58 protein-coding genes (1 of these 58 running past the window's edge) are annotated in these 57,671 nt (G+C 36.7%); 24 read left to right on the top strand and 34 right to left on the bottom strand.

The genetic code is table 11. The annotated features are described in order from the left end of the window. The 7 genes from hypD to hypB form a co-directional block, all read left to right on the top strand. On the top strand, positions 1-100 hold the end of the coding sequence (hypD, locus tag ACIR131C_RS0107690; protein ID WP_028089728.1) for a hydrogenase formation protein HypD. 1,052 nt of this gene lie to the left of the window's left edge; only the last 100 of its 1,152 coding nucleotides appear in the window; its start codon lies off the left edge, out of view; the stop codon is at positions 98-100. Between the two features lie 24 nt (positions 101-124). Beyond that, positions 125-340, top strand: coding sequence for a tautomerase family protein (locus tag ACIR131C_RS0107685; protein ID WP_028089727.1), 216 nt, complete (start codon positions 125-127; stop codon positions 338-340). A 78-nt stretch (positions 341-418) separates the two neighbouring features. Then, positions 419-1,513 (top strand): hydrogenase expression/formation protein HypE, encoded by a 1,095-nt coding sequence (gene hypE / locus ACIR131C_RS0107680; protein ID WP_028089726.1) that lies wholly within the window; start codon positions 419-421, stop codon positions 1,511-1,513. Between the two features lie 177 nt (positions 1,514-1,690). Continuing rightward, positions 1,691-1,954 (top strand): type II toxin-antitoxin system Phd/YefM family antitoxin, encoded by a 264-nt coding sequence (locus ACIR131C_RS0107675; protein ID WP_028089725.1) that lies wholly within the window; start codon positions 1,691-1,693, stop codon positions 1,952-1,954. Next, complete coding sequence (locus ACIR131C_RS0107670; protein ID WP_231395417.1) at positions 1,926-2,273, top strand: type II toxin-antitoxin system RelE family toxin; 348 nt, start codon at positions 1,926-1,928, stop codon at positions 2,271-2,273. Before ACIR131C_RS0107675 ends, ACIR131C_RS0107670 begins: the two co-directional genes overlap by 29 nt. A 113-nt stretch (positions 2,274-2,386) precedes the next feature. After that, positions 2,387-2,728 (top strand): hydrogenase maturation nickel metallochaperone HypA, encoded by a 342-nt coding sequence (gene hypA, locus ACIR131C_RS0107665; RefSeq protein ID WP_028089723.1) that lies wholly within the window; start codon positions 2,387-2,389, stop codon positions 2,726-2,728. Further along, positions 2,719-3,522, top strand: a complete 804-nt coding sequence (hypB, locus tag ACIR131C_RS0107660; protein ID WP_028089722.1) for a hydrogenase nickel incorporation protein HypB — start codon at positions 2,719-2,721, stop codon at positions 3,520-3,522. Before hypA ends, hypB begins: the two co-directional genes overlap by 10 nt. 256 nt (positions 3,523-3,778) lie before the next feature. Here hypB and ACIR131C_RS22180 read toward each other — a convergent pair whose 3' ends face one another. The 3 genes from ACIR131C_RS22180 to ACIR131C_RS0107645 form a co-directional block, all read right to left on the bottom strand. Next, positions 3,779-4,015, bottom strand: a complete 237-nt coding sequence (locus ACIR131C_RS22180) for a type II toxin-antitoxin system VapC family toxin (RefSeq protein ID WP_051347512.1) — start codon at positions 4,013-4,015, stop codon at positions 3,779-3,781. Continuing rightward, a complete protein-coding gene (locus ACIR131C_RS0107650; RefSeq protein ID WP_028083571.1) occupies positions 4,012-4,248 on the bottom strand; it encodes a type II toxin-antitoxin system Phd/YefM family antitoxin in 237 nt (78 codons plus the stop codon). The genes ACIR131C_RS22180 and ACIR131C_RS0107650 overlap by 4 nt, the downstream gene beginning before the upstream one ends. Positions 4,249-4,607: 359 nt before the next feature. Beyond that, positions 4,608-5,150 carry a hypothetical protein gene (locus tag ACIR131C_RS0107645; protein WP_028089721.1) on the bottom strand — a complete coding sequence of 181 codons (543 nt, stop codon included), beginning with the start codon at positions 5,148-5,150 and terminating at the stop codon, positions 4,608-4,610. A 258-nt stretch (positions 5,151-5,408) separates the two neighbouring features. Here ACIR131C_RS0107645 and ACIR131C_RS0107640 point away from each other — a divergent pair, with 258 nt between their 5' ends. Further along, positions 5,409-5,867, top strand: coding sequence for a helix-turn-helix domain-containing protein (locus tag ACIR131C_RS0107640; RefSeq protein WP_028089720.1), 459 nt, complete (start codon positions 5,409-5,411; stop codon positions 5,865-5,867). A gap of 78 nt (positions 5,868-5,945) precedes the next feature. On the opposite strand, the gene ACIR131C_RS0107635 is transcribed toward ACIR131C_RS0107640, so the two are convergent. The 7 genes from ACIR131C_RS0107635 to ACIR131C_RS0107600 form a co-directional block, all read right to left on the bottom strand. Further along, a complete protein-coding gene (locus ACIR131C_RS0107635) occupies positions 5,946-6,554 on the bottom strand; it encodes a class I SAM-dependent methyltransferase (RefSeq protein WP_028089719.1) in 609 nt (202 codons plus the stop codon). 108 nt (positions 6,555-6,662) lie between these two features. Then, the gene (locus ACIR131C_RS0107625) at positions 6,663-7,034 is read right to left on the bottom strand and encodes a hypothetical protein (RefSeq protein WP_028083569.1); all 372 of its coding nucleotides are present in this window, start codon (positions 7,032-7,034) and stop codon (positions 6,663-6,665) included. After that, complete coding sequence (locus ACIR131C_RS0107620) at positions 7,027-8,025, bottom strand: LLM class flavin-dependent oxidoreductase (protein ID WP_028083568.1); 999 nt, start codon at positions 8,023-8,025, stop codon at positions 7,027-7,029. The genes ACIR131C_RS0107625 and ACIR131C_RS0107620 overlap by 8 nt, the downstream gene beginning before the upstream one ends. Positions 8,026-8,043: 18 nt before the next feature. Then, the gene (locus ACIR131C_RS0107615) at positions 8,044-8,379 is read right to left on the bottom strand and encodes a hypothetical protein (protein ID WP_028083567.1); all 336 of its coding nucleotides are present in this window, start codon (positions 8,377-8,379) and stop codon (positions 8,044-8,046) included. A 124-nt stretch (positions 8,380-8,503) separates the two neighbouring features. Then, a complete protein-coding gene (locus ACIR131C_RS0107610; protein ID WP_028089718.1) occupies positions 8,504-8,815 on the bottom strand; it encodes a hypothetical protein in 312 nt (103 codons plus the stop codon). 2 nt (positions 8,816-8,817) lie between these two features. After that, complete coding sequence (locus ACIR131C_RS0107605) at positions 8,818-9,081, bottom strand: hypothetical protein (RefSeq protein ID WP_028083565.1); 264 nt, start codon at positions 9,079-9,081, stop codon at positions 8,818-8,820. A gap of 37 nt (positions 9,082-9,118) precedes the next feature. Beyond that, positions 9,119-9,547: a hypothetical protein gene (locus ACIR131C_RS0107600; RefSeq protein WP_028089717.1), complete on the bottom strand. Its 429-nt coding sequence runs from the start codon at positions 9,545-9,547 to the stop codon at positions 9,119-9,121. A gap of 683 nt (positions 9,548-10,230) precedes the next feature. Here ACIR131C_RS0107600 and cysK point away from each other — a divergent pair. Next, a complete protein-coding gene (gene cysK, locus ACIR131C_RS0107595) occupies positions 10,231-11,172 on the top strand; it encodes a cysteine synthase A (RefSeq protein ID WP_028083563.1) in 942 nt (313 codons plus the stop codon). Between the two features lie 165 nt (positions 11,173-11,337). Here the strand turns inward: cysK and ACIR131C_RS0107590 are convergent, their stop codons facing one another. The 7 genes from ACIR131C_RS0107590 to fdxB all read right to left on the bottom strand — a co-directional run bounded on the left by ACIR131C_RS0107590 (position 11,338) and on the right by fdxB (position 17,278). Further along, positions 11,338-11,814, bottom strand: a complete 477-nt coding sequence (locus ACIR131C_RS0107590; RefSeq protein ID WP_028083562.1) for an ArsC/Spx/MgsR family protein — start codon at positions 11,812-11,814, stop codon at positions 11,338-11,340. A gap of 150 nt (positions 11,815-11,964) precedes the next feature. Continuing rightward, entirely contained in the window at positions 11,965-12,576 is a 612-nt protein-coding gene (locus ACIR131C_RS0107585; protein WP_028089716.1) for a cysteine dioxygenase family protein, read from the bottom strand. A 13-nt stretch (positions 12,577-12,589) separates the two neighbouring features. Next, positions 12,590-13,075 carry a hypothetical protein gene (locus ACIR131C_RS0107580; protein ID WP_028089715.1) on the bottom strand — a complete coding sequence of 162 codons (486 nt, stop codon included), beginning with the start codon at positions 13,073-13,075 and terminating at the stop codon, positions 12,590-12,592. A gap of 78 nt (positions 13,076-13,153) precedes the next feature. Further along, positions 13,154-13,744: a cytochrome c oxidase subunit 3 gene (locus ACIR131C_RS0107575; RefSeq protein WP_028089714.1), complete on the bottom strand. Its 591-nt coding sequence runs from the start codon at positions 13,742-13,744 to the stop codon at positions 13,154-13,156. A gap of 77 nt (positions 13,745-13,821) precedes the next feature. Beyond that, complete coding sequence (gene ctaD / locus ACIR131C_RS0107570; RefSeq protein WP_028089713.1) at positions 13,822-15,501, bottom strand: cytochrome c oxidase subunit I; 1,680 nt, start codon at positions 15,499-15,501, stop codon at positions 13,822-13,824. A gap of 136 nt (positions 15,502-15,637) precedes the next feature. Beyond that, positions 15,638-16,573, bottom strand: coding sequence for a cytochrome c oxidase subunit II (locus tag ACIR131C_RS0107565; protein ID WP_028089712.1), 936 nt, complete (start codon positions 16,571-16,573; stop codon positions 15,638-15,640). A 411-nt stretch (positions 16,574-16,984) separates the two neighbouring features. After that, positions 16,985-17,278 (bottom strand): ferredoxin III, nif-specific, encoded by a 294-nt coding sequence (gene fdxB, locus ACIR131C_RS0107560; RefSeq protein WP_028089711.1) that lies wholly within the window; start codon positions 17,276-17,278, stop codon positions 16,985-16,987. A 928-nt stretch (positions 17,279-18,206) separates the two neighbouring features. On the opposite strand from fdxB, the gene ACIR131C_RS0107555 reads away from it, so the two are divergent. After that, the gene (locus ACIR131C_RS0107555) at positions 18,207-19,796 is read left to right on the top strand and encodes a helix-turn-helix domain-containing protein (protein WP_028089710.1); all 1,590 of its coding nucleotides are present in this window, start codon (positions 18,207-18,209) and stop codon (positions 19,794-19,796) included. 62 nt (positions 19,797-19,858) lie between these two features. On the opposite strand, the gene ACIR131C_RS0107550 is transcribed toward ACIR131C_RS0107555, so the two are convergent. After that, positions 19,859-20,833 carry a sucrase ferredoxin gene (locus ACIR131C_RS0107550; protein ID WP_028089709.1) on the bottom strand — a complete coding sequence of 325 codons (975 nt, stop codon included), beginning with the start codon at positions 20,831-20,833 and terminating at the stop codon, positions 19,859-19,861. 640 nt (positions 20,834-21,473) lie between these two features. Between ACIR131C_RS0107550 and ACIR131C_RS0107545 the strand changes: the two genes are divergently transcribed. After that, positions 21,474-22,442, top strand: a complete 969-nt coding sequence (locus ACIR131C_RS0107545) for an ROK family protein (protein WP_028089708.1) — start codon at positions 21,474-21,476, stop codon at positions 22,440-22,442. 41 nt (positions 22,443-22,483) lie between these two features. Here the strand turns inward: ACIR131C_RS0107545 and ACIR131C_RS0107540 are convergent, their stop codons facing one another. The 3 genes from ACIR131C_RS0107540 to ACIR131C_RS0107530 form a co-directional block, all read right to left on the bottom strand. Next, positions 22,484-25,087: a type I secretion system permease/ATPase gene (locus tag ACIR131C_RS0107540; protein WP_028089707.1), complete on the bottom strand. Its 2,604-nt coding sequence runs from the start codon at positions 25,085-25,087 to the stop codon at positions 22,484-22,486. 32 nt (positions 25,088-25,119) lie between these two features. Then, the gene (locus ACIR131C_RS0107535) at positions 25,120-25,878 is read right to left on the bottom strand and encodes a peptidylprolyl isomerase (protein ID WP_028089706.1); all 759 of its coding nucleotides are present in this window, start codon (positions 25,876-25,878) and stop codon (positions 25,120-25,122) included. 253 nt (positions 25,879-26,131) lie between these two features. Continuing rightward, positions 26,132-26,890, bottom strand: a complete 759-nt coding sequence (locus ACIR131C_RS0107530) for a TIGR00297 family protein (RefSeq protein WP_028089705.1) — start codon at positions 26,888-26,890, stop codon at positions 26,132-26,134. Between the two features lie 121 nt (positions 26,891-27,011). Here ACIR131C_RS0107530 and ACIR131C_RS0107525 point away from each other — a divergent pair, with 121 nt between their 5' ends. Beyond that, positions 27,012-27,443, top strand: a complete 432-nt coding sequence (locus ACIR131C_RS0107525) for a VOC family protein (RefSeq protein ID WP_028089704.1) — start codon at positions 27,012-27,014, stop codon at positions 27,441-27,443. A gap of 88 nt (positions 27,444-27,531) precedes the next feature. Here ACIR131C_RS0107525 and ACIR131C_RS0107520 read toward each other — a convergent pair whose 3' ends face one another. Beyond that, positions 27,532-28,143 carry an esterase/lipase family protein gene (locus tag ACIR131C_RS0107520; protein ID WP_417033479.1) on the bottom strand — a complete coding sequence of 204 codons (612 nt, stop codon included), beginning with the start codon at positions 28,141-28,143 and terminating at the stop codon, positions 27,532-27,534. Between the two features lie 282 nt (positions 28,144-28,425). On the opposite strand from ACIR131C_RS0107520, the gene ACIR131C_RS0107515 reads away from it, so the two are divergent. After that, the gene (locus ACIR131C_RS0107515; protein WP_028089702.1) at positions 28,426-28,740 is read left to right on the top strand and encodes a hypothetical protein; all 315 of its coding nucleotides are present in this window, start codon (positions 28,426-28,428) and stop codon (positions 28,738-28,740) included. Between the two features lie 90 nt (positions 28,741-28,830). Here the strand turns inward: ACIR131C_RS0107515 and ACIR131C_RS0107510 are convergent, their stop codons facing one another. The 6 genes from ACIR131C_RS0107510 to ACIR131C_RS0107485 form a co-directional block, all read right to left on the bottom strand. Further along, positions 28,831-29,364 carry a pilus assembly FimT family protein gene (locus tag ACIR131C_RS0107510; RefSeq protein ID WP_334310847.1) on the bottom strand — a complete coding sequence of 178 codons (534 nt, stop codon included), beginning with the start codon at positions 29,362-29,364 and terminating at the stop codon, positions 28,831-28,833. Beyond that, a complete protein-coding gene (gene hpsC / locus ACIR131C_RS0107505) occupies positions 29,354-30,331 on the bottom strand; it encodes a hormogonium polysaccharide secretion pseudopilin HpsC (protein WP_334310846.1) in 978 nt (325 codons plus the stop codon). Before hpsC ends, ACIR131C_RS0107510 begins: the two co-directional genes overlap by 11 nt. A 162-nt stretch (positions 30,332-30,493) precedes the next feature. Further along, positions 30,494-31,120, bottom strand: a complete 627-nt coding sequence (locus tag ACIR131C_RS0107500) for a prepilin-type N-terminal cleavage/methylation domain-containing protein (protein ID WP_028089699.1) — start codon at positions 31,118-31,120, stop codon at positions 30,494-30,496. Between the two features lie 38 nt (positions 31,121-31,158). After that, positions 31,159-34,587, bottom strand: coding sequence for a hormogonium polysaccharide biosynthesis protein HpsA (hpsA, locus tag ACIR131C_RS0107495; protein ID WP_028089698.1), 3,429 nt, complete (start codon positions 34,585-34,587; stop codon positions 31,159-31,161). Positions 34,588-34,853: 266 nt separating this feature from the next. Beyond that, the gene (gene pcrA, locus ACIR131C_RS0107490) at positions 34,854-37,181 is read right to left on the bottom strand and encodes a DNA helicase PcrA (protein WP_028089697.1); all 2,328 of its coding nucleotides are present in this window, start codon (positions 37,179-37,181) and stop codon (positions 34,854-34,856) included. A gap of 63 nt (positions 37,182-37,244) precedes the next feature. Then, complete coding sequence (locus ACIR131C_RS0107485) at positions 37,245-38,441, bottom strand: RNA-guided endonuclease InsQ/TnpB family protein (protein WP_028089696.1); 1,197 nt, start codon at positions 38,439-38,441, stop codon at positions 37,245-37,247. 312 nt (positions 38,442-38,753) lie between these two features. Here ACIR131C_RS0107485 and ACIR131C_RS0107480 point away from each other — a divergent pair, with 312 nt between their 5' ends. Next, complete coding sequence (locus tag ACIR131C_RS0107480; RefSeq protein ID WP_028089695.1) at positions 38,754-39,191, top strand: CAAD domain-containing protein; 438 nt, start codon at positions 38,754-38,756, stop codon at positions 39,189-39,191. 731 nt (positions 39,192-39,922) lie between these two features. Here ACIR131C_RS0107480 and ACIR131C_RS0107475 read toward each other — a convergent pair. Both ACIR131C_RS0107475 and petH read right to left on the bottom strand, forming a co-directional pair. Beyond that, the gene (locus tag ACIR131C_RS0107475; protein WP_028089694.1) at positions 39,923-41,212 is read right to left on the bottom strand and encodes a homoserine dehydrogenase; all 1,290 of its coding nucleotides are present in this window, start codon (positions 41,210-41,212) and stop codon (positions 39,923-39,925) included. Positions 41,213-41,352: 140 nt separating this feature from the next. Continuing rightward, the gene (gene petH / locus ACIR131C_RS0107470; RefSeq protein WP_028089693.1) at positions 41,353-42,705 is read right to left on the bottom strand and encodes a ferredoxin--NADP reductase; all 1,353 of its coding nucleotides are present in this window, start codon (positions 42,703-42,705) and stop codon (positions 41,353-41,355) included. 802 nt (positions 42,706-43,507) lie between these two features. On the opposite strand from petH, the gene ACIR131C_RS0107465 reads away from it, so the two are divergent. Next, a complete protein-coding gene (locus ACIR131C_RS0107465; RefSeq protein ID WP_028089692.1) occupies positions 43,508-44,512 on the top strand; it encodes a phosphoribulokinase in 1,005 nt (334 codons plus the stop codon). Positions 44,513-44,655: 143 nt separating this feature from the next. On the opposite strand, the gene ACIR131C_RS0107460 is transcribed toward ACIR131C_RS0107465, so the two are convergent. After that, complete coding sequence (locus ACIR131C_RS0107460; protein WP_028083119.1) at positions 44,656-44,904, bottom strand: Ycf34 family protein; 249 nt, start codon at positions 44,902-44,904, stop codon at positions 44,656-44,658. 80 nt (positions 44,905-44,984) lie between these two features. Between ACIR131C_RS0107460 and ACIR131C_RS0107455 the strand changes: the two genes are divergently transcribed. The 3 genes from ACIR131C_RS0107455 to ACIR131C_RS0107445 are packed head-to-tail and all read left to right on the top strand — an operon-like array spanning position 44,985 to position 47,927. After that, positions 44,985-46,262 (top strand): tRNA nucleotidyltransferase/poly(A) polymerase-related protein, encoded by a 1,278-nt coding sequence (locus ACIR131C_RS0107455; RefSeq protein ID WP_035371630.1) that lies wholly within the window; start codon positions 44,985-44,987, stop codon positions 46,260-46,262. Between the two features lie 52 nt (positions 46,263-46,314). Then, positions 46,315-47,121 (top strand): Tab2/Atab2 family RNA-binding protein, encoded by an 807-nt coding sequence (locus tag ACIR131C_RS0107450; protein WP_028089690.1) that lies wholly within the window; start codon positions 46,315-46,317, stop codon positions 47,119-47,121. A 53-nt stretch (positions 47,122-47,174) separates the two neighbouring features. Continuing rightward, a complete protein-coding gene (locus ACIR131C_RS0107445) occupies positions 47,175-47,927 on the top strand; it encodes a metallophosphoesterase family protein (RefSeq protein ID WP_028089689.1) in 753 nt (250 codons plus the stop codon). Between the two features lie 9 nt (positions 47,928-47,936). Here ACIR131C_RS0107445 and ACIR131C_RS0107440 read toward each other — a convergent pair whose 3' ends face one another. Further along, the gene (locus ACIR131C_RS0107440; RefSeq protein WP_028089688.1) at positions 47,937-48,791 is read right to left on the bottom strand and encodes a M48 family metallopeptidase; all 855 of its coding nucleotides are present in this window, start codon (positions 48,789-48,791) and stop codon (positions 47,937-47,939) included. Between the two features lie 490 nt (positions 48,792-49,281). Between ACIR131C_RS0107440 and ACIR131C_RS0107435 the strand changes: the two genes are divergently transcribed. Both ACIR131C_RS0107435 and ACIR131C_RS0107430 read left to right on the top strand, forming a co-directional pair. Continuing rightward, a complete protein-coding gene (locus ACIR131C_RS0107435) occupies positions 49,282-49,815 on the top strand; it encodes a DUF4330 domain-containing protein (RefSeq protein WP_028089687.1) in 534 nt (177 codons plus the stop codon). Between the two features lie 168 nt (positions 49,816-49,983). After that, on the top strand, positions 49,984-50,760 hold the full coding sequence (locus ACIR131C_RS0107430; RefSeq protein WP_334310845.1) for an armadillo-type fold-containing protein: 777 nt from the start codon (positions 49,984-49,986) through the stop codon (positions 50,758-50,760). Between the two features lie 48 nt (positions 50,761-50,808). Here ACIR131C_RS0107430 and ACIR131C_RS0107425 read toward each other — a convergent pair whose 3' ends face one another. Next, positions 50,809-51,489 (bottom strand): glycoside hydrolase family 24 protein, encoded by a 681-nt coding sequence (locus ACIR131C_RS0107425; protein ID WP_051347511.1) that lies wholly within the window; start codon positions 51,487-51,489, stop codon positions 50,809-50,811. Positions 51,490-51,592: 103 nt separating this feature from the next. Between ACIR131C_RS0107425 and ACIR131C_RS0107420 the strand changes: the two genes are divergently transcribed. Continuing rightward, the gene (locus ACIR131C_RS0107420; RefSeq protein ID WP_028089684.1) at positions 51,593-52,243 is read left to right on the top strand and encodes a DUF1997 domain-containing protein; all 651 of its coding nucleotides are present in this window, start codon (positions 51,593-51,595) and stop codon (positions 52,241-52,243) included. A 148-nt stretch (positions 52,244-52,391) separates the two neighbouring features. Here ACIR131C_RS0107420 and ACIR131C_RS0107415 read toward each other — a convergent pair whose 3' ends face one another. Next, the gene (locus ACIR131C_RS0107415; RefSeq protein WP_028089683.1) at positions 52,392-52,862 is read right to left on the bottom strand and encodes a DUF4079 domain-containing protein; all 471 of its coding nucleotides are present in this window, start codon (positions 52,860-52,862) and stop codon (positions 52,392-52,394) included. A gap of 203 nt (positions 52,863-53,065) precedes the next feature. On the opposite strand from ACIR131C_RS0107415, the gene ACIR131C_RS0107410 reads away from it, so the two are divergent. From ACIR131C_RS0107410 to psb35, 3 genes are all read left to right on the top strand, one after another. Beyond that, positions 53,066-54,349 (top strand): ankyrin repeat domain-containing protein, encoded by a 1,284-nt coding sequence (locus ACIR131C_RS0107410; protein WP_028089682.1) that lies wholly within the window; start codon positions 53,066-53,068, stop codon positions 54,347-54,349. 664 nt (positions 54,350-55,013) lie between these two features. After that, on the top strand, positions 55,014-57,257 hold the full coding sequence (locus tag ACIR131C_RS0107405; protein WP_051347510.1) for a transglycosylase domain-containing protein: 2,244 nt from the start codon (positions 55,014-55,016) through the stop codon (positions 57,255-57,257). Positions 57,258-57,363: 106 nt separating this feature from the next. After that, positions 57,364-57,561, top strand: coding sequence for a photosystem II assembly protein Psb35 (gene psb35 / locus ACIR131C_RS0107400; RefSeq protein ID WP_028083130.1), 198 nt, complete (start codon positions 57,364-57,366; stop codon positions 57,559-57,561). Positions 57,562-57,671 lie beyond the last annotated feature (110 nt).

Here is a 57,671-nt window from a genome sequence, read left to right as displayed (position 1 = left end):
TTCTGAAGGTGCTTGTGCAGCATATTACAAATATGGGCGACTGTCAACCATGGCAAAAACAGATAAATCAGGTGTATCGTCCGAACCTATATCAGTCTAAATTGCACAATTTGAGGAAAATTATATGCCTTTTGTCACTGTTCAAATTGGTAAGGGTCACTCCATAGAAAAAAAGCGTAAACTAGCCCAAGCTGTCACTGAAGCTTTAGTTTCTGCACTAGGAACAAAACCAGAATGGATAACTATTCATATTGATGAATTTGAACGGGATAATTGGGCGGTTGGAGGGGTTTTACACTCTGATAAACACGCTGGTAGACATGAAGAAACTGGCAGATAATTAACTAATAATGACAGGCAAGATGCCTGTCCCACAACAAAAAATATAATTACAAATAATTACAAAGCAATTTTCAAAATGACAATTAACTCTCATCAAAATCCACTTTTCCAAAAAATTGAGCAAGTCCGTCGTCGTCAAGGAAAGATAAGAGATACTCACATTAACTTATCCCATGGTAGCGGTGGTAAAGCCATGAGAGATTTAATCGCCGATATCTTTGTGAAAAGTTTTGATAATCCGATTTTATCCCAATTAGAAGACCAAGCCACATTTGATTTACTGAGTCTTTCTCAACATGGAAAACGATTAGCATTTACCACAGATTCCTATGTAGTAGATCCTTTATTTTTTCCTGGTTCAGACATAGGAGAATTAGCAATTAATGGTACAATTAATGATTTAGCCGTGAGTGGTGCAAAACCTTTATATCTGACTTGTAGCATGATTTTAGAAGAAGGTTTACCCATAGAAACATTAAGAAAAGTTGTAGCTAGTATGCAGAAAGCAGCGGAAAAAGCTGGAGTGCAAATAGTCACAGGAGACACCAAAGTCGTTAATAGAGGTTGTGCCGATAAATTATTTATAAACACTGCCGGCATTGGCATAATTCCCCCAAACATTGACATTTCTCCTCGCAACATTCAACCGGGAGACGTAGTAATTATTAATGGAGAAATTGGAAATCATGGCACAGCAATATTAATTGCCAGAGGAGAATTAGCATTAGAAACAGATATAGAAAGTGATTGTCAACCACTGCATGAATTAGTCGCCGAAATTATTAAAATTTGTCCCCAAATTCACGCCATGCGAGACGCAACTAGAGGAGGTTTAGCCACAGTCTTAAATGAATTTGCCCTCACTTCCAACTTAGGAATACGCATTCATGAAAATGCAATTCCCATTAAAGAAGAAGTAAATGGAGTATGTGAAATCTTAGGTTTAGAACCCTTATATTTAGCCAACGAAGGAAAATTAGTCATAGTTGCACCTCCAGAAAAAGCCGATTTGATTTTAGCAACAATGAAAAACCACCCCACAGGAAAACAAGCATCTATTATAGGTGAAATAATTCCCCACCCACCAGGAATAGTCTTTTTAAAAACCGTCTTTGCTGCAGAAAGAATCATAGATATGTTAGTAGGTGATCAACTGCCCAGAATATGTTAAAATCCATAGTAGGTTGGGTTGACAAAGGAAACCCAACATTTTCGACATTTTTGCGGTTTTGTTGGGTTGCGCTGTCGCTTAACCCAACCTACAAATTCTATCATCAACACAGAAGTCGGGTATCTTGTGCATGAATTAGTGATATAATCATATACAATACTTATTTGTTACCAGAATATGTTAAAACACCTCACAATTACAGAAGCACAACAGCAAATTTTACATTTGCCAGATGATGTACAACAAGAGCCAATAATTATTACCAAACATGGTAAACCAGTTATGGCGGCTATTAGTTTTGAGCAATATGAATCTTTATTAGAAACTTTAGCAATTTTATTTGATCAAGAATTTAACCAACAATTACAACAAAGTATAGCTCAAGCACACAGGGGAGAAACTATTAGTTGGCATGATGCAAAACTCAAACTCGGACTTTGAAAAACCACAAACTGATAATATTGAATTTGAAATTCAGTTAACGCCTTTAGCATTGGAGATGTTAACAAATATTAAAGATAAACGTCACCAAAAAGCTCTAATTTCACGAATTGATAAACTAAAAATAGAACCTGAAAAGCAGGGAAAACCTTTAACTGGACAACTAATAAATTATCGTAGTCTTAGGGCTGTAGGGCAACGCTACCGTATAGTTTATCAAGTGGAAAATGATAAGGTAGTTGTTTTAGTAGTTGGCATAGGTTTAAGAAAGGAAGGTAATAAGGAAGATATTTATAATCTCTTACAAAAATTATTATAGCAGTTCCCATGCTCGTGAGATACAAAGTTTTTTAGTTTTAGGGAACAGGAAATAAATTGATGTGTACTTCATTATACTCCAAATTGTCTGTAACGGCTCAACTGTCACCTAATATGCACGAACTCGGAATCACCCAAAACATCATTGCCATAGTCACCGAAAATGCCCAAGGTAAAAAAGTCCAAAGAGTATTATTAGAAGTTGGTAAATTATCGGCTATTATGCCAGATGCAATTAAATTTTGTTTTGATATTTGCGCCCAAGGTACAATAGTTGAAGGGGCAAGATTAGAAATTTTGGAAATACCAGGAATGGCTAAATGTCGTCAATGTGGTACAAATTTTTATGTCGAAAAACCTTTTGGTATTTGTGAATGTGGTAGTATTAAATTAGATATAATAGCTGGTGAAGAACTAAAAATTAAAGAAATTGAAGTAGAGGAATTATGTGTGTAAATTGCGGATGTTCTGGTGATAATCAAACAACAATTACAAATATGGAAAATGAACACCATCATACTCATACTTTAGCAGATGGAACTGTAATTACTCATTCTCATCATCATGAGGAAACAACCCAAATTCATGCTCAAATCCATAATACAACCATATCTTTAGAACAAGAAATATTAGGTAAAAATAACCTATTAGCTGCCCAGAATCGCGGCTGGTTTAAAGGTCGAAATATTCTGGCTTTAAATTTAATGAGTTCTCCCGGTGCTGGCAAAACTACTTTATTAACTCGCACTATTAATGATTTAAAAAATACACTAACTATCAGCGTTATTGAAGGTGATCAAGAAACTACAAATGATGCTGAAAAAATTAAATCCACTGGTTGTCAAGTGGTACAAATTAACACGGGTACGGGTTGTCATTTAGATGCTTCTATGATAGAAAAAGGGCTGCAAGAATTGAATCCGCCCCTTAATTCTGTGGTGATGATTGAAAATGTCGGAAATTTGGTTTGTCCGGCTTTGTTTGACTTGGGAGAAGCGGCTAAGGTGGTAATTTTATCGGTAACGGAAGGGGAAGATAAACCCATTAAATACCCTTATATGTTTCGCAGTAGTGATATTATGATTTTAACGAAAATTGATTTATTACCTTATATCAATTTTGATGTTCAGCGTTGTATTGAATATGCTAAACAGGTAAATCCCAAAATCCAAGTGTTCCAAGTTTCTGCTACTACTGGGGAAGGTTTGGAAGATTGGTATGGGTGGTTAAGTCAAGAGGAAGTTATATGAAACTAGAAAAAACTATTTACAAAAATAATCATGATAATTTCATATAAAGTCCTCAAGGTAAGTGGTTTAACAGAAAAGCAACTTTTACTAGAAATTATAATATAGTTTACACTATTTATAGAGGTTATCGGTTGAGTAAGATACAAAAACCCCACCCCCCTCCCCGCAAGCGAGGAAGGGGCTTAGGATGTATCTCACTCAAGTGCATACCCCCTATATATCACCGGGGATCTGAATATAGTGGGAAGTGCGATCGCTAAGTTCGACCAAGTAATCTAAGATGATTTTCAAACAATTCTGTAATCCGTCTAGCGTCATTTTGGGAAATTTCACCCATTCTTACCCTACGAGATAAGGCAGAAAATAATTCCACCTCAACTAATTGACTAATGATCGGTTTATCTTCTTGTTTTTGTAATAGTTGTTCAACAACAGCACTTAATTTTTCAGGCACATAATAAGGAACAATGGCGCTAGTATCTAAATAAATCAATATCTTTCGTTCTCTCTTTCTTCTAATATCGTGGTACTCATTGAACTTCCTTTTAAAACTATGGATTTTCTAAAATCGTTTAAACTAGGAAATACTTTTTTTACCTGTTGGGGAGGAAGAAGACGGGCAATTTCTTTGCCTTCTTTCATCAGAATAAATTGCTCACCTTTAGCGACTTGTTCTAGAAGTTTATATAAATTTTGAGTAGCTTCTTCAATTGTAATCTGAGTCATAAGGTTCTCAACATTTTACAAATTTTCTTTAATTATATAACAGAAATAGATGTTTTGTAAATAGATTTGGGAGACTAGATCCCCAACTTCTTTGAGAAGTCGAGGATCTGAATATTAGGATCGCCCAAAATCATCCTCTTATGAAAGAGCGATAAGTAAGTTGGCGTTAAAGAATCAACATATGTAACGAAATGTAAATTCGACAAATACCTTATAGATAGGTTATTTCAGGGTTTTTACGAAAAAAATGTATATTGATTTTATCGTGCCGACTTACTTAGCATAAAATCACCCTATTATGAAAGAGCGATCGCCTACAATCATCCTATTATCAAAAGAGCGAAGAAAAAACACTAAAATTAGGGCGTACCTCGTCTTCCCTCTTTTATGCCACGTTTCATCCAATGATCTATAGCTCCTTTACAGTTAGACTTCCCATAAACACGAGCTACATCTGGATTATTTTCTAAGTAGTAGCTAGGATTAAAGTTTGCAGAACCTTGTCTACACTCGCGCATTCCATTTGTTAACCAGTGGTTAATTCCACGAATATAAGCAGATCTACCAACAGTACCAAAGTGTGCTGCTAAGTCAGGATATCTATTCAGATAATATTTTGCATTAAAAGCAGGATGACCTTCTCTAGATTCTTGCAGTCCACGGTTTTTCCAATGAGTGGTTGCTGCACTTAAATTATTTCGACCAAATTCTTCTCTTAGGTCTTGATATAGACTCATGTAATATTTTGCATCAAAAACGTAAGGGTCAAAAATAATAGACTCGCTTTGAGCAATTTGTTGAGTCTGTGCAGTAGCTGATGGTACTCCATCTAGTTTACTCAAAAAGCTAATAGCTATAACTGGGATGACTCCAACAGAGAAAAGAGTTTTTAACAATTTCATAGGGTTATTGTTCCAATAATACTTTCACCAATAGTATTTCTATTCACCAAAAAAATCAACGAGTATCCCCGCAGAAAAATGTGCGAACTCCCGCAAGTTAAATTGCGGACTTATATCTATACGAAACTACACCAAACAACTAACATTGAAAAGCGGAAAAAAGCGGATCGTAAAAAAAATTAAAAAACAGACGGAAAAAAGCTGAAAAATACGGATAAAGTCTGCTAAAATTATCTATGTCGCGTTACATTTATCAATATGCAGGTTCAGCAACTACTACAACTTGTGGATGACGCTCTTTATCTCAACACAGGACAGCATCTCAACGACTTACAACGTGGTGTTATTGAAGGAACACTAAAATATCAAAAGTATGCTGATATTGCCGAAACCTGTGGTTGTAGCCCCGGTCACGCGAAGGATGTAGGTTACGAACTCTTGCAAATGTTATCTGATATTTTTGATGAACCAGTTGATAAAGGTAATCTTAAATCTGTTCTTGAACGACAGGGAAATGTGAATATTTCTTTGGGGGATAATACTATTAATAGTAATCTAATTGGCTGTATAAATGTAAGTTCTAAAAATACTAAAACTAAATCAGATAAAAAGAGATTTGAGAAAATCAAAAAATTACGGCAATTAGGTTTAAATGATCAAGAAATTGTAGAAATATTAGAATTACCTTTAGAGGTAGTTCAAGAGGTGGAAGTCTAGACTGGGGATATTAAATCTACTAACTATCTAACATAAGAAAATGGTGCGTTACGCTGTCGCTAACGCACCCTACAAAGATTATTTCTGAAAAATAGTTAATAATACAAACCCTAATAAGGGATAGTGACCTACACAAGTTAAACCGGCATTATTCCCCATTTCTTCTCTTTGTTTTTGGCTATAAAATCTAACTGCTGTATGAGAATGGGGTGTAATTTGACATGATGATGAGTTGTTAAAAGTAATGTCCACTAAATAAAATTTACCACCGGGAGAAAGTACCCTTGCTACTTCTTTTAAAACCTGGTCTGGTTGGGGATAATGCAAAAAACTGATAGTATTAAAAACCGCATTAAATTGTCCTTCAGCAAAGGGGAGATTTTCGGCATTACCTTCAAGGTAAATTAAGCGGGGACGGTGGCGGTTATTTTGCCTCGCTACCCGCAACATTTGCGGAGATAAATCTAAACCTGTGCCTGTAATTTCTGGAAACTGATTTGCTAATCTATTTAATAATCTACCTGTTCCACAACCTAAATCAAGTACATTGGCATTTGCTGATAATTCAACTTGGGAAAGTAATCTTTTATGAATTGCTTGATAAATAAAAGAAGGAAATGTCCAATCATAACTATTTGCCCAACGATCAAATAGTTCTTTTTTGTTATTAATCATGTTGTTAATCATGGCTGCTATATTGTATTTATTTGATTATAACAAGATAGAAGATAAATCCCCGACTTTTCAAGAAGTCGAGGATCAGGTGATTTTAGGGATTAAAATATAATTTAGGACTTACAACCAATCTCGATAGGCTGAAATTTCATTCACTCCAATTTCAAAGGGTGATCCCTTGCCAAAAGGAGGATAAACGCGAATTTTGGCATCTTTAGTGAATCTTTCCAGCCTATTTCCTAATTGGGGAATATTACTAACTATATGCCAATAGGCAACTAGATCGGGACAGTCTACAATTAACATCAAAGTCGTCTTATTTGTGGTCATGTACCACTGACAATTAGATAGTAATACTTGGGTAATGCGATCGCACGCATAAAAGAAGCATTTACCAATAGACTGTTCCAACTCTAAATGTAGCATTCCATCCTCTTTTGTTACCTTGGTAGGAGGTAAATCATCGGGAGGAAGTAGGGAAAGTTTAGACATAATTCCGCACCTCTTGATTGTAGCGTTGCAAACTTTCTCGATTTTTCTGTAAGGAAAAAGATGAAGGTTTTAACGCTAGTGTGCTGAGATTTAATTCGTCCTGAAATTTCTTGATTTTGTCACGACAACCGTTGACATCACCGATAATTGAATTTTCCAGCAAATAGTCCTCATCAAAACAAATATTTGTCCGATCAAATGCTGGTTGTTGAGGACTTTTTTCCATTACTTGAGTTGAGTTAGCCGTCATTTCTTTGCTAAAATGACGAATAAAAGGTAATGCTTCATTTACTGCTTGATCATGAGTTTTACCCACAAAAAAGAACCGCGCTAACAGGAACTTTTCTGCACCACTTTGATTAAATTCCCGATATTTATTAACCGTCTTCTTTAGTCTTGCTAAAGAAAACGGCGGACCCCCCATTAAACCAAAGGAATTTTCAGCAGCAAATTTAACTGCATCATCATCACCACTAGCAACATATATAGGAATTGGTTTTTGCAGTGGTTGGGGTTGTATCGTCAGATTTTCGCATTGATAATATTCGCCATTAAATGATACGTTAGTTTCATATAATAGCTTTTGAATCAATGCCACTGATTCTAACATTCTGGTGCGAGATTCCTGCATTTTCACACCAAAATGTTTATTTTGCTGGGGAAAAGGTCCACCTTTAGCTACTCCAAAAGCCAACCTACCACTACAAAGATTATCCAAAGTAGCAATATCTTCAGCCACGCGAATTGGTTGGTGAAATGGCAATAATACAGCCGCAGTTCCTAGACGAATTTGCGAAGTCACACCTGCCAAATGTGCCAACAATAGCAGAATTGAAGGACTGAGATTGAACTCATTAAAATGATGTTCTGTTACCCAGGCTTCTTCAAAACCTAAACTTTCAGCCTCCTTCACCAATAAAACTTGTTCAAAGATAGTGCGTCTAGCATCATGGTGATGATTTTCGTAATTGCAGAAAAGTCCTGTTTTCATTGTTAACCAAATATTAGATTAGGCTGCCACTAATTGCAACTCCAACCATAATCGAGGTTCAGACTGTTTTAACTTCGACATAGGATCACGTAGCAATCGTTTAGCATTGAGACAAACTACTTGAATTAGCCCCATATTTTCAGCTAATTCTCTGAGGATTTGTTTTTGGGCTTGAATATAGGGCATTATGTCTTCTCGACAATAAATTCCTATATATTGAAACCGTTTTGCAGGTCGTCCCCAAAAGCAAGTGATAACTTTCACGTGGCAGCCTTCTAAAAGTTCTCCCACGGACGGATAATAGTCATCTACCACTCTGAGAAATTCTTGGGCTAGGATGTCTTCAGTAATCATTTGACTGATTCTTCTGTAGCGTCCATAACTCTATTTATTATAACATATAATTGTCATTTAAGCATAACAAAAATAAAGATCCAAGACTTTTTAAATAAGTCGAGGATCTCAAGATTTCCAATTTTTATCGAGAATTACGTTCGGCTACTAAAACATCGGCAATAATATCTGGTAGATTTGTTAAATCTGTATATCCTTCTGCACCAGCAATTGGGGAGATAAAAGTATAATTAGGGTCACAAACTCCTGTGTCATAAACCTGCATAAACCATCTATCAGGTAATCCCTCTACACCCAATTCTACAATATACCAACTCTCACCCATTAAGCGAGAATTAAATACTGTAAACCAATCTCTAAAATCATCAGCAATATTCCAATCTGCTAAGAGAAATTCTAATGATATTTTTCCAGCATCAGTTGCAGTCAATAACATGATTACTCCTGAGTGACAACTTGATCAGAAACTTCAGGATATAAACCTAATTCTTTGGCCAATTGTTTAGCAACAAAAAATAGAAATTGCGCCCCATCTTGATTACCTTGATGAGCAAACATTGTGGCTACTTGTAACATTGATTGCACTAAACCAGAGTCAATTAATTCTGGTTTTGCTTCTAAAACTTCTGGTTCTTGACCATTAGGACATTGCAGAAGTTCATCAATTAAATTAAAATACTGGGTTTGGCGTTCGTCTGTCATGATAATTTAGTTTATTGTGAATGATTAAGTTGAAAAATTACTGTTCGATGCTTTGTTCCCACATTCTTTCTAACATAGCAATGTGTTCTTTTAATACAGCAGCACGATAGACAAGATATCTGTCATAAGCGATAATGACTACACCAATAAAAATGGGTGTTACTAAAAATAACCATTGCAAAATTGTCGCTAATTTATATTTTTTTGCAGTAACTTTTAGTTGATGCAGAAAATTGTGATCAGATGGTTGGGATTTGACTAAAGATAACTGAGTATTGATAATTTTGGGTTGGGGAACTAATGCTGGAGATGCTATATTTATTTTCTGCAATTCACAGGATAAATTCTGTGTTTTAACGAACTCTTTATGTTGTCCCCAAACTATAGCAAATACTATGATCCCTGGAGAAATTAATGCTAAAGTTACTAAACTTACAGTCAGCAGATTTAAAAATTTCACTTTCATGTTTATTCTCCCTTACCAGGACTTAATTACCTAGAAAGAAAATTTTTATGATTATGTTGATTTTTTGCACCTTTTTTATTCAAAATATGCTGATGACAAATACAGGAGTTAAGAAGTCCCCCCTGATTCGTCAGACTTTCATCTGAGGAACTTCGGGGGGTAGAGGGGAATCTCTGCGTAAATCCTATATCGTTTATATCAGTTCCCTTTTTAGTGCCAATTTTCAGCGACTCAAGTTAATATTATTAAGATAATTACGATATTACTCAAATTCTGTGATCCTGATTTGGTAAGCATTTAAAAGAAATTAAAATATTTTTTGGGGTTGGGGTGCTAGTATTTATTGAGTGGGGGACTAGCATTTTTGAAAAAGGGGACGGGGTATTTTGTACTCAAACTCAAACCAAGACAGACTATGAGTTTTAGATATTTTGCTAAGAAAATTTCCAAGTACAAACTGTACTCAAATTACAGCATTCCATGACAAAGATAAGCCTAAGATATCTTAAATAACTCAGAAACAACATTAAGATATTCTAATAGTTTTTAATAATTACTAATATTTTTGGTGAAATAGATAGAAATTATGCTAGAATAAGCGTGGTTAATACCAATAGTCAATGAGATCAATACTTGATCAAAATAGATTAATATATAAACTTTAGGAGTTTAGGAGTTAAAAAATGCGAATTGCTAAAGATGTAACAGAACTAATTGGAAAAACTCCATTAATTCAGTTAAATAAAATTCCTCAAGCCGAAGGAGTGAAGGCCAGGATAGTTGTCAAATTAGAAAGTATGAATCCTGCGGCCTCTGTCAAAGATAGAATTGGCGTAAGTATGATTCTTTCCGCTGAAGCTGAAGGTTTAATTTCACCAGGAAAAACGGTTTTAGTTGAACCAACTTCTGGTAATACAGGTATTGCGTTAGCCATGGTAGCAGCCGCGCGGGGCTACAAATTGATTTTAACCATGCCTGAAACCATGAGTCAAGAAAGACGCGCCATGCTGCGGGCTTATGGTGCGAGTTTGGAGTTAACACCCGGTACTCAAGGAATGCGAGGAGCAATTAATAAAGCAGAGGAAATTGTGGCGAATACTCCCCATGCTTTTATGTTACAGCAATTTGCTAACCCTGCCAATCCGAAAATCCACAGAGAAACCACCGCTGAGGAAATTTGGGCGGATACGGACGGAGAAGTTGATATTTTAATTGCTGGGGTAGGAACAGGTGGTACAATTACTGGTATTGCAGAAGTGATTAAACAACGCAAACCCAGTTTTCAAGCTATTGCGGTAGAACCTAGCAACAGTCCCATTTTATCAGGCGGTAAACCGGGTCCTCATAAAATTCAAGGTATTGGTGCGGGCTTTGTTCCTGATGTTTTGCGTCAAGACTTAATTGATGAGATAGTCCAAGTTGATGATATAGATGCAATAGCGTATGGGCGTAGATTGGCCAGAGAAGAGGGTTTATTGTCGGGAATATCTTCTGGTGCGGCTTTATGTGCGGCTATTGTTGTCGGTAAACGCCCAGAGAATGCGGGTAAATTAATTGTGGTGATTCAACCTTCCTTTGGTGAACGCTATTTAAGTACCGCTTTATTTCAAGATTTGATGAGTTAATTAATTCAACCAAATTCTGAATATTTTGTAAGTTGGGTTAACTCTTTTGTTACCCAACAAAATCTTCTTAAATAACGCACCAATATTTATTAATATATAGACTTAAAAAATAAACTGTTCACGGGTGCGTTACGCTGACGCTAACACACCCTACTAAATTGTTAGTTATTGTTTGTGATTTTTACAACCACCTTGACCATGGTGGTGGTCGTGATTATCTTTATTAGCACAGCCTTGGAGGTCTTGCTGCATCAGTTTTTCGCTCATTTGTTGCAAAGATTCATCCACAGGTTTTAAGCCTATCCATGTGTCAATTTTCTCCACATCAAAACCGATTTCTCTTCTGTCTCCTACTTGTATCAAAGGACGACGAATTAATAAAGGATCTCTCAGCATCATGATTAAAGCATTTTCAGCGGTGATATTTTCAGGATTCACCTCTCCTGATTTTACCCTGGGTGCGGCTTTATTAAACCATTCTATTACCGGGCGATCGCCAAAAAATGACCGTAATTTTTCCACTGTCCAAGGTTCTGTTAATAAACTATATGCTACCACTTCATGACCTGCGGCTGTGAGTAATACTTTTTGTCTGGTATTGTTTTTACAGCCTGGTTTTTCATAGAAAATTACTCTGGCCATTGCTATTTCTCCTATTGATTTCTGGATGTAAATTAAACGCAGATAAACGCAGATAAACGCAGATTCAAGATAATTTTTTTTGATTGATAGCTAACACCTATATCCCGAAATTATAACATTTTTTGTTTTTGCCATTAGCTTGAAAATTCTTTAAAAATTTTTAGCAATGTGGTTAATTATATCAAATTCAAATCTCTGTTTTGGGTTGGTTTCTCCATAAATATTAAATGTTACTGTTGGTTCTTCACCCATTGCTTGAACATGATGTATTGTCTCAGATGTAAAGCTGATAATGTCACCGGGAAATAAGTTTATTTCTCCTGTTTTTTCAATTTGATCAGGGAAGTCAGGATTTTCAGTACGTCGCCAAAATGTGTTTTTTTCCTGACCTTTTAATATTGCGATTACTCCCCATGTGCCATGATTATGAATAGTGGAAGTTGTTCCTGGTGCAAATGTTACTGTTTGTACTGTTAAGGGAAATCCTAATTCATCATATAATAATAAAACAGAAATTCCCGTTTTGGCATCAGGTTTTAAAAACTGACTTTGTACCCAATAGGAATTAACAATTAATCGTCTTACTAGGTTTCTTACGGCTGGAAGTTGGGTTGATTCTTCTTCAACATGATTGAGTACATCTTCCACTTCAGTTAAAAAGCGATATAGACGATAATTATCCTGCAATAAATCCCATGATCTTGCTGATTTACAAATTTGATATTCTCCATTTGCTGCAACAAACCAATCTTTACCTTGCATAATTTATGAAAGTTTAATCATCTGTTTCCGGTGGACGAGTTAAAATATCGAGCAGAATACCAGCACCAAAATCATTTTTGTCATCAATACCTTTAATTCTCCTACTAATTTCCTTCGCTTCCTCTATTTTTCCTAGTTTAGCTAATACCAAACCAGAAGCAGCATAAGCATTCAAATACAATCTGATTTGGGGTTCTTCCTGACGTTGGATTAAGATAGGTTTAAGTTCTTCCCAATTATCAGATAGATTTTCTACTGCTTTGATTTTAGCGGTTATTTTCTCTGCTGTTGTCAGTGCTAAACTATAATTATTTTTGTAGTAAAAATATCTATAAGCTGCGACTAAAATATCTGTATTATCTGCTGTTTTAGCCAAAGCTTGCTGCATATATTTTGTAGATTCTTCTGTATTTTCCCAGGTGGCTGCGGCTAATATCAATAATTCTTTGATATCATCTGCAACATCAAACCATGAAAATCTATTTTTATCAGTTTCCATAATAGGTAATTAATCTCATTTGATTGGGGAATTAAGAATATGAGTAATTCGTAATTGGGAATTACTCACAATCCATTTTTACAAAATATTGAGAAGATAGACCAAAGTAAAGAGAATAATCCAAATAATATCAACGAAGTGCCAGTAAATTTCCGCCATTTCTATGCCAGTATGTTTAGTAGCAGAATAATGATCACGACGGAAAGAACGCCATAGGACACCTAAAATTAATAACAGTCCTACAAAGACGTGCAAGCCATGAAAACCTGTCATTAAATAAAAGCAATTTGAGAAAACATTGGTAGTGAATCCATAACCTAAATTCATGTATTCATAAACTTGACCTGCTAGGAATACAGCACCCATAATGGCCGTGATAAAATACCAAAACCGCATCCAACCTACACTATTTCTTTTAATTGCCATATCACCAAAATGAATGACAAAACTGCTAGAAACGAGGATGATAGTGTTAATGGCAGGGATAAATAATTCTACTTCTGTGCCTTCAGGTGGCCAAACTGCTGTCGTCCCTTTAAAAAACAAATAGGTGGCGAAAAATCCGCCAAACATCAAAGATTCAGAAGCGAGAAATGTGATTAAACCCCACACTCGTAAATCTGGATGTTCTCCGTCGCTGTGATGTTCACTGGGTGTAATTGCAGTCATATTATTTTCCTGGTAAATTTTTTCTCGTCTTACGCAAAGGTGCAAAGGCGCGAAAGACCTCTGCATACCTCTGGGTTTTAACTGATAGCTTCTGTTACCGATGATTCTTCCTGGTGATGTCCGTAGTCATAGGGTCCATGGGTAACAACTGGTAAAACTTCCCAGTTTTCAATCATGGGTGGGGAACTGGTTGTCCATTCTAAAGTTAAACTTTCCCAGGGATTATCACCAGCAATTTCGCCTTTTTGCCAACTGTAAATGGCGTTTAAAGCGAAGGGAATGACGGAAATACCTAAAAGGATTGCGCCAATGGTGCAAAGCTGGTTTAAGCTGGCAAATTGGGGGTCATACATGGCAACTCGGCGGGGCATTCCTTGTAAACCCAGTTTGTGCATGGGTAGAAATGTCAGGTTTGTACCGACGAATGTCAGTAGAAAATGAATTCGTCCCCAGGTTTCGTTCATCATTCTACCGGTGATTTTGGGGAACCAGTGATAGATACCTGCGTAAATCCCAAAGACTGAACCACCAAATAAAACGTAGTGAAAATGACCAACTACGTAATAAGTATCGTGAACGTGAACATCAAAGGGGGCTGTTCCCATGGTGACACCGCTTAAACCGCCCATGACGAACATGGAAAGTAAACCGATAGCAAATAACATGGCGCTGGTAAAGCGGATTTTTCCGCCCCAGAGGGTCGCTACCCAACCGAATATTTTTACACCAGTGGGGACTGCTACTATGAGTGTGGAAATGGTGAAGAACATCCGCATCCATCCAGGTGTACCACTGGTAAACATATGGTGTACCCAAACGAATAAACCAACGACGCAAATAGCAACGGTGGAAAAGGCAATGGCTTTATAACCAAAAATCGGTTTTCGGGCGTGGGTGGGAATAATTTCGGACATAATTCCGAAAATCGGCAGAATCATTAAATAAACCGCCGGGTGGGAATAAAACCAGAATAAATGTTGGTAAATAACCACATTACCACCTGCGTCTGGTTTGAAAAAAGATGTCCCGAAGTTAATATCAAATAACAGCAAGATTAAACCCGCTGCTAATACTGGAGTAGATAAAAGTGCGAGGATGGAAGTTGCTAGAATTGCCCAACAAAATAGGGGAACTTGATCCCATTTCATGCTGGGAACTTTCATCATCAAAATGGTGATGACAAAGTTAATAGAACCTAAAATTGAAGAAGTTCCGACTAAAACAATGGACAAAATCCATAAACTTTGGGCGTTGTTGGCGGTAACTAAACTTAATGGTGGGTAAGCAGTCCAACCAGATTGAGAACCACCAAAGAAAAAACTTAGTAATAGTAATAATCCAGCGACGGGATTTAACCAAAAAGCGATCGCATTTAATTTAGGAAAAGCCATATCTCTAGCACCCATCATTAAGGGAACTAGATAGTTACCAAATCCACCAATGGCGCTGGGTACAATCCATAGGAAAATCATGATTGTTCCATGATTTGTCATAAAGGCATTGTAGAGATTTGGATCAATAAAATCCGAGTCTGGTGTGGCTAATTCCGTACGAATTGCGATCGCCATTAACCCACCAATTAGATAGAATACAAAGGCTGTCACCAAGTATTGAATACCAATCACTTTGTGATCGGTATTAAATGTGAAATAATCTCTAACTTTCCACGCTGTGGGATGAGAACTATGAGTATTTAGCAGCGTTGGTGCTTGATTTTCATTGGGTGGAGGATTAACTGGAAAATCTACTTGTGTCATATTTTTGTTGGTTGTCTTTTGTCAGGTTTCAGTTATTAGCTAATAATTACTAACGACTGAACTTTAGATTTTAAACTTCGATTTTGATGATTCAATATCCAAAATTTTAGACAAGAATCAATCTCAAATCCAAAATCTAAAATTGATGGGCTAATGACTCAAGATTTGCGGGAGTTACATCTAAATTCTGAGTGTAGGGGGCTAGAAATTCTGATGGGGATAAATTCTCTAAATTCACAGCCACAGCCTGATTTATCTCTTGATGTTCAGCAATTTGATTTTCACTCATCCAAGCATCAAAATCTTCTCGTTCATGGACAATTACCTGTGTCCGCATTGAACCATGATAACCACCACATAATTCTGCACAAACTACTGGATAAGTACCAGTTTTTGTAGCTGTAAATCGCAGTTGAGTAGGAACACCAGGAATAGCATCTTGTTTGAGACGAAATTGGGGAACCCAAAAAGAGTGAATGACATCATCTGCGGATAAATTTAATTGGACATCAGTACCCACGGGAACGTGCAATTCTCCAGCAGAAACACCACTTACAGGATAATTAAATAACCACGCAAATTGGATTCCTTTGACATCTACAACTAAATCAGCAGGTTTATTTTTGGTTTGAGGATTTTCACCAATACCAATATTAGTTGTATGACTAACATTCATAGCAGTTGTTGACCCATGGTGAGGATGACTACCCACACCAAAACCACCCATTTGGTTATAAATATCAACACTGTAAATGCCTAAAAAGATCACAATTACTGTAGGAATTGCTGTCCAAAAAATCTCTAAACTCAAGTTACCTTCTACAGTTACACCATCGGAATTATCTCCTTTTCGTCGTCTGTAGATAACTAGAAACAGCAGAATTGTCCCTTCAACTACTAAAAAAAGGGCAACTGCAATTGTCAACATGATATTGAAAAAACCATCTACCAAAGGCGCTTGTTGCGATGCTGCTTCCGGTAATAAATGATGATTTTGACCAATCCAAATACTGATAGGGGCTATGATCATCCCAGCTAACAGTGTCCACAGCGAAACAGGAACTTTTTGCATAAATGCTACCTGCTTTGTAAACAGTAATAAAACAATAGTCAGTGAAGATAGACTTTGTTTCTATAGATCAATAATTCTCTTTTACAGAGAGAATCATCTTTTTATTTTTCACTATTACTGTTCTAACTTGTAACTAGCAAAAAATGGCTAAACTTCCATATTTTTTCATATTGATAACCACAAAATCCCCGACTTCTTGAAAAAATCGAGGATCTGAGAATTAATATTTTCATAAGCCAAATATAAGTAGAAAAAATACTAGCAAGTATGATTTGTTAGATAATAACAATTGAAGATCTACGTTTCTGTTTACCTTGAACTTTTCAAATAAATTCTGTAAATATCGAGATTACCCTCTAGTTACCTTGCTGAGAATGACAAAAATCAACTGTTTAAAAATTACCCAAAATGTTACTGGTCTAAAGTGGTATGACTGTAACAATTCTTGGGACAAATCCGAGAACAAGCTTCACAACCAATACAGTTTTCTGGCTTAATAACAACCATTACTTTGCGTTCAATTTCCTCATCATCTTCATCTTCTACAAATTCACCTTCTTCATTCAAAGCCATTAAGCCCAAAACTTTATGACCACAAACTTTCATACATCTGCCACAACCAATACATTTATCTTTGTCAATTTCTTGAGCAAATTTAGGAGTCCAAGCAGTACCTCCAAAAGTCAATCCTGTGAATGTAGCCATGAATCGAACCTCAGCAATTTTAGCTAGATGTTAGTTAATCCTTTAATCTTCATACTAGCCTAATATTTAATTTTTTCAATCACAAAAATTAACTTTTTTGTCAAATTTTGATGACTTGCTAAACAATATTATTTATTTTTAGTTACTTATTATTATTAAATAATAACACTTATTGATAAATTTTCACTGTCTTGTTAGATAAAAGGCTTATTAACCAAAGTTTTCCAAGATTGTGTTTAAATTTATTTTCTCAATAAACCTGAGTCAATTAGCCAAAAAATACCTTAATTAATAGCAATTATTATCAATTATTTCAACTAATTATTAACTTAATTGACTAGCCATTTGCGAATATTTTTTAGTTCGATCAAAATATCATCTTCATGGTATTTATAAATACAAAGTTAAACAAATAATTTACTTCATTTTTGAACCATTTTGTGCCTAACTCCTCAAGATGTTCATGAAAAACATTTAGACTAATTCATATAGCCCAGCATAAACATTATCACAATAAATATCTAGGTAAATATTAAGAAATTCCGCCAAGCTCATACTGAACAATCTTATTCAAATCTTTATGAAATTTATAGTTAATGAAGAAGTAATAAAGCCTAACCTTGTCAAATATCAATAGCTACAAAATCTGGCTTCATCAAGCCTATAAGTAATTAATCAGAGGATAGAAATATCTTCTCGTTATAGAGGTAATTGGGTAACAAATTATGAATCAAAAGGACACATTATAGCAGTTCTTATGTATTTAATCTCCTTCCTCCTTCGCGCCTTTGCTTCTTAGCGTCTACTCTTCGAGATCACTAAGAGTGATGGCGCGAAACCAAATCTAAATGTAGTTCATTTATCTAAAAATTTCTGTAAGGGGAGACTTGAGCCAAACATCTCAACGATTAAAGTAGGAAGACCTCCTATGCCGCATATAATTCCTAATAACAATTGCGTGGGATGTGACAACTGCCGACCCCTATGTCCTACGGGTGCAATCAAAATCGAAGATGATGAATATTGGGTTGATCCTGTCCTTTGTAATAATTGTGATGGTCACTATTCACAACCACAATGCGTAATTGCTTGCCCAACTAATGCCCCTATACCTATACGGGCAAAAAAGGGAAGATGCAAAATTGAACCACGAGATGCTACCAGTTCCGATTTATTTTCTAATGGTAAGAATAACCCCTTTGCTTCAGCAATAGTTATCTGGGAAGCTTGTAATCTATTAGCACAACGGACATCTTTACCATGGGAAAAAAATGAAAAAGGTAATTGGCATTACAGCCGCTCAGTTAATCAAGGAAAAGGGAAGATTTCTTTTCAAATTCAAAACCTATTTCCAGTTAATAACCGCACTAATAATAATTTACAAGCAATTGATTATTTAGATATTCGTGCTGCTTGTATTCATCTGATTTTTGCGGCTAAAATCACAGCCTTAGATCAACCTTGGCAAGAAGAATTTACCATTGATGAACGACAAATTGAACAGTATTTGGGCTTAGAAAAACGTAAGGATCTGAGCAAAAGTACCAAACTCGGTTTAATCAAGAATATCGTTTATCAAACTTGTTCTCTCATGGTTTCTATTGACTGGCCGCAACAAGGTAGAGTTCCCAGTTTTGCTATTAAAGATAGTTATCTCTGGAATTTGATAGATACTCAACACCATTTTCAAGAAGATGATCAAGGGTGTAAATATTTGATTGGTCTAACATTTACAATCAAAGCTGGAATTTGGACGCAACATTTTTGCAACAGACAAGGATGTAAAGAACGCACTGCATTTTATCAATATGGCAGCCTTCCTAAAACCTTATTAACCACGGTTATGAGTTTGTGGCAACAACATGAAGGCGCTGTTAGACTCATGCTTTGGTTATTATTTAAAACTAAAATGGGTAGGGAACAACGCATCACTATTCCTACCTTACTGCGCGTTGCTTATGGTGAAGAAAAACTGACTCAAGCTTCTAAACATAGGGAAGAGCGAAAACGCTTACTTAAAGCCTATGAAAATGATTTAGAAGTTCTCAATCATTATGGAATTAAACCATTATTTGATCCTGTCACCTATCCCCCAGAAATTCAACCTTTGTGGGCTAAATTAGTTGATATTCCTGAAGATCCTGATCAAGCTTTAGAATTTTGGATTAATGACGGTAGTGGTGAAAATCGTCTCACAGATAGCGGACCTCGTGGTAAATGGAATCTGCTTCTGAATGCGCGAATTTTAGCTTTTGAACTGCCTCCAGATTGGGAAAAGCATTCAGAATCAGATAAGAAACAACGTCGCACTACTAAAGCTAAAAACAATCATCAACAAACAGGTAATTTACTAGGGGAACAAGTGATAGAAGGACGCAAAAGAATGAACCTTTCCCAAAGGGAATTAGCTAAGTTAATGGAAAAAAGCCAAAGCTGGATTCGTGATGTGGAAAAAGGTCGTTTAAAAGCTAAATTAGATGATCAAATGCTGTTGAGACAATTGCTAGATATTCCTTAATTTAAAATAGATCCCCGATTTCTTCAAGAAGTCAGGGATCTGGATCTGGTGACAATAATCTCTTAACTATAAGTTGCCACTTTTTCAGCTACCAACCAAAGATTAGATACAGCATATTTCATACATACTACTTCTTGTGCAGCATGACAAGAAACTTTCAGAGTTTGTGTTTTTAAATTATCTTTTACAAGTTTGGCTTGGTAAGTGTAGAGTGTCCCAGAGGGTTTTTCAAAACTTAACTCACCCAAAATTGTCTGATTATCTAAACTCTTTTCTAGTATCTTACCTGTTACTTTATAATTAAACCAATCCCATCCTAAACGCAGGATAAGTTCTTTTTCTAAAATTTGCAAAGGATTAGGCAATATGCCCCAACCACGATAAATTTTATTGAAGCATTCTATATCCCCACTATGGTTAAGAATTGATTGAAAGCTATTTTGATCAAGAATCCCATAATATCTTCCTTCGGGAAAATCTATGGCTGTGGGAGCAAATCTATGACCACCAAAATGGCTCGATTTCCAAATTCTTACCTGATTTAATTGTAAATCAGAAATTGTATTTTGAGCATAAAAATAAAAAGGATTACCATATCTCGCACAACATTGATCATGGCTACCATGGGTACATATTAATATATCCCTGTTGAAATGAGATTCTATTTCATAATCAGGATTAAAACCTGCTAAATATTTACTAATAACTCCCGCTGCTTTTTCAATATTCGGTAGTTTAAATTCTTGCTTACTGTATCCTTTGATTAATCCCTTTTGCTGCTGATAAATTAATAAAGTTGTCTCTTTAACTCTATGGGATTGATCATTAGCAATTAGCAGAAAGCAAATTGGCATTTTAGCACCTTTGACTTCTTCTACTAAAATCCGTAAGTTGTCGGGAACCCATTTGGAATTGAAGGCTTCATAGGTCCAGGGTGTAGGACATTCTACTAAAATATAGGTCTGGTAGTTGGTAGCAGTACCAATGATATCTTCTTGTAGTTGTCGTGAATTATCAGCACAAAAAAATTTATTCATTTACACTTACTCAAGGATGGATTTTATGGACAATTGTTAGCAGAAATTCAGGTGGACACTTGATCATATTCTCATTTTTTCAAGTTTTTCCGGCTAAATAAATTCTGTGATCAAAAATGTAATCATCTTAAATATAGATTTTTTACATTTTAGTAGGGGAATCTATATAATATTTTTTATACTTTATATCTGTTTTGACTAGCATTTTTAATCTTTTGTGTTGACTCCTAAATGATGTTTTTCCTCAATTATCTAAATAAAAAATCCTATCTTTTGTCTGTATACCCAATAGCATACATTCACTAACTTTTAAGTTATATTTCAAATTATAGCTGAATTTATCTATATTGCAAAATATTCTCAATAATTTTTTAAAAAAACCAGGTCTGAGGACTAAAGTCCTGACTACAATCTCAAATATACATAAGTTAACAAAAATTTAGCATCACTATGATTACATTTATAAATGTAATAAATTAGGTTATATATATGTTACAAGGATAATTAATCCAAAAATACCAGAAATATTTTAGATCCGGGCTGTGAAGATGGTTTCCTAATGCACTACAAAAAAATTATAATTAAGTAATCATGGTGAATGGTTGATAGTTGTTTCCTAGACTCCCTATTGTTTAATTATATGACATTAATCTTATCTTTGGACTTTGGCGGTACAAAATTAGCAGCAGCGACAGTTAAGGCTGGTACTAGAGAGTGGTTGTATCATGAATCACGGTTTTCTCCTGCAAATGCTGATGCTTTAAGTGATTTAGAAATTATGCGATCGCTCATCAAATCTGTGTTAAAAGGAAATAAACCAGATGCTATTGGTATCAGCTTTGGTGGTCCAGTGGACGCAACCACAGGTTTAGTGAGACTATCTCATCATGTTCCGGGGTGGGAAAATGTTCCTCTCAAACAACTATTTGAGGAAGATTATAATGTACCTGTAAGTATAGATAATGATGCTAATGTTGCAGCTATTGGTGAATATCGCTTTGGGTCTGGACAAGGGTATGATAGCTTATTTTATATTACCATTAGTACGGGTGTTGGCGGAGGCTGGATAATTAATGGCAAACTCTGGCGAGGTGCATTAGGCATGGCAGGGGAAATTGGTCATATAGTAGTAGATCCTAGAGGTCCATTATGCTTATGTGGCAAACGAGGATGTGTAGAACGGTTGGCCTCTGGCCCTTACATGGCACAAAATGCGCGAGAAATGCTGGAAAAAGAACTACCCAGCGCTGAGGGTAAAGCCAGGGGAGAAATACTTAGGTATTTGACGGGTAATAATCTGGATTTACTCACGGGAAAAGTCGTCAGTGCTGCCGCATCCTACGGAGATGAAATCGCCCAAGAGGTATTATATAGGGGGGCGTGGGCTTTGGGAGTAGGTATTGGTAATGTAGCCAATCTTATGAATCCCCAACGCTTTGTTTTAGGTGGTGGTGTGACTAAAGCTGGTGATAATTTTTGGGCTGCGGTGCGAAAAGTAGCCAGAGAAACCGCATTACCAGAGGTGAATTTTGAAATTGTCCGGGCATTGTTGGGTGATGATGCACCTTTATGGGGTGCTGTCGCTTTGGGTCTAGACTTATTAAATTAAATTTTTTCACGCAGAGTCGCAGAGAGAAATTGGCTTCTGGTTTAAATATTGGTCTGTTGTTTTTGATATAGGGACCAGTACAAACCTTTTTGTTTTAATAACTCTAAATGTGTTCCCTGTTCGGCAATAATTCCTTTTTCCATGACTAATATTAAATCTGCACGTTTGAGGGGGGCAAAACGGTGGGCAATTAAAAAAACTGTGCGGTTGGAAGAGACGTTTTTCAGGTTTTTTAAAACTTGTTGTTCGGTTTCACTGTCTAAGGCACTGGTGGCTTCATCTAATATCAGAAGAGGTGCAGAAGTGAGAAATAATCTTGCTAATGCAATCCTTTGTCTTTGTCCTCCTGATAATGCTGTACCTCGTTCACCAACCTTGTTTTCGTAACCATAGGGTAATTGACTAATGAAGTCATGGGCTACTGCTAATCTCGCGGCTTCTATAACTTTTTCGGCACTAATATCTGCATTTCCTAAGGTGATGTTTTCTAAGATTGAACCGTTAAATAAAAAGTCTTCTTGGAGAACTACCCCAATTTGTTGTCTTAAAGATGCTAGGTCAGCACTTTTAATATCAAATCCATCAATTAATATGCGCCCTGATTCAATTTGATATAGTCTTTGCAAAAGTTTAGAAAGGGTACTTTTCCCTGAACCACTACGACCAACAATACCTATAAATTGCCCTGGTTTAACATGAAAAGAAATTCCTTTTAATACTGGTTCGGTGTTAGCAGAATAACGAAAAAATACCTGTTCAAAATTAATTTCTCCTTTCAGGGATGGTAATACTAAACCTGTTCCTGCTTCTGTTTCTGGGGCGGCATTCAGAATATCACCAATTCTATCTACTGATAATAGCACCTGTTGGAGATTTTGCCACAGTTGTACTAGCCTTAATAAGGGGCTGGTCACTCTTCCCGATAACATTTGAAAGGCGATTAATTGCCCAATGGTAAGTTGATGATCAATGACTAATTTCGCCCCAAACCATAGGATGATTAAGGTGGAGAACTTAGTCAGAAAGTCACCGATATTACTACTAATATTGGATGTGGTGGAAGCTTTAAAACTGGTGCGAATAAAGCGGGCAAATAAGCCTTCCCACCTTTCTCTAGCTATTGGTTCAGCCGCATGGGCTTTAACTGAATGAATGCCGGTAATTGTCTCTACTAAAAATGATTGACTGTCCGCACTGCGATTAAAGGTTTCATTTAACCAATTTCGCAAAATTGGTGTGGCAATAATCGTTAAAGTCGCAAATAAAGGTAATACCGCTAGGGCTACAAATGTGAGAGGAATGTTATAATAAAACATTAATCCCAGGTAAACTATGGCAAAGATACTGTCCAGAATTACTGTTAAAGCTGTACCTGTGAGAAATTGACGAATTTGTTCTAATTCCTGAACTCTAGCAACTGTATCTCCCACTCTCCGCGACTCAAAATAAGCCAATGGTAAACGCATTAAATGGCGAAAAAGTTGGGCTGATAAACTTAAATCTAACCGCCGTGCAGTATGGGTGAATATGAATAGCCGCAGAATACCTAGAATACATTCAAATGTCGCCACTAACAACAGAGCGATCGCCATCACATCTAAGGTGGCTAAACTCTCCTGTACCATGACTTTATCAATGATAACTTGGGTAATTAATGGTGAAGCTAAACCTAATAATTGTAAGGTAAATGAAGCTAATAAAACCTCACCTAATAATCCCCGATATTTCCAGACTGCGGGGGTAAACCAACCTAAATTAAATTTCTCTTGTTGGGAAATTAATTCAACTTGCCATAATGTACCATCCCAATAATTTTCTACTACAGATTGAGGTAATTGTTCACAAATATAATCAGGATTTTGGGGATTAGCAATAATTAAATAATTACCTTTCATTTGATATGCTACAACCCAATTTAATCGGCTATTTAATTGGTCATTTTTATCATTTGTACTTTCCTGATTCTCTTGATTCCACAACAATAAAGCCGGAAAAGATAATTGGCGTAATTCACTCCAATTAACCTGCAATTTCCGCAATACTAACCCTAATTTTTCTGCTGCTTCTACTAGATTTTGTGGCTTTTGTCCCCGCAATTGACGTTGTACCCATTCCAACTGCACAGGATTTTGTAAATGTTGCGCTACCATTGTTAAACAGGCAGCACCAGTATTCCCACTTCCCACAAAGGGATAATGGGAAATTATTGGTTGGGGAGGTGTGAAAGCAGGTGCAGAAATGCGAGGGTTAGTAACTGGTAAAAGGATTTTTTTCTCCTCTTGATTTGTTGAATTGTTCCAAAATTCATCAACTTGAGGATTTAAAAACTTTTTCCACACCTCTAAATTCCAACAGACTACTACTACTTCCTTACTAGCAGCTACAGCTTTACAATTAGTAAATAATTCCTGACAGTCACCAAACCAATTTCCTGTTTGTAAAGTGGCTACAGTTTTATTTTCTCCTTCTTCTCGTAAACGTACTTTACCAGTGATAATTAAAAACTGTTCACCTCCTAGTTCTGGTGACCAAATTTTCTCACCAAGTTTGTAATTACGAATTTCTGCTTGCTGTTTTAATTCGCTTTGTTCTTCCGCATTTAGCCAAGATAGCGGTGGTTGATTCCAGGGTAAATTGTTTAACACATTTATTCGTGAAGATTGCTAATTTAGAGTTTTTAATTAACTTGAATTTTGACTGTGAGATTTTGAATTTTCTCCCCTAGCCATTTTTCAAATAATTCATTTTGTAGTGATTGTTTTAATTGAGGATCTTCTAAGGATGCTGGGAGAATTTGTTCTAATCTAAATAAAGCAAAACGCCCTTCTATTTCTATGGGATTTATCAATTTTCCGGGGACAGTTGCATCTACAGCCGCACGTAAAATATCCGGTATAGTTCCCCGACTAATTGGTCCCATCATGCCATTAAATACTCTTTCATCTGCTAATGAATACTCTTTTGCTAATTGTTCAAAACTAGCACCTTCTTCAATTTGAGTTTGCAGTTCTTCTGCTAATTCTCGACTATCAACTAAAATTCGTGAAAGTACCACTCTATCTAAGTATATTTTTCTTTCAATAAAGTATTCTGGTAATTTCGATTCTGTCACCAATGCTTTGAGTTGTTCTAATTGAAAGCTAAAGGTGATAGATGTATGAAATGTTGTATAATCTGTACCATTATTTATTAACCATTCTTGAAATTTTTGTGGATCAGTTAGTTGATTTTTGAGGCGAAAATCAATAATTGTCTGTTCAATTAATCCCGAACTAATCTCAATATCTGTCCTGGTATTAATTTCTTGTTCAATTATGTGCTGACGCAGTACATCATTAATAAAATTTCCTAGTCTACCGGATATTTGTAGGTACTTTACTACTTCAGCTAGGGCGATTTCTTGGTTATTTACAGTTAGAAAAGTTGCAGATTCCATGAAGTAATTCTGAAAATAAAACTAAAACATCTCTAAGACTTTACATTAAATAATAGAGAAAACAGTAGAGAATAATATTTAGCAATCATGAAGATTTGATAAATTAAATATATACTTAATCAGTCGGGAATATCTCAAGGATTTTAACTGATAGGTATTTGAAAATCTGTAAGCACGATGACAAAAATACAATAATCATGTTGGGTTTACTCGCGTCAACCCAACCTACAAATATTTTGATTTTAGTGAATAATTAAACAAAGATACTTTGGTAAATTAATGCCATTATCATTGCCGAAATAGCACCAATAAAGGTATTAAAAATGTTAACAACTTCATTAGTTAGCCAAGTATATTTAGATTGTAAAGTTGCACCAATGACACTTTCTAAATTTGTAGCGATAAATGCAGCTAATACACTCCAAATCATACCAATAGGATTAATTAAATTCACTCCCCAACCAATCAGAGCGATCGCTATTGATGCTATCATACCAGCTACAGTTCCTTCTAAACTTACCGCCCCTTCTGTCCCTCTCGGAACTGGTTGCAATGTGGTAATTAAAAATGTACTTTTACCATAAGCTTTCCCAACTTCACTCGCAGTTGTATCCGATAGTTTGGTGCTAAAACTAGCAACATAACCCAAACATAGTAAATATTTAAAATCAGGTAAAAACAACACTCCTAAAGCACATACAGCGGCTATTAATGCTGAACCCCAAACGTTTTCTGGACCTCTTGCACCACCACGTTTTTCTGCAATTCCTGCGGCTTCTTTTTCCGCTATACCAATGCGCGTTACTCCAGAACCAACAATAAAATAAAACACTACTACTAGATATCCTGGCCAACCTAGTGTTCCCCAAATGATAATTCCTAATAATCCAGCATTCAGTATACCTGCGGGTGTGAGCAATTTTTTGGGAAGAATGGCCACTATTCCTAGTAAAATCGTATTTAAGGCTAATCCCATTAACCAGGGATTTGTCAAATCAATTAAAGATAACATCTGTGATCAATTATGGGTATTTTCAGGTTTTTAATGTGATAAAATGATTTTATCCTCTTTTATTGCAATATTCATAAATAGAGGTATGATAAAGTCTATTATTCTCTCACCCACCCCCACCATGAACCAACCTATTTTTCACCTCGCTTTCCCCGTCTCCAATATCCCCGACACCAAAGCCTATTATATTGACGGTTTAGGCTGCATACCCGGACGTGAAACCCCCCACGCTTTAATTCTCAATCTTTATGGACATCAATTAGTAGCCCACGTTACCCTGGATATTTTAACACCTCAAAAGGCAATTTATCCCCGACATTTTGGACTAGTTTTTTCTCAAGAAACAGACTGGCAACAATTACTAATAAGGGCAAAAAACAAAGATCTAAAATTTCGAGAAGAACCGAAAACCCGCTTTGTTGAATCCTTTCTAGAACATCGCACTTTCTTTTTAGAAGATCCCTTTTATAACTTAATGGAATTTAAGTATTATCAACACCCAGAGGCGATTTTTACTAGTGCTGAATTTCAGAAAATTGGTGATAGAATTTAAAGAACTTTATCGCTGGTAAGAAATCATAATTTGTTCATACAATTAAATAAATAATCCAAATAATTCGGGGATCTTACTCACGGTAAATTTATAAATTTACTGGTGATGTTAATGTCTCTGCTACTATTTCTAAACTCCTATTATCTGTTAGCATTAAAGGATGTAATAATACTGGTAAATTTACTTCTTTTCCTATCCCAATCTGGGAACTTTTAGCAGGTACAATCATCAAATCATAAGGTGTCCAAATAGATGTAAAATTTATTTTTCTTAACATCTGAACATCGGCATTTAAATCTGCTAAAAAAGGACTATTAGGACGCATTTGTACACATCCTGGCAACCATGAACCATAAGCAATTACTGTTCCTTTATGAGGTGAAGAAATACTAATAAATCGCTGTACTCTTTCTATTCCTCCCAAACGTTGAATATAATAACGACTAACAATACCACCCATACTAAAACCAACTAAATCAAGTGGTTGTTCTGGTGCAAAAATAGTATTTATATAATTAGCTACCTGTCGCGCTAATTTATCCAGAACCTCAGCACCATTATTCGGGACCAAATCTATTGTATACACGGACAAACCTCTTTGTCTGAGATACAACGCCATTTTATCGAAAACCGCCCCAGTATCGTTAATACCATGGACTAATAAAACGGGATTTTGCTGTTTTGTAGTGATAATTTTCATTTTTTATGATTTTCAAGGATTTAACTCAGTATTATCATCAAGATTATAGAAAATGTGACATGACAATAAATCTAAATTATTAAGATTTGTTAAAAAATTTCTTATAATGTTATTCATATATTACAATTTAATAATTAATTAAATTTGTTTTATCTACCAGTTGCAACTGTTGACACCAAAAACCTGAAAATACTGATCAGTATCAACTCACGGTTTCCTAAGTGACAAAGAGTAATTTTTATGACTGGCAATAATTAACAGCATCAACCAGGAGTATTTTTTATGGACTTTATCGGTTCTATCACCGGATTATTCGGTAATAAGGGAAACAGCTACTACATGGAACTAAAAGAAGAAACTCAAGAAGCTAATGTTACTCAAGTAGTAGCACCAGTAGCACCAGTAGCATCAACACCTGCCGCAGTAGCACCAGTAGCACCAGTAGCAGCAAAAGCTGAACCCGTTAAAATATCAGTGCCAACTGAAACCAACTTTGCCACCAAGTATCTCATTCCTCAAAATACTCCTCGTCGTCGTCCGGGAGTAAATATGAATAGCTTTTTAGACATGGCACGTCAAGTGAAAACCCCAGTATAAATAGCAGTTAAGGTTTTATTTGTGTAAATTTGATCATCCTAATAGCTAGATGTTGTGGTGCGGGCATCTTGCCCGCTAAAATCACATCAACTAATTGCAAGAGTCATCCTTAGCGGTTCGCATTGCGCCTAATCTAGTGGAAACAATAATACAACGCCTTGCTGTGCCACCGGATTTACTAGATAGGGTGATTTTCCCGACTGGAGGTATCACACCACCAACATCATTAAACCGGACTCGTCTTACACCGTTATCCAATTCTAATGTTGAATTGGGATCTAACTGCACACTGTCATCTAAATCATTCCACACAGCATTATTTAGGTCAGATTCCTTGTGAACAGCCCATTGTAGAATATCATTCTGTGTACGGAAACTAGCTTGATATTTCACTTTTTCTTTTTTTGCTTGACTTTGGGCTTGACGCATGGCTTGATTAACTTCGCCTTGGGCAATATTTAACCGACGAATATTCGTAAAACCTGACAAGTTTGGTAGGGCGATCGCTGCTAAAATACCAATAATAGATACCACTATAATCATTTCTATCAAGGTAAAACCAGCATTCTGATCATCTGGCAATGACTGGAAAACTAACTTTTTAAGTTGATGATTAATAGCCACTTTTTGCTCCTTGAACTATCGCACTAGCCGTGGGAAAATAACTTTTTTTATCATCTCTATATTTTATTTTATCTGGATCCCTTTCTCTACGAGCTAGAGCATTACCCCGAATAAATACCTTTGCTGTTGTATTGGCTTTATCTACACAAGCATAAAACCCTGTCATATCATTACTTGGCTTTATTGTTGACCATGTAATTGGAGGTGTTATGGTATCCGCTGGACAGGTGGCTGGTGGTGGTGTGGGTGGTATGGTTGGAACGAGTGGTGGTGTGGTTTGATCTACGTAGTCAATTAACACATTAGCATCAGTAGTGTAAGCCGTTCCAGATTTCTGCCAATTGTTCATGGCCTCTTCTACAGTGTTGTATTGAGCTATATTAAAGGGCTTAAAACCTGGATTAGGACAGTTATCAGCATTAACATACTTTTTAGTATATCCTGAACAAGTTACACCTCCTGTAGTAACTTCCACACCGTCTTTAACTTCCCATTTAGCGATACGAGCAGATTGTGACCAATTTGTGTTAGTATCTTTAATTAAATAATAAGCAACTAATGAATGTACAAAAGCATCATCTTTTCCTAATGTAGTGGGAATTACCTGACTAACAAAATTCCGTTTCCAAAAAACTAATATAGGAGTTTTAGTATCATCATTTGGGTAACGCAGTTGATCTTTTATTTTGTCAATACCAGCAGCATCATAAATATAAATAGCTTGTTGTAAATCACGAGAAATATAATCCAGTGCTGTTTGGATTTCTTGCTCAGAATTTATCTTAATTTCCTCATCACTATCTGTGGTTATCATAGTAATCATAAACTGTAGTAATACTGTGATCATTACAGATGACATCGCTAAAGCTATTAACAATTCAACGAGAGTAAAACCAGCAGATTTATCAAGAGATTTTGAGGCTTTGAATTGATTTTTGAATATAAATTTAAGTATCTTGATCATCATTGTATTGTCCTTTTTTAAATGCACCCAAGGCAGATTTTCAGATGTTTCTAATTTAGATTAAATTGTTGCACAGTGGGGATTTTACCCGCTTTTTATGTGAAAATTAATGGTGAATTTGATTGAATTAACCCAAGCTATAAACCAATTTATTGACAAGGTTGATTATTGAACGCAACCCAAGCGGGAACATAAACTGCCAAAAGTTGTACTACCGCTAATCTCAACTGTTTTGATTAAGATTGGCGCTTGTTTATTAACTACAATACCACCTGTACTAGACGGTAGAATAGTTTGATCAAAATCCAAGTCTTCTCTATATATTCTCATCGCTAGACGATAGCCATCACTTGTTTTAGTACCTGCGGGCTTTATTTGAGCCGCTTGAATGTAAAATTCATCAAATGGGGTATCTTTATATGGTTGACAAGTTGAAATTGGATTACAAGCCGTGATGGTGCTATCTTTCTTAAAGAAATACAAATCTGTATCGGTTTTTTCAGGAACCGGCATTTCTGTTTCTAGATTTATAGGAGTATTTGGAGTTTCTGTAATTACTTTAGTGGGCGCTGAAATTGAATTATTGCTGACATCATTAATAAATGTCTCAGCAGCTTGAACGGCTTTTTCCATACCTTTCGACTGCACCCGGACAGCCGTAGACATGACCAGGACTGGTGATATAGCAGCCAAGAGAATAGCAATGAAAACTACCCCTACTAGTACCTCAATAATTGTGAAACCAGAATCACTAGCAGATAAAATTTTTGGCTGTAGTTTGGTTTTTATCATTAGTTTATCACCTCTTTGTAAGTCTTATGTAGGTTTTATTATTGACAGATATCAGGACGTTGATTTGGATCTTCTATGGCAAAGTTAGTATTAGAAGTCTCCCTAGCACATAACAAAGTTTGTACCCATGTATCACCTCTGCTAACTTCCCGTAAATATTCATCCGGTGGTTCGTCCGGTGTGACTGCGAGTTTACTGGCAAATAATTCGGGTGACTGAAATAACAACCCTACATCGTAACTCCACTGTCTTGTCTGGGGATTATTAAGTATCTGAGGTGGATTTGTCCCTGTAGCATAGGCACTCTTTTTTACCTGCATAAAAGATCCATTTAGCTTAATTTTCCTACTAGTCCAATTCTCTATAACGCGAACCAAGTTATTTAGACCACCATTATCCACTGTAGGTTGAGCAGGATTGTCACCAGCAGCAATAATCAGATTAAAAGTAGTATTATTATTAGCTGTTTGTTGGCTACCTATTGTATAACCCAATTCCTTTGTGAAGTCGAAGTCTCCAGAAAGCAAAGTAACAGCATCAGCTAAAATATTCCCAGGTCGCCATTCATCACCTGTGGTACAATTAGGAAATCTGGAGTCACCAGAACGACAGGCAAAGTTATTATTAAAAGTGGTGCGAGTGTAGAAGTTATCCCAATCATCTGCAAGTGTTTGTGTAAATTCCTCTTGAGTGTGTAGATTAAAATCACCTTTAATATACGCTGGTAAGTTGGTAGCTAAAGTTAACCCCTTTTCCTCTTCCTTGTAGCTATTTGTTCGCCCCAGTTTCCCGCCATTAATGAGTATAATTGCACTGGGACGGCGTGTGGTGTCGTCTGAATAATCTACAGGACTTTCAAGTTTTCCAGCGTCGGTATTACCCGCACTGATATCTGGTAAAGCATCATCACGAGTCGCGTAAATAATACCGCTATTGGGTAATAAATATTCTGAACCACCAATAGGTTTTGTCCGTAGTAGATTCAAGTCTAAAACTGTAGCGCGAACTTTTTTATTTTCTCTCTGGTCAGAAAAGAAGGTTTCAAAAATTGCACCATGGGGAATAACAGAATTATTAGGACTAAGACTACCATCTAGAATTTGTAGAGCGCAAATCTGAGCATCAATAGCAGACTGCTCTGATATAGTTCTATTTGCTGCTGCTTTGTTTAATGCTCTAGCTAGTAATCCATCATCTATCAAAGGTCTATTATTATACTTTAGCTGAGATAGATATGTCAAAGCTGTTGCATAATCACTAACTGTTTTAGTGGGTGCAGGATAAACTATACCCCTATTAGATTTACCATCTTTGTCTTTTTCAAGATTAGAAGCATTTGGTAAACTGTCCATATTTTTGTAGCTCTTATTATCAGTAGGATCATAATAACTACTCACACAAGCTATGGGTTTAGGCGTTTGGGCATTATAGCCAGTAGACTTGTAGTGATAAACTGCTGTAGCCCGCATTTTTAGATAAGGTTTTGTATCATGATACATTCCCTCAATATCAGACAATATTTCTTTCTCTGTACTAGTAATACTACCAGGGGTATCATCTTTACTCAAATAAACTCCTGCCCCCGTAACAACTCGTAAACCACCCACCGGATCTGTGGTGCTTGTTGGTACTTTGGCTGCTGCTAATTCCCAGTCTCCATCTCTTTCTGTAGAACCAATATCTGCTAAATTCCGTACTAAAGAGGGTCGTGTGCGAGTTTGCGTAGTACCACTTGGTAAATCCCATTTAATGCCACTAATATCTTGGGTATCCTCAATATATGAACCAATAAACTGATTTTTACTGCTATCCCACCTCAGTTCGGGTAAATTGTTACTAACTAGGACTCTATCACCCAATAGTTTTTCTTTTCCACTATTTTTCTTCAATTCTTTTGGGTCGCTGGCCTTGGGTTCTAAGGATGTTCCGCTAATGTTGAGTGATAGATTAGTATAATTAACACCTGTTTTACCGTCTGTTGGGTCTGTAGGATAAACCCAGCTATCAATGGGACGCAGGGTATCAGCAGATCCTTGTAATAATGAGCTAGGATATATTTCTGTAGCACCAAAAGCAACTTCTGTATAAGGTACACGACGAGTCCGTCTTTTAAAGTAAATTTCTAATTGTTGACGACGGTATTTAAGGCGCTCTGTATCATCAAAAGTTATTCCTAATGCTGTTTGTTTGAGTGCAAGTCCGTTTTTAACTTCTGTTGGATCATTAGCGCCTGTAGAATCAGCAGCAATTTGAGCATCAATTAATTTATTAATCCGCCGTACATAAGCTAGGTTATTATAGGCTGTATCTCTGGGACTATTTGTAACTGATTTTGTTAAAGTACCAGTAGTAACATTAGAGGTTTTACCGTTGTATAAATCAACAGTTGCTCCACCCGTATCACTTGCATCAGTAAACTTACCCAGTGCTAAATTACCACCAACAATAATTTTGGCATTTTTAGGTTTATAGAAACAAGACGCTCTACTGCTAACTTGATATAATCTAATGTTGTTAACAGTTCCAGCAGCCAGTAAATTACTATTTGTAAAAACCCCACCATTCAAATTTGTATCGGAATTTAATTCTAGATCATCGTCATAAACAACAGCATTGTTATTTGTTGGTGTTTGTACTCTGTCTTGTTGATACTCTACAGCCCCACCCAGACTACCAGCAATCTTACCATTATATACTTCATAGTTAGTAGTGTTGGGAGGATTAGTAATTCTGGCTATAGCAGTATAAACAAAAAAGGCTTTCTTGATTTCATTATCTTGTCTCACCCAACCAGTATTACCTACTAAACTGGTATCGGTACTTCCACAATTAGCATTTAATGTCCCTTTGACTACTGGTACATTTCTGGCTTCTAAAGCATTTCTGGCTCTGCTATACTGACCATTTACCACGGGTGGAGTTTTAAAATAAATACCGTAGAGGGTATAGCTATCAAATTTCCCGTTGCTGTCAGTATCAACAGGAAACCTCCAAGCTGTTTCTAGTGATGGTTGTCCCTGTAAAGATAGTGTTAGTTTAGTTTCATCACCAAATGTATATTTATCTATGTTATTAACAAGAGCATTATACAGATCATCGTCTGTTGGTGTAGTTTTTGGCAGAGTTTTATCCTGCAATAATTTACTAATTTTTGCTTTACCTCTATCAATTGCTGGGGTAGCAGCAGTCATAACCGACTCATTGACACGGACGTTATTAGCATTTTCCCGTCGGTTAAAAGAACGAACCATAATAGCTGTGGTCAGTAATACCACTACCAGGGATACCATTAGCACTGTTGGTAAGACAAAACCTGCGTTAGTAAGTTTCTGTTTTTTCTGAGTGCGGAAAACATTTCTTAGCAACCAGTTTAAGCTTCGTTTTGTTGCTTTTTTGATGAAAAAACCCCGCAGAAATTTCGTCAGTATCCTAATTACTTTTTTAAGTTGCTGATTTTTTTGATACATAGATGCCTTGCTATTCAATAATTTCCTGGTATTTTTTTGGTGATGATTTTAGATAAGTATTGATGTATATTATTTTTCTACTGTTGAATTATCTATTTAATAGCGAACCACAGAGGCACAGAGGACACTGAGGAAAACTATAAGCAATCTTTTGGGGTAAGAGGAGTGGTTTATCTAGGTTTTTAATATACCATCTTTTCTAGACAAAGTTGCAAAACTCTTAATTTTTTTCTTTTTCCTCTCTTGGTGAAAGCTCACTCTTGCTATTAGACTTTCTCTAACTGTGCTACTCTAGGGTCTATAATTTTCTGTCCTAAACTAGCGAATTGAATCGCTACGGAAACTTTATTTCCTTCTCCAAAAACATGAGTAATCTTACCAATACCAAAAGTTTTATGTAATACTTTATCACCTACTTGCCAAGTTGGAGAAGTGCTTTGTTTAGTAGTATTTGCCGATGTTGTCTTGGTTAAAATACGGGTAAGTTTATTCTGTGTAGTTAATAATTCTGCTGGTAATTCGTCTAAAAATTGCGATCGCATTGCCGGTTCTCTAGTACCATATAAACGGCGTTCTCTAGCATGGGATAGAAATAGACGTTCTTGAGCGCGGGTAATACCTACATAACACAATCTACGTTCTTCTTCTAATAAGGATGGATCTTGTAATGAACGATAACCCGGAAATAATCCCTGTTCTAATCCAACTAGAAAGACCACGGGAAATTCCAAACCCTTAGAAGCGTGTAAGGTCATTAAAGAAACTGCTGTTTGTCCCTCTTTTAAATTATCTAAATCGGAACTGAGCGCAGCACTTTGTAAAAATGCTTGTAAGGAAATATCTTCGCCTTCATTTTCCTCTTGAAATTGCAACATGGCGTTATATAATTCATTAACGTTGCTAATTCTGTTATCAGCTTCGTCTGTACCTTGGTCTTGCAATTCTTTGATATAACCAGAATCTTCTAAAATCCCTTGTAATATCTCTGAACCGGGAATAATTGTGATTTGTGCTTGACGATTTTGAATCATTGCAGCAAAATTATTTACAGCTTTTGCTGAACGTCCTGCTAAAGTATTAACTGATGTTTCATCACTAATTATTTCCCATAATGTTATTCCTAATTGCTGGGAAGCATTGACTAAAGCGTCCATAGTAGCTTTACCAATTCCCCTACGAGGTGTATTAATGACTCGCAATAAGCTAACAGTATCCGCTGGATTATTAATAGCTCTTAAATATGCAACAGCATCTTTAATTTCTTTCCGGTCATAAAACTTCATTCCTCCCACAACCGTATAAGGAATTTGATACTTAACTAATAGTTCTTCAAAAGGTCGAGATTGAGCATTAGTTCTATATAAAATTGCAAAAGCACCCCAATTTAATTCCGGGTTTTGATTTTCTAAACTGCGAATTTGGTCAATAACAAAAGCTGCTTCGGCCATTTCTTCCTCAGCTTTATGAAAACAAATTGCTTCCCCCGGTTGTCTTGTGGCCTTGAGAATTTTATCAATGCGTTGGGTGTTATTTTCAATTAATTCATTAGCAGCTTGGAGAATGTTTTCACAAGAACGATAATTTTCTTCTAATTTTACCATAGAACGGGTATCATCATCTGCTAAACCATCGCCAAAATTCTCCTGAAATTCTAGTAAAATCGTAAAATCTGCCATTCTAAAACTGTAAATTGACTGGTCAGCATCTCCGACAACAAATACAGAACGATTTTCCCATTTCCATTCACTTTTACGTTTTTCCCCATTGGTAACTAAAAGCTGAATTAAATCATATTGAGTCCGGTTAGTATCTTGATATTCATCAACTAAAATATGACAGAATTTGCGATACCAATAACCTAAAACCTGCTCATTTTGTTGAAATAATCTAGTAGGAATTAAAATCAAATCATCAAAATCTAAAGCATTATTTTGAGCCAGTTTATCTTGATAGCGGTTATAAACGTCAGCAATTACCCTCCCGCGATAATTTGGCTGTTCACTTTCAAATTCTCTAGGGGAAAATCCCTGATTTTTCGCATTACTAATAGCGTAACGCACAGACTTAGGTTCAAATTTCTTACTATCTAAATTTAAATCTTTAGTCACAATTTCTTTAATCAGACTTTGTACATCAGATTCATCAAAAATAGAAAAATTCTTCTCCCATTTTCTCCCTTTTTCATCTTGATATTTCTCAATATCATAACGGAGAATCCGAGAAAACAAACTATGAAAAGTTCCACACCACATATCTTTAATAGTAGTGCGGTAAACTTGTGATTTAATCAAAGTTTGTTCATATTCCGTTAGTAAATCAAACTTTTTATCATGTTTTGTTATCGCTAATTGTTCAGCAAATATCCTTTGAATTCTTTCCTTCATTTCCCTTGCGGCTTTATTAGTAAATGTCACCGCGAGGATATTTTCAGGATTAACACGGTGTTGTAGAATCAAGTTAGCAATACGGTAGGTTAGCGCACGGGTTTTACCCGAACCAGCACCAGCAACTACTAACAATGGTCCGCAATAGTGTTCTACGGCTTGACGTTGACTAGGATTGAGGTGATTAAGGAAATCAATACTTGTTATCATAAAATATAAAGACGATGAGGAGTTTGACGCTCCCTGACCTATAGAGGGACGGGGATTCTTGTTTCAATGAGCAACCTTACCCAAACTTGTTACCAAGTCTGAGCAGAGGGTCATCTCTCCACAAGCGTTATTAGTTTCCGTCCGCCCGACGGTACTTAAATCATAGCCACTTTGTCTTAGTGCTTTAGTGAGAATGTTAATTGCAGCATTGTGGTCACGGTCAAGTATGCACCCACATTTACAAACATGAGTTCTAACTGAAAGTGATTTCTTGACGATTTCTCCACAACTAGAACAGTTTTGAGAAGTGTATTGTGGTGCAACTGATACAATTACACGACCATAGACTTTACCAAAATATTCTAACCATTGAGTAAACAATGACCAACCAGCATCACTAATTGACTTGGCTAACTTGCTATTTTTAACCATATTTTTCACTTGCAGTTTTTCAAACGCCACTAAATCGTTAGATCTAACTACGCACAATGCTGTCTTAACGGCAAAGTCTTTACGTTGACGTGATACTTGCAAATATTTTCTACCAAGACGGTTAATAGCTCTTTTACGATTATTAGAACCTTTATTTTTACGACTAACTTTTTTTTGTAGTCGTTTTAAAGATTTTTCTGACTTTCGTAAATATCTTGGATTATCAATTTTATCCCCTTGAGAATCAGTGTAGAAACTGTTAAGACCAACATCTAAACCAATAGTTTTACCAGTTAGATTAACATCAATATTCCGTTCTGCATCTATACAGAATTGAACGTAATATCCATCAGAACGTTTAACTATTCTGATTCTTTTGATTTGCTTAATCTGGTAAAAATGTAAATCCCAAGTTCCAATTAATTTTAGCTGACCAATTCCACATTTATCCGTAAAGTTAATGTGTTTTCGGTCTTCTAATAGTTTCCATCCTGATGTTTTATATTCAATGGAACGGTTATTTTTTTGGAACTTTGGATATCCTTTCTTTCCAGGAGTTTTAGCTTGACAATTATCAAAAAATCTTTTAATTGCAAAAGCTGTTCTCTCGGCTGCTGCTTGTCTAGCCATTGAGTTTAATTTATCTGCAAAATCAAATTCATTAGCTACGACCGCAGTGTATTTATTTAGGTCGTAAGGTTTAACATTTTGATTGTTCATCCAAAAGCGCAAGCACTTATTACGAATGAACTGAGTTATCCGTATAGCTTCATCAATTTTTTGATATTGCTGCTTTGTGCCTTTGGCTTTAAATTCAAAAACAATCATTTTTTTTATTACTAATTCGACCTGTTTTAAGTATAATATACTTTAAGGAGTTAGTCAATCTTTAAGATTGGTAAAAATGAAACTACCCTCTCTCACGATTAAGCTGCGCTTAATATCTCTTGGAGGGTGTTTAATTTTACCCGCTTTACATCCCCACCCTGTAGAGGGATGGGGTATTACGGCGTTTTCTGATAAAATAAACCAATAATCTCTGATTTCTCATGCTTATTAGTGGAAGAATTGTCAATTAACAGCCTTTTGGTTGTAAATGTCTAGGTAAAAAACTCAACGATTAAAATCATGGAAATAAAAATGCAAGAACCAGAATACCAAGAAACCCAGTCCAAAGAAACAACTACCCCCCAAATTAACACCCAAACCGGAAATCTTACCAAACTTCAGCCGCCTATGCAGCCTCAAGAACAATGGCTCAAATATGGACAACAAGTTTCTGGTTTTCTGGGTACATTACCAGATTATGTAGGTAAGTTCTTTGGTCAATATCAACAGCCTATAGTTAGTATTGGTTTAGTAGTGACATCTGTAGTCGCAGTTAAGGTACTATTGGCCGTACTAGATGCTCTTAATGATATTCCTTTAGTAGCGCCCAGCTTTGAATTAATTGGTATTGGTTACTCTGTGTGGTTTATCTATCGCTATTTACTCAAAGCTTCCAGCAGACAGGAGTTATCTAGTGAAATTACTACCCTCAAATCTCAAGTTGTCGGTAAAAAAACTTCTGAATCTTAACTAACAAATTTAGACAAATTTAGATACCCGGATTCTTTAATAATTCGGGTATCTTTTGACAGGGAACAGGTGACAGGTGACAGGTGACAGGTGACAGTTGCTACGCCAGGGGAACAGCCAACAAGACGCAAAAAAACCGCGAAAAATTTGCTTTTTGATCTTGACAAAGGATTTTAAAAATGTTATGCTTATATTGATAAGGAAGAACTATCTTGAAATATTTAAAAGTAGTGTGTGTTAGCGACTAGTAACGCACCATTGGTAGAGAACTTGTGTATAGCATAGCGATCGCTACAAATGGGCAGCAAGTTCAGCTTGAGTGAGGTACACTTTGTGCGGGCAAGATGCCCACACCACAAGAGTTTTATTATTAATATCTGTACTTCATAATGTCGAAAACTGCTGTAAAATCCCCCTCCTCATCCTGTACATCCTTTAATCCTGGATATCCTGATTCTGACATTACCCCACAAAGCAACAATTAACGCAAAAAAAACCGCGAAAAATTTGATTTTTGGTGTTGACAAAGGATTTTAGAAATGTTATCCTTATCTTGATAAGGAAGAACTATCTTAAATTATTTAAGAGTAAGATGTGTTAGTAGTAGGTTGGGTTGAGAAAACCCAACATCAAACCTAACCTAAATTTAGCGGATAACGGTGGGTTACGCTGTGCTAACCCACCCTACTAGTTTGTTACTTTGTTGGGATATACAAGTTTCTGTTTTTTTTTCACAGCACTCGTAATACACTAGGAATACTGTCTATAGATTCCATAGCTTGAATTTCTGCTAAAGCTTGTCTAAAGTTCCCTTCCCGGACATCATGGGTGACAACCACAATTTCCGCTAGTTCTCCCTGAAAACCAGTTTGGACAACTGACTCCAAACTTACCCCATAATTGCCAAAACAAGTCCCTAATTTCCCAATAACTCCCGCTTGGTCTTGACTCAAAAAGCGGGTATAAAACCGCGTCACTAACTCAGAAATTGGCGTAATTTGAGAGTAATATTGATGTCTACAAGCTAGGAGAGGATTTGGTTTATTTGTATTAGTTTTGAGGTTAGCTACCAGACTTAATATATCTGATGATACAGCACTCGCGGTAGCACCAGCACCAGCACCAGGACCGAATAACATCACCGGGCCAATGGGTTCTCCTTCCACAAGAATGGCGTTATAAACACCATTAATACTAGCTAAAGGATGGTTTTGCGGTACTAAAGTAGGATGAACCCTAACTGAAAGTTGGGAATTATCTGTATCTAAGTGTTGGGCTATACCTAATAACTTAATCACAAATCCTAACTTAGCAGCATAGGTAATATCTGTTTTTGTGACTTGGCGAATTCCTTCACAATGGACATCTTCTCGATTAATTCGTCCGTCAAACCCTAAAGATGCCAAAATAGCAATTTTATCTCCCGCATCTAAACCATCAACATCAGCAGTGGGGTCAGCTTCAGCATAACCCAATCTCTGAGCATCTGCTAAAACATCATTAAAATCACTACCTTCCGCTTGCATCCTGGTGAGGATGTAGTTGGTTGTGCCATTGACAATACCCATGATAGCATTAATCCGGTTAACGCTTAAAGACTGTTTTAAAGGTTGAACCACTGGAATACCACCACCAACGGCCGCTTCTAGCATGACATAGACACCAGCTTGATTCGCAGCAGTAAATATTTCCGCACCAAATCGAGAAATTACGGCTTTATTGGCAGTGACAACGTGCTTACCATTGTTAATAGCTGCGAGAATTAATGTTCTGGCTGGTTCTAATCCTCCCATTAACTCTACAACTATATCCACCGCTGGATCATTAACAATAGCCTCTAAATCTGTCGTGATTACACCTGATGATAATTCTACAACACGAGGTTTAGTGAGCGATCGCACCCCCACCCGATATATTTCAATTTCCTGTAACAGTGGGTGACGGCCTAGCTTGTCTTGTAACAGTTGTACTGTACCCGTTCCTACTGTACCTAATCCGAGTATTCCTAATTTAACAGTCACAGATTTTGCACCCACACTAACTTTATTAGAGAATAAAAAAACAATTGTAGGCAGAGCATAAGCCCTACCTACTAATTATCTTCTTTTAATTGTCCAATGACCAATGACTAATAACCAATGACCAATGACCAACGACTAAATTAGTATGTTTCTACGTGCCAACGGTGAGCTTTTTTCAGGTCTTTTTGGTAATCACTCCAGGTTACACCTTCTTTGGCCGCCGCAGCGCTTAAAGCCGCATCAATGCCATCTTCCATACCGCGTAAACCACAGATATAAGTGTGGGTTTTAGGATTTTTAATCAATTGCCACAATTCATCAGCGTGTTCCGCTACACGGTCTTGGATGTACATTCTACCACCTTGGGGGTTATTTTGTTCCCGGCTGATAGCATAGGTGAGACGGAAGTTTTGAGGATATTTCTCCTGCATTGCTTCCAATTCTTCTTTATAAAGAATATTGGGAGATGTTGGTACACCAAACAACAACCAGGAAAATCCTTTAAATTGATATTCTGGGTTAGCTTTTCTTTCTGCGTCCTTAAACATCCGCCACAAGTAAGTCCGCATAGGCGCAATACCTGTACCTGTTGCTAACATGATTATATTAGCTTCTGGATCTTCAGGTAACAACATTTCTTTACCAACAGGACCTGTGATTTTGACATCATCACCTGGTTTTATTTTAGTCAGATAGGTAGAACAAACACCATAAACTGTTTCACCAGTTTCGGGATGCTTGTACTCTAGCTGACGAACACACAAGGATATTGTTTTGTCATCTAGATTATCACCGTGACGAGTGGAAGCAATCGAGTAAAGTCTCAGTTTTTCAGGCTTACCGTTTTTATCCAGTCCAGGAGGGATAATACCGATACTTTGACCCTCTAGATATCTTAAGTCACCAGTAGATATATCAAATTTGAGGTGTTGAACAATACCGATTCCGCCCTCTTTAACTAATGTTTCATTAGAGATACACTTACCAATAAACGGAGCGTTAGGACGATAAATGTTCACAGGAACGTCAGCATGGGCATCTTTTTTTGCTTTTGCTTGAGTCATGGTGTTGCCTTTTTTCTCCTTAGCCGATGATTTAGCAAAGCCTTTCGCCTCACTAGGATTAATCACAGGTGTGACTTTACCATGTTCCTCGTTACTAGCATTCACCTCAGCTTTGACTTCTGTACTAGCAGTAGCTTCAGATGTAACAACTGCTACATCATTCGTTACTAATTTAACTTGGCGATTGACTTGCTGTAAAGCTGTAACAGGTTGAATACTAACAATTTTACCACCTAAGCGAGTGATCCGTCGCATTTCTTGATTCATGCGGTTGTAAGGTACTCTGATGAATACACTGCCACTTTCACGAATTGGGTAGTTGGTTTGATCAGTTTTTTCACTCTGACGCAGACCTATCACTTCGTAAACGAAGACGCGGCTACCTGATTCTATATTGGCAGCACCCTCAACAGCACCTTGATTGTACATTCCTTCTACCACTCCGATATTTACTTAACCGTTTATCAAAAAAATCATTCCCATCCTTATAGGAGCTTTAGTTTACCGGATTTTCGGATCACAAAACTGCCCATCTGGGAAAACGACATCATAATTATGATGCCGGCTCACACTCGCCCAAGACCGGTAGGCATGGCAAAAAACACACCTGTTCACCTTCTAAGTTAGAGGATAAGTCCGGGCGAGAATGTTAATAGTGAATCACTTTAATCTTTTTTTCTCGAACTATATAGTTTTAGGTTGATGAAAAAACATTTTACAGCATCTTGATACTGCAAAAACCCCGGCTATGAGGACAAGCCCCTGCCTTTGTTAGAATGTCCCGAAGGCGTACATTATAACTTTGTCTGCATATTCCCCTAAAACTACTCATCCTATCCTACCATGACAGTGTTAACATACTTGATGATTATAAATTTATAGAGATTTTTTTTGTTTCTGATTCAGGCTTAAAAAAAATTGTATCATCTATGGCAAAATATTAGCTAGACAACTGCTAAGGGAACTAGATTCTTTCTCAAGGTAAATCTTGTGCGAGTACACTCCCTTCTGTTAAAATCTAGTGCAACACTAAGATTAAATACTTACCAGCGATAAAATTAGGCTCATTCAGACGAGTAACTGCCATTAGCTTACACGTTATCCGTTGAAAGAAAGTCATCGTTATCCTGGATAGCCAGAACCTAGGGGTGTACCATGAGTGTAAGCTCCTGCATTCAAAATCTGTTGTGAGAAAAATTATTGATTGACATTTAGTATTTAGAGAGGATTTATGACAAGTAAGCCGGAACGTGTGGTATTAATTGGAGTAGCGGGAGACTCTGGATGCGGTAAATCTACGTTTTTACGTCGCTTGATTGATTTATTTGGTGAAGAATTTATGACAGTTATCTGTTTAGATGACTATCATTGCCTCGATCGGAAACAGCGTAAACAAACAGGCATAACCGCCCTCGACCCAAGAGCAAACAATTTTGACTTGATGTATGAGCAAATTAAAGCTCTTAAAGAAGGTCAAACAATTAATAAACCGATTTATAATCACGAAACTGGCAATATTGACCCGCCAGAAATAGTCAAGCCAAATCATGTTATCGTAGTGGAAGGGCTGCATCCTTTATATGATGAACGGGTTAGAGAACTATTGGATTTCAGTGTTTATTTTGATATCAGTGATGAAGTCAAAATCGCCTGGAAAATTCAACGGGATATGGCCGAGAGAGGCCACCGCTACGAAGATGTTCTCGCACAAATCAATTCTCGGAAACCTGATTTTGAGAAATTTATCGAACCACAAAGAGAATTTGCGGACGTAGTTCTACAAGTATTACCCACAAACTTGATTAAAAACGATACAGAACGTAAGGTTTTACGGGTACGGATGTTACAACGGGAAGGAAAAGAGGGCTTTGAACCAAGTTACCTATTTGACGAAGGTTCAACAATTCAGTGGACTCCTTGCGGACGCAAACTAACCTGTTCTTACCCAGGTATGCAACTGTACTATGGTTTTGATGTTTACTATGGTCGTTACGTCTCAGTTTTAGAAGTAGACGGTCAATTTGACAACCTCGATGAAGTAATTTACATTGAAACCCATCTAAGCAAAACCTCAACCAAGTATCAAGGTGAGATGACTCACTTATTAGTGCAACACCGTGAATACCCCGGTTCTAACAATGGTACTGGTTTATTCCAAGTATTGACAGGTTTGAAAATGCGTGCTACTTATGAACGCTTAACAGCTAAAGAAGCAAAACTAGCTGTTGAAGTCTAAATAAGTCTAAAATAGTAGTATTTGCGTCATAACTAGGGAGGGACATTTTAAATTGTTTCCTCCTTTACCAAACTCTTACTCTCCGCGCCTCTGCGTGAGAAAAAATCATGCTTTAATTCACCAAAGTCCAACCCTGGAAACACCTAAGTGGGGACTAACTCACCAGGACGTAATTTAGACCATTTACCTATTTCGGGTTGGAAACTCAGACAACCAACAACATCCCATTCCATTTCAATTATCTCGCCTTGCGTGCGAATATTAACATTAATGGTGGGTTCGTGAGGATCAAAATCTGGTGTTTCTGTTAAGTGTAACTGTTGGTGCTGGGTTTCTACGGCGTTGTAAGTAACACAGCGGTCTACATAGTGGCAATTCACGCAAATACACATATTAGAACCAACTCTCAAAACCTTTATAGTTAATATAGCTCATGCCAAAATAATCAGCATTAGTTATTGGGTTGATTTTGATGACAATATCCGAATTAGTTGCTTCTCGTCTATCTCCTGAAAATTGGCCTTTTAGTCTGGAATATCTGCCACAACCCGTTTATATGGTCGGTGGTGCGGTTCGTGATGGGATTTTGGGTAGAATGCGGGAATATATGGATTTGGATTTCATTATCCCATTAAATGCGGTGCAAGTGGCAAAAAAGATTGCTCAACGTTATCAAGCTGGTTTTGTGTTACTTGACCCTGAAAGACAAATTGCGCGTGTCGTGTTTCCTGAAGCTACGGTTGATTTTGCTCAACAGGAGGGGGAAAGTCTCATTACTGATTTATATAGGCGAGATTTTACTATTAATGCGATCGCTTTTAATCCCCATACACAAGAAATTATTGATCCTCTTACAGGTTCTCACGACATAGAATCTGGTATTTTACGCATGATATCACCTGTCAATCTGCAAAATGATCCTTTGCGGTTAATGCGGGCTTATCGTCAAGCTGCTCAACTGGATTTTACTATTGAACCAGTTACTCAAGATACTATTCGCAGTTTAGCAACAAGTATTAGCCAAGTAGCAGCGGAACGAGTACGGGTAGAAATTGGTTATTTATTAGCTAGTGGTCGAGGAACATTGTGGTTAAATACGGCTTGGAAAGATGGTATTTTGACCCATTTATTTAAAAATGCTACTGACAAAAGTTTTATTAAATTAAATGCAATTGATCAAGCATCTGATTTAATTAGTCAAAACTGGCAGAGATTAGGCCGAGAATTAACCAAATATGTCCGTAATACTGTCAAGACTTCTTGGTTAAGTATTGCTAAACTTGCTTGTCTTGTTGATTCAAACCCAGAAACCGCTGAAATAGAATTACAAAAACTTACCTACAGTCGGGCAGAAATTCGCGCGGTAACAACCGCATTAAGACTATTTTCAGAAATAAAAGCGGAAAATATGTCTTTGCGGAAACAATATTTTCTCTTTCGGGAAATGGGAATTTTATTTCCGGCAGTGTTGTTATTAGCTTTGGCAAATGATATTATAGATCAAGGTACGTTTGCAGAAAGTATGTTTGTTACTTATGAACCTTTAATCAAACGTTATCTTAACCCGAATGACGCGGTTGCACATCCTATTCCTTTACTCACTGGTAAAGAAATTATGACAGAGTTAAAAATTCCCGCTTCACCATTGGTAGGGGAATTATTAATGGAAGTTGGTGTTGCTCAAGCTGAGGGGAAAATTTCTACAGTAGAAGCAGCTATAGAATTAGCCAAAAATTTAGTTCAGGTTTAAACTAAACTTGATAAATTCTTCTTTGATTGGTTTAAGTTGGATGGGTTAAAAAATGGGTTCGATTTGGCAGGCTGATTTTTATCGTAGTCCGCTACAAAGTATTGAAGGGCAGATACTATGGGAATTATTAGTTTGTGATCAAACTCGTAGTTTTGAGTATGTAGCGAGTTGTCCCCAATCACAAGCTAATTCTACTTGGGTGACTCAACAATTACAATTAGCAGCTAGGGAAAATCTACCAGATATCATTCAAGTATTTCGTCCTCAGTCTTTAAGTTTAATAGAAACTGCGGGCAATAACTTAGGTATCAAGGTTGAAGCGACTCGGAGAACTTTGGCTTTAAAACAGTGGTTAGCATTAAAACAATATCCTGTCATTGTGGATAAACCACCTCCAGTACCATTACCAGAAAATCTCTGGGGGGAAGAATGGCGTTTAGCGACCATTCTCGCTAGTGATATTGTAGATGAGTTTAAAGAACGGCCAATTCCTATTTTACAAATACCAGAATTTCTCAACCCGATAAATCTAGGGTTGGCTTCTACAGTTCCTATACCTGGTGTGATTATCTATGGTGGAAGACAATCCATGAGTTTAGCACGGTGGTTGCACAAAAGCAATCCTGTGTCATTAAACTATGTGAATGGTACACCTGATGGTTTGATTTTAGAAGCTAGTTTAGCAGATAGATGGATTTTAGCGACTTTTGCAGATGAGGAAGTTACTGCTGCGGGGAAGTTATATGAAGAACGTAAACAGCTAAGTCAGGGCTTACATTTTTTGTTAGTACAACCAGATGATTCGGGAATGACTTACACTGGTTTATGGTTATTGCAGCAAGAAAGTCTGGGAAACTAAACAAACAAGAATGTAGTCAAAATAACCAGTTAATTTATTTAGGCTAGCAACAGATGAGCGAAATTACTCAGCGTAGGGTTATTATCGGGGATATACATGGACACTATCAAGGTTTGATGTTACTACTGAAGCAAATAGAACCCGCATCAGCGGATCAAATATATTTTTTAGGAGATTTAATTGATCGTGGTCCGCAAAGTGCAGAAGTAGTAGAGTTTGTTAAAGAAAATGACTACCCTTGTTTACTAGGTAATCATGAGCAGATGTTATTAGAGATAATGACTGGTAAGAATACTCGGTCAGCCAGTATGCAAGGATGGTTATATAATGGAGGACAGGCGACAGTTGCTAGTTATCGCTCTGGGAAAATTCCCCAAGCAGATATAGATTGGTTTGAAAGTTTACCCACATATCTGGATTTGGGAGATTTTTGGTTAACTCATGCAGGTGTTGATCCTCACAAAACTGTGACAGAACAAACACCTAATGAACTATGTTGGATAAGGGGAGAGTTTCACAGCATGACTCAACCATATTTCCCAGATAAAACAATTGTGGCTGGTCATACCATAACTTTTACCTTACCCGGTGTTATTCCTGGTAATTTAGCCCAGGGACAGGGTTGGATAGATATTGATACTGGCGCTTATCATCCTCGTAGTGGTTGGTTAACTGGACTAGATATCACAAATCATTTGGTTTATCAGGCTAATGTGTTTAGTCACGCAGTACGCATTCTACCATGGGAAGAGGTAATTACAAAAATTGAACCAAAGGAATTAGTAGGTAGCCGTCGTCATAGGTAAAAAGCCTAATTACTGCAAAAATGCTCTAATTTTAGATTGATAGGCTAAATTATCCAAACCGTTATTTTGATTAGTTGGTTGATTATTAATCTGACGCTGAAGAGAAATAACTCGCTCACTCGCGGCTGGGTGCGTACTTAAAAATGCAGGTACAGAACTACTACTCTGTAACTTTTTCATAAAAGAAATCATAGCTGATTGAGCATAACCAGTGCGGGTGATGTTCGCTAGTCCTCTTTTATCAGCATCAAATTCGTCCTTGCGACTTCGGGGAAGATTTAATGCCAGTTGTACACCAATACCTACGGCTTTATTTTTATCTAAACCTGCTATGGTAGCAACACCAGTGGTAATAGCTTGTTGTCGGATTTGTTTAATTAAATGTTTACCCTCAATATGACCCATTTCATGTGCTAACACACTAGCTAATTCTGCTTCATTATCTGCGGCTTTTAATAAACCTGTATTCACATAAATAAAACCACCAGTAGTCGCAAAAGCATTAACAGCAGCATCTTCGACTACTTGAAAAGTATAAGGGATATTTGGGCGATCGCTATTAGCCGCTAACCGTCTACCTACTTCGTTAATATAGTCATTTAATTCTGAGTTATCAGAGATTTTGACTTCTTGCTGTAATTGCTGATTCATCTGCTGACCGAGATTAACTTCCTGACGATCAGATATATTAGATAAATTAAGTATCTGTACCCCTTGAAATAAAAGCGGTAATAAATCTATAGCTTTACTTGGTAAGGGTGTACTTAAACACACAGACAAACCCACAATTACAGAAATTAACGGATATAAACAGCGTCGTTGCCATAAACGATAGTTTATCCGAAATCCTTGCCAGTTAATCATAATCTAGTCACATGAGATTTGTACGAGAACTTAAAATCAGAAGGACGAATTTTTCGATTACTAAGTTGCATTTTCCACTTAGGGAACAGAGAACACAGAACAGGTTTTGGGAAACTTTACTTTTTGTTATATATTTCGGTTGTTTTCCGTTCACCTACTTACAATCATGCTAAACTATTCCATAACTATAACACTTATCTGCTATAGGAATAATATTTGATTTTTGATAGCTTGCGTGGCGTAGCCATACAAAACTCAGTAGGTATCAATTCTGTCTTTCTTCCTGGGTTCCCTGTTACCTATTACCTGTTACCTGACCACACAAGTAAATTCACGGAATCAAACCGGATGACTATATCAATTGCGATTCAGTGATCAAGATTGTGGATCATTTGCAAAAAACTTCTTAGTCTTAGTACAATCAATTACCTAGCTGAAAACTTAACTGAAATTTACCCAAAACTTATCCAAAATTTATCCAAAACTGGTTATGGCTATTTTAGATTCCAAAGGTCGCTTGTTTGGTAAAATCAATCTCTTAGACTTAGGTGCTGCACTAGTAATTTTGCTGGTAGTAGTAGGTATTTTTATTTTTCCTGGTACTTCCGGTTCTGTGGCTCAAGTGGGTGCGAAAACAGTACCAATTGAGGTAGATTTAGTGGTACGTGGCCTTAATGTTCGTGACCCTGAACAATTATTTAAACAAGGATTCACAAATGGTGGTAAAACTAATGTGATTATCCGCAATCAACCCTATGGTCAAATTGGAATTAAATCTATTAAAGAGTTAGATAGAATGCTTACTATTCCCCAACCAGATGGTTCTGTGAAGGAATTACCAGATCCTCGCAAGAATAATTTTAGCACGGATTTTATCTTAACTTTACAAGACAAAGCCACAGTCACTAAGGATGGACCTGTTCTAGGTAATAACAAGGTGAAAATCGGTATGACCTTTGAATTAGAAGGTTTTAACTATAATTTCAATGCGTCTGTAATTGATATTCGGTTACAAGATAAATAAGATTATGGTTAGAGGTGAAATTTCCCTAATTTTATCCTCTTCCTTACTAAAAATTTAGCAAAAAACGGCTTGCCAAAATGGCAGTATATTAACTATGTTTCGTACCAGCTTTAAGCTGTTAATTGTTCATTTCTCTCTCTGGGATTTAACAATGTATAAAAACCATTTATGATCGAGTGGGTAAATACTGTGATACAGGCTTCTTTTTCTTGGAGACAATTCATCAACCAAATTTCGGAAATCAAGACAGGAAGCAGAGAAGGGCGCATTTTTAAACATTTCTCTGAACCTGGTTTTTTCCTGGGTTTATTAACAATAATTGTGGCTATTCTGTTATGGAATTGGCAACTATTCTTAGCGTTGATTGTTGGTATTAGTGTGATGGTATTTACTTACTTAATACCGAAATTTAATTGGCAATTACACTGGTTAGAAATACGCAGGTTAATTAGTAGTCCTAACATTCGTTTCGCTTATTCTATCGCTAGTGGTGGGGTTGCAACTGTAATTACTTACATGGCTTCAGCAATTTGGGTTGATTCCCCTAGTCCTTGGTTGGCTGCTGGTGCTATTATTCAGGGTATAGGTACATTATTGACTTTAATTTTGTTGGTGTGGCAAATATTTAGTTTTCAGGGAAGTCAACAACAAGATTATCTTGATAAGTTGTTAAGCGATTTAACAGAAACAGATCCTTTAAAACGTTTACTTGCTGTAAGTAAGCTGAATAAGTTTATTTCCCGTCAGCGATTTGACACAGCATTGCAACAAGATGTAATAAAATGCTTGCAAATTTTCCTCAGTCAAGAACAAGAGGTAATAATTCGGGAAGCAGCTTTAGACTGTTTACAGAATTTAAATGGTTTACAATTGCTAAAACCAATTAATACCAAAGTTATTACACCTATCTCCGTCAAAGCGAAAAGCAAAGTTGTTATAGATTAATTTAATGTTTTGAGTAGAAAGACACAAAGGCCTTGACTGTTCCTTGATTCAATTTTGCTGTAGTTCTTCTTTTAAGACTTGCTGATAGATATTAGGTAGAGAACGACTAACAGAATTAGTTTCTATACCATATCCTAAACTTGTCCAAGTCGGGGAAAGTTTTCGGAAAACATCATTTATTTTTTGCTGACGTAATAGTGCGGGAATATCCACACCCCAAACTCGTGAGTCATTTAACCAACGGTAAACTACCGTATCTTGATACTCTGCTTCAAAACTATAATTAGTCCAAAATATCTTATGTTGAGGTTTTGGGTGATAGCGGGGGGCAATTTGATGCCAAGTTGTGTTAATAATTTGATAGCGACCAGCAGCAGTGGAACAGTTACCCGTATTTGGTCCAGTAACGATAGTCACACATTTTTCCGGGTGACGACTCAGATCATGAACTTGTTCACCACCATATAGGATAGAGTAGGGACGGTTACTATTAGCCTCACTGGCAGAAATAGTTCGCATTAATGCTCGGATATAAGGATCTCCACCGCGCATAACTAGGGGAGGCTGTTGTCTCGTAAATACAGGTTCAGGGGATAATTGAATATCCCCATAAATATACCACTGAAACAAGTACACAAATCCCAAAAGTGACGCTAGGGGAGCAATGAGTTTTTCTACACCTTTTAGTTCAAAGCTTTTCAGAATTTCACTCCTTTTAATTAAAGACATTTGACAAACTTTCAGTAAGCTAAGATAGCATTAGCTATTTTGAAAATCATTAATATAGAAAAATAAACAAACTTGAAGATATACAAAAAACAAATTTAAATTTATGGTGACAAACAACAGGGAATATCAATCTTTGGAAGTACAAGAGTCTACTTCAAGCATTAACGGAAGCGTAGCAGCTAATGATAATTTATTAACACAAGAGAACATAAGTCAAACTAGATTTTATGGGAGTTATCAAAATTGTATGGAAATATATGCAAGCCTGGAGCAGGTAGAGGCGTATTTTAACAATCATGCTTCATGGTTTAGCCGTTGTGCAGAACCTATGAAGGTAAAGGCTTTGAGTGAAAATAGTTATGCTTTAGTTGTGGGTAAATTTGGTGCTTTTGGTTATGATGTAGAACCAAAAATTGGTTTAGAGTTATCAGCCTCTCAAGATCGAGAATACCACATTCGGACTATTCCTTTACCTGATTATCAAGCTCCTGGTTATGAGGTAGATTATAAATCATTAACACGGTTAATAGGTGGTGTGGATGGGATTACACGGGTCCAATGGGAATTAGATTTGGTAGTTGAGTTACACTTTCCCAAATTTATTCAGCGATTACCTCATACTTTAATTCAGTCTACAGGCGATCGCATTCTCAATCAAATTGTTCATCAAATTTCCCGTCGTCTCACACACAAGGTAAAAAAAGACTTTTATCAATCTTTAAATATTTCCTTTCCACTAAGCAAACACAAGTAATATAGCGCTTTCCATCTCACTTAGGTACAGGAATCAGGAATTTGACCGTAGTGGAATAGGAAATGGTGTAATGAAAATCAGTCAATTACCAATTACCCATTACCCATTACCCATTACCCATTACTAATGACTAATGACTAATGATAATCTAAGCATTAGTTAAAATTCTCTGGATAATTTCGATACCAGAGAAAGCTTGCCATGCGAAAAGTCCTAAAATAGCGAAATTTAACAATATATGCGTCATCCTAGCCCAATTTGCTCCTTTTTGCATAAAAGGAGACAAAGATGCAGAAAAAGCAATTAAACCTGTCATACTTAATCCAGCTAGGAGATGAGGTCCGACAAATAATTTACCATTATTAATGTAAGTAACAGCCATACCACCAATAGAACCTGCTACCATCAAACCTAAGATGATAGAACCTATTTGGTGGTGTTTGATAGTATATCGTCCTTTAACTAGCTCTTTCTTTTCTTCACCTTGAGCATTTCTGGTACGCTGTACTTGCAACCCTAAATATGCAGCATAGAGGGAAAGTGCTAATAGTACCCACATGATAGCTGGGTGAGCAAAATTCAGCCAAAATTTTATTGTTGGAGTCAATTCAAGAGCCATATTTTTTACTTTCCTTTATTAAATCTTCATAAAACTTAGCATATTTAACAGATATTTATTTTCTTGACTCAGCAATTTTCCCGCATTACTGAATTAGGATATGAAAGTGAAACATTCTAGCTCCTAAACCCTTACCCTGTGCGTTTTTGCGTCTAGATCGTGAAACACAATTGACATACATCTGATAAAATAGGATATAACGAATGACAGAAAATAAAGATACCACATTACTGAAGGCCGTGAAAAGTGGAAATATCAAAGAAGTGTCCGCGCTGCTGGCTTATGGGGCAAATGTGGATACAACCGATAACCATGGAAATACGGTATTGATGTTAGCTGCGAATTTAGGTTATACGGAAATTGTGCGATCGCTCTTAGATGCTGGTGCTAATATTAACTTTTTCAGAAAAACCTATCACTTAACAGCATTAATGTTAGCTGCTAGTGCTAATCACATAGATGTTGTTAAGCTACTAATCTCTAAAGGAGCAAATGTTAATGCTATTAATGAAGATGGTAGTACAGCATTAATGATAGCATCATTAAAGGGTTATGTTGAAATTGGACAAATCTTATTAAGTGCGGGTGCTGATGTAAAAATTAACGATAAAGATAATGATACTGCGTTAAAACTCGCAGTTAAACACAAACATCCAGCCATGGTCAAAGTGTTAACACAAAATAATAACATTGTCAATAGTCAAGATCGCGCAGGTGAGACAGTATTAATGATTGCCGCAGATTTAGACTACTTAGAAATAGTACAAGCACTGATATCATTTGGGGCTGATGTTAATATCAAAAATGTTGATCATCAAACAGCATTATTAGCAGCTACAGCAACAGGAAATACCGATATTATAACTGCCTTATTAGATGCAGGTGCAGAAATTAATCAACAAGATCAAGAAGGGGAAACAGCGTTACATTTAGCCGTTGTCGAAGAATATATTGATGTAGTCAAGATATTACTACAAAGAGGGGCAGATGTGCAAATTAGAAATCATTTGGGAGATACACCTTTACTAATAGCCGCATTCCAGGGATATACTGATATAGTAGCAGTTTTGCTGGCTGCTGGTGCAGATATGGAAAAGAAAAATTTTGGAGAAGTTGCGCTGACATTAGCAGCGTCTCAAGGACATTTCCCCACAGTGAAATTATTACTTGATTATGGTGCGGATATTAACAAATTAGCAGATGATGGTAAAACCGCTTTAGTTAAAGCCATAACTGCAAATTATCCCGAAATATTTCAATTATTACTAGCAAAAGGAGCAAATGTCAACTTACAAAACTCTTCGGGAGCAACGGCTTTAATGTGGGCTGTAGCTGAAGGTTATAGTCAAGCTGTGGATATATTAATACAATTTGGTGCAGATGTAAATTTAAAAAATCAGGGTGGTTATACAGCTTTAATGATTGCAGAATTTAATAATTATCGGGGTATTAGCAAAATATTAAGAGAAGCTGGAGCGCGGGAATAATTTGTTTAAATTATATCTAATTTAGAAATGGGAAATTGAAAAAAAGAGAAACATCAAGATGAAATATTTAGAGGGTGAAAAGAAGTAAATTTACCTTTTACCTTTAGCTTCTTTCTACCTTGATGTTTCCTACTGTGCTAGATGTGAATAATATATATTTTTTGATTTTGATTTGTAGTATTACAATTAGCATTTTATAGGTAAAAAAAACTACTTTTATCACTCATACATCCCTCTTGAGTCTGATTTTATCCATATTTTCAATAGTTAGGAGTAACTATAAAGAAAAAATTAAAGTTTTGTCAAATAAAATTTTTAAATTATCTTAAATTATCTTAAATAATTATTTAAAATATCCTGACTCAGAGGATTTTGAAAAAGAGAAACAGTAAATACCAGGATTTAGACAAAATATACCTCCCAAAACCTCTGTCTCTGCGTAACCTCTGTCCCTAGAGTGGTTGTTTATTCCCTGATCTATGTAAATTTATATACTTGTAGATAATCCCTATCGTCCGATTAAATTTCTCAAAGCAGGTGATTTCAGAAAAATCGCCGAAAAAAAGATCAAATAACTCATGTTACTAAACAATAGCTCCAACTGTGATAAAATAAATAAGAAATATTGCTGTTAACTACAGCCAATGAAAACTTACTACCAAAAATGCAGGTGAAGGCAAAGCAATTATTAAACCAGGTGAGAACCCTATCATCTAGAATCTTGAGTAGCGATAAACCATTTTATCGTCGTTTTTGGTTTTGGGCCGGTTTAGGTGTAGGTGGTGGAATGATTGCTTTCCATTACATAATCTTAGAAATAGATAAAAACTTACCAAATCATTCCGCACTCAAAGCAGTAGTGCGAGAGCAAACACTGACTATTAAAGCTGCTGATGGTACTGTGTTACAACAGCAAGGTGAAGCAACTAGAGAACAGTTACAACTAGAACAAATACCAGATAATCTCAAAAAGGCCTTTATTGCTTCAGAAGACCGAAGATTTAATCAACACAACGGAGTTGATATCCAAGGGATTACGAGAGCGGTGATTAATAATTTGCGATCGCAAGATGTGGTAGAAGGTGGTAGTACCATTACCCAACAGGTAGCCCGCATTCTCTTCCTCAAACAAGAAAAAACCTTCTGGCGTAAACTGAAAGAAATCCGGTTAGCCCAAAAAATAGAGCAGCAATTAACAAAAGATCAGATTCTCGAACGTTATCTAAATCTTGTATATTTAGGCTCTGGTGCTTATGGTGTGGGCGATGCAGCTTGGGTATACTTTAGTAAATCCATAGATCAACTTACCTTATCAGAAATGGCCACCTTGGCTGGTTTAGCTCCTGCACCTAACCTCTATGCACCAGACAAAAACCTAAAAGCAGCCACAGAACGGCGAAATTTGGTGTTGGCGCGGATGGCAGAAGATGGCATAATTACACCAATACAAAAACAAGCCGCTATTCAAGAACCATTAATAGTTAACAGCAACTTACCCAAACGGTGGCAGGTAGATTCCCCCTACTTTACTAGCTATATTCAAAAAGAATTACCAAAGCACCTTTCCCCTGATATCTTAGCTAATGGTGGTTTGGTGGTAGAAACTAGTTTAAACCCAACTTGGCAAAAAGCCGCAGAAGCCGCAGTCACAAAAATCTTGAAAAATGAAGGACGGTGGCAAAATTTCAAAGAAGCGGCTCTGGTGGCCATAGATCCTCGAAATGGGGAAATTCAGGCCATGGTGGGAGGAAAAGACTTCAGTAAAAACCAATTTAATCGCGTTACTCAGGCACAAAGACAACCAGGATCAACCTTTAAAGGATTTGTCTATGCTACAGCGATCGCAACTGGTAAAAACCCTTATGATAGCTATTTAGATGAACCTTTATCAATAGATGGTTATGAACCAAAAAACTACCACGACAACTTCTCCGGCTGGTTGAATATGAGGGATGCTCTCACCAAATCCGTAAATACAATAGCCGTTAAAGTATTAATAGATGCGGGTTTTCAACCAACCATTAAACTAGCCCATGATATGGGAATTAAATCAGAACTAAAACCTACCTATTCTTTAGCTCTTGGTTCTAATGAAGTCAACCTATTAGAACTAACTAATGCTTATGGTACATTTGCTACCCAAGGAAATTATACAGAAGCCCATGGGATTCGTCGCATCCTCAACCGCGAAGGTAATGTCATCTGGTCCGCCAAATATGAACCTAAGCAAGTTTTAGACACTGATAGTAGCACCATTATGACTTGGATGTTACGAAATGTCGTCAGGGAGGGAACTGGGGCAGCGGCTCAATTAGATGATAGACAAGTGGCCGGAAAAACAGGAACTTCCGATGAAGCCCGTGATTTATGGTTTATTGGTTATATTCCCCAAGTTGTCACTGGAGTATGGTTAGGCAATGATGATAATACCCCCACCTATGGTAGTAGTGGTAGCGCCGCTTATGCCTGGCATGAATTTATGAAAAAAGCAGTAGAGGGAATGCCTGTAGAAAAGTTTCCCACCCTGCCCAAACTAGAAAACCGCAAAGGTAGTATTAAAGCTGAACCTATCAAACCTCAAAAAGTTATCCGTAGAGTGATTAATGATAATAATCAAAAATCAGATCGGGATAATACTGAAAATTCTAATTCATCAACAAGAAGGAGACGCAGACGACGCTATTCTCAGGAAGAAAATACAACAGAAAACACCCCCAGACGCAGACGACGCTATTCTCAGTCCCAAGATAACACATTTGCCTCCTCTCGCCGAGAAAGACGATATCGCAGCAAAAAATCACGCTCTGAAAATTCATCTTCCTCAACAGAGAGTAATTCTGGAGAATCTTCACCACCACAACCTTCCTGGAGAGAAAGACTTAAACCCAATTCTTCACCAGAAAATTAATATTATGTCTTTGAATACAGGAAAGATTTTTCCTGGGGCAGATGTAGGTGATCCGCTCAGTTTATACTTTATGAAGAAGTGTAACCTACATTAAGCGAATATCCTCATGAGTTATTTATTGCTCCAAGTTACAGCCGAAGCAACAGGAAATCACTTTCCCTTAGCTTTCACTTTGGTGTATGTAGTCGGTTTTATCGCTGCTGTCACCATTGGTTCAATTGCCTGGTACAACTCCAAACGTCCCCCAGGTTGGGAAAGTAAAGAACGTCCTAATATTGTCCCCAAAGTCGAGAAGGAATCATAGGACTGACGCAAATCTCACCAAAAATTCTAATTTTTTGATACAGCACGTTCAGATTGAGTGAGGTACACCTTATGCGGGCAAGATGCCCGCACCACAAGAGTTTTATCATT

Origin of the sequence: Dolichospermum circinale AWQC131C (assembly GCF_000426905.1) — a bacterium.
Lineage (GTDB): Bacteria > Cyanobacteriota > Cyanobacteriia > Cyanobacteriales > Nostocaceae > Dolichospermum > Dolichospermum circinale.
Note: the sequence above shows the minus strand (reverse complement) of the source record. Positions and strands in the feature narration are given on the sequence as shown.

Bases quoted from the DNA above. Each gene is read 5' to 3' on its own strand.
- ACIR131C_RS0107685 (WP_028089727.1), top strand. From the start codon at position 125: ATGCCTTTTGTCACTGTTCAAATTGGTAAGGGTCACTCCATAGAAAAA.
- hypE (WP_028089726.1), top strand. From the start codon at position 419: ATGACAATTAACTCTCATCAAAATCCACTTTTCCAAAAAATTGAGCAA.
- ACIR131C_RS0107675 (WP_028089725.1), top strand. From the start codon at position 1,691: ATGTTAAAACACCTCACAATTACAGAAGCACAACAGCAAATTTTACAT.
- ACIR131C_RS0107670 (WP_231395417.1), top strand. From the start codon at position 1,926: ATGATGCAAAACTCAAACTCGGACTTTGAAAAACCACAAACTGATAAT.
- hypA (WP_028089723.1), top strand. From the start codon at position 2,387: ATGCACGAACTCGGAATCACCCAAAACATCATTGCCATAGTCACCGAA.
- hypB (WP_028089722.1), top strand. From the start codon at position 2,719: ATGTGTGTAAATTGCGGATGTTCTGGTGATAATCAAACAACAATTACA.
- ACIR131C_RS0107650 (WP_028083571.1), bottom strand. From the start codon at position 4,248: ATGACTCAGATTACAATTGAAGAAGCTACTCAAAATTTATATAAACTT.
- ACIR131C_RS0107645 (WP_028089721.1), bottom strand. From the start codon at position 5,150: ATGAAATTGTTAAAAACTCTTTTCTCTGTTGGAGTCATCCCAGTTATA.
- ACIR131C_RS0107640 (WP_028089720.1), top strand. From the start codon at position 5,409: ATGCAGGTTCAGCAACTACTACAACTTGTGGATGACGCTCTTTATCTC.
- ACIR131C_RS0107635 (WP_028089719.1), bottom strand. From the start codon at position 6,554: ATGATTAACAACATGATTAATAACAAAAAAGAACTATTTGATCGTTGG.
- ACIR131C_RS0107625 (WP_028083569.1), bottom strand. From the start codon at position 7,034: ATGTCTAAACTTTCCCTACTTCCTCCCGATGATTTACCTCCTACCAAG.
- ACIR131C_RS0107620 (WP_028083568.1), bottom strand. From the start codon at position 8,025: ATGAAAACAGGACTTTTCTGCAATTACGAAAATCATCACCATGATGCT.
- ACIR131C_RS0107615 (WP_028083567.1), bottom strand. From the start codon at position 8,379: ATGATTACTGAAGACATCCTAGCCCAAGAATTTCTCAGAGTGGTAGAT.
- ACIR131C_RS0107610 (WP_028089718.1), bottom strand. From the start codon at position 8,815: ATGTTATTGACTGCAACTGATGCTGGAAAAATATCATTAGAATTTCTC.
- ACIR131C_RS0107605 (WP_028083565.1), bottom strand. From the start codon at position 9,081: ATGACAGACGAACGCCAAACCCAGTATTTTAATTTAATTGATGAACTT.
- ACIR131C_RS0107600 (WP_028089717.1), bottom strand. From the start codon at position 9,547: ATGAAAGTGAAATTTTTAAATCTGCTGACTGTAAGTTTAGTAACTTTA.
- cysK (WP_028083563.1), top strand. From the start codon at position 10,231: ATGCGAATTGCTAAAGATGTAACAGAACTAATTGGAAAAACTCCATTA.
- ACIR131C_RS0107590 (WP_028083562.1), bottom strand. From the start codon at position 11,814: ATGGCCAGAGTAATTTTCTATGAAAAACCAGGCTGTAAAAACAATACC.
- ACIR131C_RS0107585 (WP_028089716.1), bottom strand. From the start codon at position 12,576: ATGCAAGGTAAAGATTGGTTTGTTGCAGCAAATGGAGAATATCAAATT.
- ACIR131C_RS0107580 (WP_028089715.1), bottom strand. From the start codon at position 13,075: ATGGAAACTGATAAAAATAGATTTTCATGGTTTGATGTTGCAGATGAT.
- ACIR131C_RS0107575 (WP_028089714.1), bottom strand. From the start codon at position 13,744: ATGACTGCAATTACACCCAGTGAACATCACAGCGACGGAGAACATCCA.
- ctaD (WP_028089713.1), bottom strand. From the start codon at position 15,501: ATGACACAAGTAGATTTTCCAGTTAATCCTCCACCCAATGAAAATCAA.
- ACIR131C_RS0107565 (WP_028089712.1), bottom strand. From the start codon at position 16,573: ATGCAAAAAGTTCCTGTTTCGCTGTGGACACTGTTAGCTGGGATGATC.
- fdxB (WP_028089711.1), bottom strand. From the start codon at position 17,278: ATGGCTACATTCACAGGATTGACTTTTGGAGGTACTGCTTGGACTCCT.
- ACIR131C_RS0107555 (WP_028089710.1), top strand. From the start codon at position 18,207: ATGCCGCATATAATTCCTAATAACAATTGCGTGGGATGTGACAACTGC.
- ACIR131C_RS0107550 (WP_028089709.1), bottom strand. From the start codon at position 20,833: ATGAATAAATTTTTTTGTGCTGATAATTCACGACAACTACAAGAAGAT.
- ACIR131C_RS0107545 (WP_028089708.1), top strand. From the start codon at position 21,474: ATGACATTAATCTTATCTTTGGACTTTGGCGGTACAAAATTAGCAGCA.
- ACIR131C_RS0107535 (WP_028089706.1), bottom strand. From the start codon at position 25,878: ATGGAATCTGCAACTTTTCTAACTGTAAATAACCAAGAAATCGCCCTA.
- ACIR131C_RS0107530 (WP_028089705.1), bottom strand. From the start codon at position 26,890: ATGTTATCTTTAATTGATTTGACAAATCCCTGGTTAATGGGATTAGCC.
- ACIR131C_RS0107525 (WP_028089704.1), top strand. From the start codon at position 27,012: ATGAACCAACCTATTTTTCACCTCGCTTTCCCCGTCTCCAATATCCCC.
- ACIR131C_RS0107520 (WP_417033479.1), bottom strand. From the start codon at position 28,143: ATGAAAATTATCACTACAAAACAGCAAAATCCCGTTTTATTAGTCCAT.
- ACIR131C_RS0107515 (WP_028089702.1), top strand. From the start codon at position 28,426: ATGGACTTTATCGGTTCTATCACCGGATTATTCGGTAATAAGGGAAAC.
- hpsC (WP_334310846.1), bottom strand. From the start codon at position 30,331: ATGATGATCAAGATACTTAAATTTATATTCAAAAATCAATTCAAAGCC.
- ACIR131C_RS0107500 (WP_028089699.1), bottom strand. From the start codon at position 31,120: ATGATAAAAACCAAACTACAGCCAAAAATTTTATCTGCTAGTGATTCT.
- hpsA (WP_028089698.1), bottom strand. From the start codon at position 34,587: ATGTATCAAAAAAATCAGCAACTTAAAAAAGTAATTAGGATACTGACG.
- pcrA (WP_028089697.1), bottom strand. From the start codon at position 37,181: ATGATAACAAGTATTGATTTCCTTAATCACCTCAATCCTAGTCAACGT.
- ACIR131C_RS0107485 (WP_028089696.1), bottom strand. From the start codon at position 38,441: ATGATTGTTTTTGAATTTAAAGCCAAAGGCACAAAGCAGCAATATCAA.
- ACIR131C_RS0107480 (WP_028089695.1), top strand. From the start codon at position 38,754: ATGCAAGAACCAGAATACCAAGAAACCCAGTCCAAAGAAACAACTACC.
- petH (WP_028089693.1), bottom strand. From the start codon at position 42,705: ATGTACAATCAAGGTGCTGTTGAGGGTGCTGCCAATATAGAATCAGGT.
- ACIR131C_RS0107465 (WP_028089692.1), top strand. From the start codon at position 43,508: ATGACAAGTAAGCCGGAACGTGTGGTATTAATTGGAGTAGCGGGAGAC.
- ACIR131C_RS0107460 (WP_028083119.1), bottom strand. From the start codon at position 44,904: ATGTGTATTTGCGTGAATTGCCACTATGTAGACCGCTGTGTTACTTAC.
- ACIR131C_RS0107455 (WP_035371630.1), top strand. From the start codon at position 44,985: ATGACAATATCCGAATTAGTTGCTTCTCGTCTATCTCCTGAAAATTGG.
- ACIR131C_RS0107450 (WP_028089690.1), top strand. From the start codon at position 46,315: ATGGGTTCGATTTGGCAGGCTGATTTTTATCGTAGTCCGCTACAAAGT.
- ACIR131C_RS0107445 (WP_028089689.1), top strand. From the start codon at position 47,175: ATGAGCGAAATTACTCAGCGTAGGGTTATTATCGGGGATATACATGGA.
- ACIR131C_RS0107440 (WP_028089688.1), bottom strand. From the start codon at position 48,791: ATGATTAACTGGCAAGGATTTCGGATAAACTATCGTTTATGGCAACGA.
- ACIR131C_RS0107435 (WP_028089687.1), top strand. From the start codon at position 49,282: ATGGCTATTTTAGATTCCAAAGGTCGCTTGTTTGGTAAAATCAATCTC.
- ACIR131C_RS0107430 (WP_334310845.1), top strand. From the start codon at position 49,984: ATGATCGAGTGGGTAAATACTGTGATACAGGCTTCTTTTTCTTGGAGA.
- ACIR131C_RS0107425 (WP_051347511.1), bottom strand. From the start codon at position 51,489: ATGTCTTTAATTAAAAGGAGTGAAATTCTGAAAAGCTTTGAACTAAAA.
- ACIR131C_RS0107420 (WP_028089684.1), top strand. From the start codon at position 51,593: ATGGTGACAAACAACAGGGAATATCAATCTTTGGAAGTACAAGAGTCT.
- ACIR131C_RS0107415 (WP_028089683.1), bottom strand. From the start codon at position 52,862: ATGGCTCTTGAATTGACTCCAACAATAAAATTTTGGCTGAATTTTGCT.
- ACIR131C_RS0107410 (WP_028089682.1), top strand. From the start codon at position 53,066: ATGACAGAAAATAAAGATACCACATTACTGAAGGCCGTGAAAAGTGGA.
- ACIR131C_RS0107405 (WP_051347510.1), top strand. From the start codon at position 55,014: ATGCAGGTGAAGGCAAAGCAATTATTAAACCAGGTGAGAACCCTATCA.
- psb35 (WP_028083130.1), top strand. From the start codon at position 57,364: ATGAGTTATTTATTGCTCCAAGTTACAGCCGAAGCAACAGGAAATCAC.